Source organism: Geobacter grbiciae, assembly GCF_018531165.1.
Taxonomy (GTDB): Bacteria; Desulfobacterota; Desulfuromonadia; order Geobacterales; family Geobacteraceae; genus Geobacter; species Geobacter metallireducens.
Window position 1 is genome coordinate 284714 of the sequence record NZ_JAHDIW010000002.1, and the last position, 57298, is coordinate 342011.

The following is a 57298-nucleotide window of genomic DNA, read 5'->3' on the forward strand; positions in this document are numbered from 1 at the left end:
TTCAGGGTATGGGTCCCTCTCGTCAGGCGCGTAATCCCCAGATCGTACCAGTTGAGGTACGGTTTCCCATCCCACTGTATCCGCTTTCCGTTGAAATCGGTCATGAGCTTGCCGCCGAGAAGCCGAACGCGAACACCATATACCCCCGTTGCTGCCACATCGAGGGGGAGTTCGAGGGATGCGCCATCCGCCCCTGCCCGCACCCATGTCGGCGCCACATGGGTTCCAAGGTAATCGGCCGAGGTCAGATCGACCGACGACGGAAGAGTTTTGACGTTCTGGAATGCATGGATTTGGGGTTTAGTTCCCGGCGCAACGGCAAACCCTTTCTCAAGATTGAGGGCCGCCGCTACGGCTTCGGCGTAATCACTCCAGGTAAGGGGAGCACCGGCGTGCCAGCCATCAAGGGGCTCAATGGCCGGATGATCACCGGAGGCAACAAGCGTAAAAGCATCAACCCCTCCTTCAGGAGGCAGCAAGACCGATATTACCTGACGTCCCCCCTTGAGAAGCACCGTTCCCGCCTCAACCTCACGGAGACTTCCGCCTGTGCTCACCGTGAATTCTTTTCCCCCTGCCAGCCAACGCTGGCCATCACCCCGAGACACAACCCTCAAGAGGTATTCACCGCCGCGGGGGATGAAAACCGTAAAGTGGACAGTTGTCGGAGCGGCGATACCACTGAGCCAACCGGTTCCCGAGAATGGGCCGTGGAGCGGATAATTCCGGAACGCGACGCTATCGCCCTGCACGTCATAGACGTCTTCAGCCTCAAAGCGAAAAGTGCGTTTCCCGCTCAGGACAGTCAGATAATCGGCAGTTTTCGGTTCAGGTGGCAGTCCCTCCTGCCACCCCAATTCCTTCACGAGGGTTGCAGCAAACTCTCCCTGGGTGATGAAATCCGCGGGCGCCGATTCGGCCAGGAGTTCGCCGCGAACCACCAGAACCATGGCGACAACCAGAAGAACCAGTGAAAAAAACGACTTCAGAGAAATTATCCGCCATGATGCGATCATGGTAATCCTCCGCATGTACTCAAAAAATTGCGTTATCTCATATAGCACAGGTACTTGTATTTGCCAATTGGCATGTGTGATGATATTAATATATAAGTCGCACTCGTAATATATAAGTCGCACTCGGTTCCTGCAACAAACATCTGACTCACGAAAGGTTGCAATCTCGTGATCGTTCACAGGGAATTCCGAAACATAATAATTCCCTACTGTGGAGAGCCCAATTGAATCCCCCTCTACGTGTGCTCATAATCGAAGACTCTGAAGACGATTGTTTTTTCCTCGTCAGGGCACTCAAGAAAGAATACGAAATCACCCACGTACGGGTTGACGCGGAAGATGCTCTTCGCAAGGCGCTCATCGGCGAGAAGTGGGACATTGTTCTGTCCGACTACTTCATGCCCCAGTTCGATGCGTTGGCTGCGCTATTGATTCTCCAGGAGATGAATCTGGATCTCCCGTTTATCATCGTTTCCGGCAGGATAGGCGAAATAGAAGCGGTCAAGGCGATGAAGGCCGGCGCCCACGACTATATCATGAAGGGAGATTTTACCCGTCTCATGCCTGCCATACGCAGGGAACTGCGTGAGGCCGTCATCCGCGAAGAACGTCGCCGGGCTGAGAGAGATCTGCGGGAACAGCTCCACTTCAGACAGGTGCTCATCGACTCCATCCCCGCCCCCATTTTTTTCAAGAACACTAACGGGGTGTTTCTGGGGTGCAACAAGGCCTTCGAGTCGTTCTCAGGCCTTGCCCAGAACGAGGTTATCGGCAAAACCATGGCTGATCTTGCCTCGAACAGCATTTCCGAACGGTTCGTTGAAGCCGACAAAGAGTTGTTTCAGCATGGAGGCACTCAAATCTATGAAAGCTGCATTTCCTTTGCCGACGGAGCTCTCCACGACGTCATCTTCTATAAAGCCACCTTCAACAACATCGACAACACCCTCGGCGGGCTCGTCGGTACGATCCTCGACATTACCGAGCGCAAACAGACAGAGGAAAAGCTCCGCTACATGAGCACCCATGATCCGCTTACCGGCCTCTACAACCGGGCCTATTTCCAGGAAGAACTCGAACGTCTCGAGCAGGGGCGTCAGTTTCCGGTAAGCATCGTGGTCAGCGATATCGACAAGCTCAAGTACGTCAACGACAGCCTCGGCCATGCGGCAGGGGATGATCTGATAACCCGGGCCGCCCTGATACTCAAAGGGGCTTTCCGCGCTGAGGACGTTGTGGCGAGAATCGGTGGCGACGAGTTCGCTGTTCTTCTCCCAACTGCCGACGCGGTGGTCGTGGAAGAGGCTCTCACACGGGTGATGTCGAAAATCGAGGCGAGCAATACCCCCGACGTCTCCTTCGCGCTCAGCATGTCTTTTGGTGCGGCTACCGCCTCGAAGGGGGAGCGGCTGGAGGAAACCCAGAAGCTTGCCGACAAAAGAATGTATCAGCACAAGTTCAAGAAGAACAACACGGCTGCCTGAAACCTTTCTCCCCCCTGTCGGTAACCGTTCAATCCCTCAAATCAAGCTACAACGATGGAGCACCGGCAATTTTTGTCGTGATGTTAAACTTTTCGCATGAGATGCCGAAAAGATACAGGGGAAGCGACGTAATGAAATTTCTCCGGATCAGACGGAGCATGCAATGACGGTGGCCGTGAACCCTTCTTCTCTTCGAGTCCTCATCATCGATGACTCTCCTTTCGATACCGAACTGATAATTCGCGAGCTCAACAGTTGTTTCATCACCCATTTCCGCAGAGTAGACACGGCGGAAGAAATGCTTGATGCCCTTGCAAGCGCGACGTGGGATATCGTGATTTCAGACTACGTGATGCCCAGCTTCAGCGGCCTCAATGCCATCGCCCTCCTCAGGAAGGAGGGATACACGACGCCGCTCATCGTGGTCTCAGGCAAGATTGAAGATGAGGCCGCCGTAGAAACCATGCGGGCCGGTGCCAACGATTACATCCTCAAGGACAATCTTGCGCGACTGGTTCCTGCCATCCGGCGCGAGCTTGAGGAATCAGAGGTCAGGCGGCAGAAAATGAAGGTCGAGGATGAACTGCGCAAGCTATCCCATGCAGTAGAGCAGAGTCCGGTATCCATCATTATCACCGACCAAAACGGCACCATAGAATACGTGAACCCTAAATTCACCCAGGTTACCGGATATGGCGCCAACGAGGCCATCGGACAGACCCCGCGTATTCTCAAATCGGGTAACATGCCTGACAGCGAGTATCGACGGCTCTGGGAAACAATCACATCCGGCCGCGAATGGCATGGCGATATAATCAACAAGAAGAAGAACGGTGATCTGTTCTGGGAACGGGCATCTATTTCGGCCATCAAGGATGCCGAAGGTGTCATAACCCATTTTGTTGGAGTGAAGGAAGATATCAGCGAACAGCGACGGACCGAACTGGCACACAAACAGGCCATGAACCAACTCCGCCAGGCCCAAAAAATGGAAGCCATCGGCCAATTGGCAGGGGGTATCGCCCATGATTTCAACAACCTTCTTACCGTAATCAACGGTTACAGTACCATGCTGCTCCACGAGATGCCCGTTGACGATCCCTTCCGCTCCGAGGTTAACGAGATCCTCAAGGCAGGCGAGCGGGCTGCCGACCTCACCCACCAACTCCTTGCCTTCAGCCGCCGCCAGATGCTTGAGCCCAAGGTGATCAACATCAACCATCTGGTCAGAAACATGGAGAAGATGCTGAAGCGGCTGATCAGGGAAAACATCGTCATGCATACCAGTCTTTACGAGCAACTTGGCGTTGTTAAGGTTGACCCGGGACAGGTGGAGCAGATCATCATGAATCTGCTGGTGAACGCCAGAGATGCCTTGGGTAACGGCGGCACCATAACCATCGAAACTGCCGACGTCTATCTGGACAAGACGTTTGTAAACGAAAACCCGGGAGCGGTCGAAGGTAAGTATGTCATGCTGGCGGTTCACGACAACGGAGAGGGGATGACCGAAGAAACCAGGCGGAAGATCTTCGAACCCTTTTTCACCACCAAGGGGCAGGGAAAAGGGACCGGACTCGGTCTTGCCACAGCGTACGGCATCGTCAAACAGAGCGGCGGATACATTCAGGTAACCAGCGAACTTGGCCAGTGGACATCGTTTCGGGTGTATTTCCCCCGCGTCGATTCCGAAGCATGGCAGGAAGAAGCCGTTTCAAGTCGCGAGGGGCCAAAGGGTAATGAAACGATCTTGGTTATCGAAGATGAAATCGGTGTGCTGAACCTCACCGCCCATACCCTGAAACGGAGTGGCTACGAAGTGCTTCAGGCGAGTTCTCCCACTGAGGCAAGTAGAATTTTTTCCGCCGACCACCACCGGATTGATCTCGTCCTCTCCGATGTTATCATGCCCGAGAAGAACGGCCCAACGCTGGTGCGGGAATTCAGGGAGAAACGCCCTGATCTTAAAATCATATTTATGTCGGGTTACACGGATGATACGATATCGTCTCAAAATATTGTTGATGAGCACACAGCCTTTATCAACAAGCCTTTCACGCCCGATGTGCTGGTCGAACGTGTGCGGGATATCCTTGAGGGCCGGCTGAATATATAAACACGAGAGGAGCTCCTGTGCTACCTACCATCTTGACTGTCGACGACGAGGAAATGATCAGGGACCTTATGGTTACGGCCCTTTCCCGTGAGGGATACCGTTGTTTTCAAGCCGGCAGCGCCGAGGAGGCTCGTTCCGTCCTCCAGAACAACAGCATAGATCTTGCGATCCTCGACATCATGATGCCCGGGCTTTCAGGCGATGACTTTCTCAAGGAACTCAAGGCACTGAGTCCCGAGACCGTGGTGCTCATGGTAACAGCCCTGAGTGACACGGAAACAGCCATGAAATGCATCCACCTCGGGGCCTACGATTATATCCTCAAGCCTTTCGATATCGACCGGGTGCTCCTGACTATTCACAACGCCCTGGAAAAGCAGCGTCTCCTCACCGAGAACCGGGAATACCAGGCAAATCTGGAGAAAAAAGTTGACGAGCAGACCCGCCAGATTCGCATGGCCATGGAAGACCTGAACCTCGCCTACAATCATACCCTGACGGCTCTCGTGAGGGCGCTCGATGCCCGCGAGAAGGAAACTGGCTCCCACTCGGAGCGGGTTATGACTTACACCCTGCTCCTCGGGGAGGCCATGGGCGTCCCTGAGAAGGATCTGAGTGTCATGGCGCGGGGAGCACTTTTGCACGACATCGGCAAGGTCGGCATCTCCGACAACATACTCCTGAAGCCTGCCAAGCTCGATGAACGCGAATGGATGGAGATGATGCGCCATCCCCAACTCGGCTACGAGATCCTCTCGGGAATCAAGTTTCTCAAGGGACCAGCCGAAATGGTATTAGCCCACCACGAGCGGTTCGACGGCAGCGGTTATCCAAAGGGCCTTTCCCGAAGTGGCATTCCCCTTGGCGCCCGCATCTTCTCCCTGGTGGATACCCTCGATGCCATGACGTCGCACAGACCTTACCGCAAAGCGCTCCCCTTTGAGGAGGTCACCAGTGAAGTGAAACGTTGCAGGGGAACTCAGTTCGATCCGGAGATCGTCGACATTTTCCTCTCAATTCCCCGTGAGCGGTGGGAAGTCGTCGGGAAGAGACATTTCATCGTCGGCTAGTCTTTCCATTCTTATCACCGCAGAAACAGTCAGACATCCCCCCTTGTCACTCTCGTTTTTCGGCCGCAAACGGAAAAGGGCCGCCCAGAATGGACGGCCCCACGGTGACAACATGGCGCGAAACGCTAAACGAACCTTATCCTAATCCTCATCCTCTTCGCCGTACTCGTCGACGCCGAACGCCTCGTCATACCCAAGGTCGTCGGCACCTTCAACATCGTCGAGCTCATCGGCAAAATACTGTTCAGGGGAGCGGTCATCATCGGCTATGGCCTCGAACCGGGCCAGGATATCCCCCTTGGTGCAGTAACGTCCGTCTCGGTGACCACAGACATCAACCGGTCCCTTGTCGCACAGATCAAAGAGTTGGATCTCGGTGCAAAGTCGTTGCTGTTTCGCATTTTCTTCCATGGAAACCTCGTAGTTAATCGAAATCAGTGTCAATTGCGACTGACAAATTCCATCGCCTTCACCACGTCAGCCTTGCAACCGATGTAAACAGGGGCGCGTTGGTCGAGGGAGTGGGGTTCCAGGTCAAGAATCGGCTGTTTCCCGTCAGTGGCTGCACCACCGGCGTTTTCAACCAGAAACGCCATGGCATTGAGCTCGAAGAGGAGCCTCAGTTTGCCGTTGGGTGAGCCATTGAGGGCCGGGTACATGAAAATACCCTTTCCCTTCATGATGACCTGGTTAATATCGGGGACGAAACCGCCCGAGTATCGGAGCTTGGCCCCCTTCTCCTCCAGGTAACGAACGAACTGTTCAGTCCCCTGTTGGTATTTGTTGCGCAGGCCTCCAGGAGCATAGATGTTTCCCTCTTCCTGCATGGTGACATTCTCTCGGGAAAGGGTGAACTCCATCAGATGGTTCATGGTGAACTCGTGAACCCCTTTGCCAACCGAGTAGACCATCGAGACCCGCGGTCCGTAGAGAATGTACAGGGCCGCCACCTGGTTGCGCCCTTTCTGGAGCAGGTTGCATCCCTCGTAAATGGAGACGATGGTGCCGACCGCCAGGTTCACGTCCACCAGGGACGAACCGTCGAGGGGGTCGTAGGCAACGGAATAGAGACCATCGGCATCGGCCTGGGCCTGGAAGATCTCATCCATCTCCTCCGAAGCGATATTGCAGACAACACCGGAATGAATGAGCCGTTTTTTGATAATCCTGTCCGAAAGGACGTCCAGGGCAAGCTGTTCTTCGCCGTAAAGGTTGGAGGTACCCGCCACGCCCAGATCGCCGGTACGAACGGCATTGATTACATACTTGCTCGCCTCGGCAATTTCGCAGATGAGGTGGATGAGGTTGTCACAGATACCCTGATTACGCAGATGACGGCGCAAATCTACCTGGAATTTCGTCTTGCCCGGTTCGCTGTACGGCATGCATCCCTCCTGTGCATAAGATAGACAAATCCATTAAAGATTAATGTAAACAGGCAAGTCAAATCAAGCTAAAATTGCCGTCAACCCAGTGTCTGACGGTCAAGTTTGCAAAGTACTCCCCTGAGTTTATACTTAACGCTCAAACACAAATGACTATCAGTGGAGGGGGCATGCAGAACACCAGCAGGCGGAAATTTCTCGGTCTCTGCCTTGGAGGCCTGGGGACTGCCGGGACAATCGCGGGAGTATATTCCGTCTTCGGCTACCTTGCTCCGCACGCAAATGAAGGCGCCAGCGGGAAAGTAACCTTTCCCGAAACGGATATCCCTGCGAATGGGGCTAAATTCCTGGATTTTCGCGGAACAACCGCGGTAGTCATCAGAAAGCAAAGCGGTGAACTCGTGGCGCTGTCAGCCATCTGCACCCACTTGGGATGTATCGTTCAGTGGGAAAAAGACAAGCAGGACTTTCTCTGCCCCTGCCACGGCGGCCGCTACACCCCCGACGGGGTCGTCATCTCAGGCCCACCGCCCAAGCCCCTGGAGAAGCTTGCCATCACCATAACCAACGGAATCGTGACCGTGGGGTAAACCATCTATGTCCCCCTTGAAGAGTATCTACCACTGGTTGGACGTACGTATCGGAGTTGGTGAACTGGTGGAGAAACGCCTCACCGGCTACCTCCTGCCCCGCTCCATCAACGCCTGGTACTCCCTTGGCAGTGTACTTCTGGTTATCTTCGCACTACAGGTCATCACCGGCATTCTCCTTCTTGTCTACTACGTACCCGATGCTGAAAAGGCTTTCAAGAGCGTCAGCGCCATCATGAACGATGTCCCCTTCGGCTGGTTGATCCGCCTGTGCCACGCCGTGGGCTCCAACATGATGGTGGCGGTCCTGCTGCTTCATATGCTGTCGGTCCTTTTCATGGGAAGTTACAAACGCCCCCGGGAACTGAACTGGCTGACCGGTTTCATCCTGTTCAACCTGGTCCTGGCGATTTCACTCACCGGCTATCTCCTCCCCTGGAGCCAGCTCTCCTTTTGGGCCACAACGGTGGCCACCAACAGCGCCGGGGCCATCCCGGTCATCGGCAACTATCTCGTGGAATTTCTCCGGGGCGGCAAGCTGGTGGGGGCGCCCACTCTGGGACGCTTCTTCGCCGTTCACGTGGCACTCCTTCCGCTCCTGATCGGGGCGTTCATCGGCGGACACCTCTTCCTGCTGGAACGGATCGGCGTTTCCACCCCGCCTTTCGGGCAAAAAGAGTCGAAAAATACCTGGATGGGAGACCAGTTTCGCTACGAATCTCACCCCGGCGGCATCCCCTTCTTTCCCAACTATATGCTCCAGGACATGACTTCCATCCTGATTTACCTGGCAATCTTTTTCTGCGTCATATTCTATATCCCCGACATCTTCTTACCACCAACCGCCTTCGTACCGGCCGATCCTTACAAAACTCCCGCCCATATCAAACCCGAATGGTATTTCCTCGCCAACTACCAAACCTTGAAGGTCTTCCCGAACGAACTCCTGGGGCTTCTGGTGCAGGGGGCCGTCATGACCTTCCTGGCACTCCTGCCGTTCATCGACAAGGGAAGGGAGCGGCACCCGTTCAAACGTCCCCTCTTCCTCGCCTGTTTCGTCGGCGGAATTCTTCTCTACGTAGCCATGGCGGTCTGGGGGCATTACTCATGAGACTATCAGCAACGTATAGTTCTTCTGCTCTCATTTGCCTGCCCCTGCTCTTACTCCTTTCATTATTTCCCGCTTACGCCCGCTGCCAGGAACAGACTGTCTGTCTCCAGTGCCACGGAGCCCAGACGGGCAAAGGAGGGGCACCTGTAAAAGCCTGGCGCGGGAGCGTCCACGCCGACAACGGCATTTCGTGCAACGACTGCCATGGCGGAGACCCGAGAGATGCCGCCAACGCCATGAGCCCTGTCCGAGGCTTTCTTGGCGTTCCAGGCGAAACCGGAATTCCTGCGTTCTGCGGCAGATGCCATGTGGGAATCAGGGAGGAATACCTCAAGAGTGCCCATGGCCGCGCCCTCGGCAAGGGGGGCCCCACATGCGTCACCTGTCATGGTTCCCATACGGTCATGAAAGCAACCCTCGATCTCATAAACGACAAAAATTGCAGCCGTTGCCACCCCTATGACCGCGCCTCCGTGATCAAGGAGGCAATGCGACAGACTGATGGGTCAATCACCGATATCGCAAGGAAAATTCAACAGTTCAAGGGAAAAGGAATCAATATCGAAGTACATGAGAAAAGCCTCTTTGACCTGCGTAATCGCTATCATCGACTCTTCCACGTTGTTGATGTCGGCAGGGTAAAACAGGAATCAGAGGTGATTCGGCAGGGACTCGGCACCATAGAGCAGGCTCTGGCGAAACTTGATGAACGGAACAAGCGCCGAAAAATCGTCGGAACAACGGTAGTCGCGGGATTGCTGCTTGCAACCTTGCTCTCTTATCTTCTCAAGAAGACCTTTGACAATTAGCCAAAAAGTTATATTATAAGCCGGTTTGCGTCATCCAAATACAGCATTGGTGCCCATCGGCAACAATTAATCATCGCTAATAGATTTTACTTTACCCAAACTCTTTTTTTGTGTATACATGACAAGGGCGATTTAAACAGACTCAAAAGGTGTTTGGATTCCCTGCACATCTACCGCCCATCAGCAAGCTCCGCAGAAACTTATATAAGCGACTTGAAACAAGCTGATCTATCGCATCCCGAGCTTTCCCGCAAAGGAGGAAGAGACATGGTTGTACTTGTACGCTGTACCGACGACACCGTTACCGTTGCACAGGGATCAAAACTCAGCAAACTCATCAAGGACGGCCTGGTCAAGTCGTTCCTCCGTTCGGGAGTATGGGTGGAAGCGGTGAACTACCGGCAGGAAATCACACGACGCACCTCCCCTTCCAGCGACTCCAGATGCACGGCATTTGTTTCATGCTTCTGATGGGTCGGCGAATCTGAATTCAAAATTATCGAATCCTGCTGAATGAGGGCGACGCTTGGTTGCCCTCTTTATTTTTTGAAAGAGAAAGGGCCGACAGTTTTTGCCGGCCCTGCTTGCATTCCAGATCCTCTGTTATGCCCGCGTCAACTGCCGGTACTTGATCCGGTGCGGCATGTCGGCGGCAGCTCCGAGGCGCTTCCTTCGGTCCTCCTCGTACTCTGAATAGTTGCCGTCGAACCAGACCGCCTGGCTGTCCCCCTCGAAGGCGAGGATATGGGTGGCAATCCGATCCAGGAACCACCGGTCGTGGGAAATGACCACGGCACAACCGGCAAAGTTCTCCAGAGCCTCCTCCAGTGCCCGCATGGTGTTCACGTCCAGGTCGTTGGTCGGCTCGTCCAACAGGATGACGTTTCCTCCCTCTTTGAGCATCTTTGCTATGTGCACCCGGTTCCGCTCGCCGCCGGAGAGCATCCCCACCTTCTTCTGCTGGTCGCTCCCCGAAAAATTGAACCGGGAGACATAGGCACGGGAGTTGACACTTACTTTCCCCAGCTGCAACGTCTCCTGCCCTCCCGAAATCTCTTCCCAGATGCTCTTGTCAGGACTGAGGGCGTCGCGGCTCTGGTCAACATAGGCAATCTTCACCGTATCACCGATGCGGATGGAGCCAGAGTCGGGAGCCTCCTGGCCGGTAATCATCCTGAAGAGCGTTGTCTTGCCGGCGCCGTTGGGACCTATGATGCCGACGATGCCACCGGGGGGAAGCCGGAAGCTCATCCCCTCCACAAGCAGGCGGTCGCCGTAGGCTTTTGAGACGTTATCCGCCTCGATGACGATATCGCCAAGCCGGGGTCCGGGAGGTATGTAGATTTCCAGGTCCTTTGCCCTCTTCTCACTCTCCAGGGAGAGAAGCTGCTCGTAGGAGCTGATCCGCGCCTTGCTCTTGGCGTGGCGCCCCTTGGGGCTCATCCTGATCCACTCAAGCTCCCGCTGAAGGGTTTTTTGCCGCTCACTCTCGGACTTCTCCTCTTGAGCAAGGCGATTCTGCTTTTGCTCGAGCCATGAGGAATAATTACCCTTCCACGGGATACCCTCGCCCCGATCGAGCTCAAGGATCCAGCCGGCCACGTTGTCGAGAAAGTAGCGGTCGTGGGTCACGGCGATGATGGTCCCGGGGTATCCCTGGAGGTGATGTTCGAGCCAAGCGACGGTCTCGGCATCCAGGTGGTTGGTGGGCTCGTCCAGAAGGAGAATGTCGGGCTTCTGGAGAAGAAGCCGGCAGAGGGCCACCCGGCGCCGCTCGCCACCAGAAAGGACTTTTACCGGCGTGTCTCCAGAGGGGCAGCGCAGGGCATCCATGGCCATCTCGAGCCGGGAGTCCAAATCCCAGGCGTCCAGGTGGTCGAGCTTCTCCTGCACTGCGGCCTGACGGTCCAGCAGCTTGTCCATGTCGGCATCGGGATCGGCAAAGGCGGCGGTAATCTCGTTGAACTCATTGAGGAGGTTGACGGTCTCCTGACACCCCTCCTCGACGATTTCCCGCACGGTCTTAGCCTCGTCGAGCCGCGGTTCCTGTTCCAGGTAACCCACGGTGTAGCCGGAAGAGAGTACCGCCTGCCCGTTGAAGTCCTTGTCGACCCCTGCCATGATCCGCAACAGTGTCGACTTGCCCGAACCGTTCAGGCCCAGAACGCCGATCTTGGCGCCGTAAAAGTAGGAAAGAGAGATGTCCTTGATAACTGGTTTTTTATCGTAGTACTTGGACACCCGCATCATGGTATAAATTATCTTGTTCCCTTCGGTGCTCATGGGCGGATGAAAACCTCCTTCGTGAATTTTGGCATATCCTTGTACACTGTCAGCTAAGTATGTGTCAACTACGAGCTTTTTCAAATTCCTTTGAAATTGTTACCGTTTGCATTACAATTTGTCGACTCATACCCACGAAAGGTGGAACCAATGAAGAAACAATGGATTACCACGATCTTTACCCTCGTCTTTGCCGTATCCCTTGTGGCGGCGGCGTACCATGAAGCCGAGGCCCGCGCCGGCGGCGGCCGCTCCTTCGGCAGTCGCGGCTCCCGCACATACAGTGCCCCGTCCCGCACGGTAAACCCCTATCAATCGCGACCACAGGCGTCTCCGACTTCGCCCCAGCAGCCCTTCCCCCAAGCCCAGCCCCAGCGGCAGGGTGGAAGCTTCCTCAGGGGGCTCGCCGGCGGCGTTCTCGGCGGACTCCTAGGGGGGATGCTCTTCCGGAGTCTCGGTTTCGCCGGCCCCGGCGCCGGCGGCATCGGCATCTTCGATATTCTCCTGATCGGCGGCGTCCTATACCTGATCTACCGTTTCGTCGCCTCCCGGCGCCGCGAAACTGCCCAAACCTCCGGATACGGCGCCCAACAGACCTGGCGACAGGCGGAAAGCGTTGAGCCTCCTCCCCGGCAGTACGGCTTCGGCCAGACGGCACAAGCCGCGCCTGTGGATGAAACCAGTTTCGGCCTTGCCCATGTCCGCCAGATGGATGGCTCCTTCGATGAGAACCGCTTCAAGGAAACTGCCCAGGATATTTTCTTTCGTGTCCAAGGGGCGTGGACACGGCGCGACCTGTCGCCGGTAGCCGATCTCCTTACGCCGGAAATGCAGGTAACATTCCGGCAGCAGATCGATGAGCTCAAGGCTGCGGGCACCATAAACCGACTGGAAAACATTTCCGTGCGGGAAGTAAATATCACCGAGGCATGGCAGGAAGAAGGAAGGGACTATCTCACGGTTCGTTTACTGGCAAGCATCCTCGACTACACCACCGACGAATCGGGGAAAGTTGTTTCCGGAAGCGACTCTGCGCCAGTTAAGTTCGAGGAATACTGGACATTCTCCCGCCCGGTTGGCCCGAACCCATGGAAACTGTCAGCGATTCAGCAGGCGTAAATCGGCTGTAAACCACACAAAGCATTCGAGCAGTTTCTGAGCCGCCGGGAAACCATTTCCCGGCGGCTTTTTCGATCCGGCAACCATTTGACATCTCACGATTATCCGATACGTTTTACCACGTAAGAACCCGCATACTTAACCACAAGGAGGCAGGGAATGTTCGAAGAGATCGACGTACAGGACGCCATCAAAAAATCGCTCCTGACCGAAAAAAACGCCATGAATTTTTACCAACTCGGCGCGACCCGCATGAAAAACAAGGACGCCATCAGGGTATTCGAACTCCTTGCAAAGGAGGAACGGGAGCACGCCGGCCATTTCTACAAAATCTACAAAGGGATCGACATTCCCGATTTTGATGAGTTCATGGATGCGCCCCCTGACCAAGAATCGACGTGGATGGCCGCCATGACCAAAACCGTCAACTCCGACTTCACCGAGCAGAAGGCCCTGGAGCTGGCCATGCACAAGGAGAAAAAGCTGGAACACACCCTCCGGGAGACTGCCGGTAAAATCAAGGATGAAAACGTTCGCGCCATTTTCGAGCTGAATGCCCGTGAAACCCACAACCATTATGAAATGATCGAATCGGAGTATGCCCGGATCATGGCCATGGTGCATGAATCGGATATGGACATTTATGTAAGGGAATAAATTCCACCCCAAATTTTATGCTGAGCAGGAAAAGGGCGCATTTTTAGCGCCCTTTTCTGTGACTGCTCACCGGCGCCGCAATGGTTTTGCCTCAGAAAGTGTAAAAGTATTGCAACACAACTGTCGGATTTCATTACAATTACCGACATGGCAATTCGTGTGATTACATCAACCACCTGAAATTATTACCAAACATTATTGGTATCTAATTTGCTTTTATTAGTCGAGCAATATGGTCAAGTACCAACAATCTTCTGATATACGCGTTTATTCCAATTGAAGCAGGCTGGCCTTTAATGTCCGCTCCCGTGGACCTCAGGGATGATTTCCATGTCTAAACGCGGAACCCTACTCTTCAGTCTCGGCACGCATCTACACCTCCCCATCCACGAGCTTGATTCCGCCGGGTGGGAGGTACACGTTGCCACCAATCTTCCAGACGCACGAACCATTATCCGAGAACGGGACCTGCAAACAGGCATGATCCTCCTCGACGATCCCTACAGAACTACCCTTGGGAATATGGAAGACATCATGCTGGCAGGCGATTCGATGGAGTGGATTGCACTCTTGACCGAGAAATGCTTGCAGTCCCCGGTACTGTGCCGCTTTGTCGCCGAGAACTGTTTCGATTACCATACCCTTCCCCTTGATGCCAAGCGTCTTAGCATCGTCCTCGGACATGCTGTGGGGAAGGCAGAACTCAAGAGCCGTGTCTCGACACGGAGAAAAACTTATCGCGATGATGAACTGGTGGGTGAGAGTCCTGCCATTCAGGAAATTTACCAAAAGATGCGCAAGATGGAGGGTGTCGACGCTCCAATTCTCATTAGCGGTGAAAGCGGTACCGGGAAGGAACTGGTGGCCAATATCATCCACAAACATTCGGCCCGCGCGAAGGGGCCGTTTGTGGCCGTGAACTGCGGGGCATTACCGCCCCACCTGATCCAGACCGAACTCTTCGGTCACGAGAAGGGAGCCTTCACCGGCGCGATACAGCGCACGGTCGGGAGGATCGAGTTCGCCGCAGGGGGGACCATCTTCCTCGATGAAATGGGTGACCTCCCTTTCGAACTCCAAACAAACCTGCTGCGCTTTCTCCAGGAAAAGACCATAGAGCGGGTCGGCTCACACCAGAGCATAACGATCGATGCTCGAGTCATTGCGGCGACCAACGTCGACCTGGAAAAGTCGGTAGCAGAGGGACGGTTCCGCGAAGACCTCTACTACCGCCTGAACGTCCTCAGCCTGAAGATGCCCCCCTTGCGGGATCGGTCAGGAGATATCGAGCTCCTGGCCATGGCATTTCTGGAGAAGTTCTCCAACAAGCGAAAGCTCTCTTCCCGCAGATTCAATCAGCAGGCCCTGCGGTGCATGAATCTCCACTCGTGGCCCGGCAACGTCCGTGAACTTATCAACCGTGTGCAACGGGCCGTCATCATGAGTGACGGGCCGTTCATTACTCCCGCTGACCTGGGACTGGAACGACGGTCAGCGACCAGAAACCTCCTCACCCTGGAAAAGGCCCGCGACAAAGCCGAGAAGGAGGCAATCCAGTACAGCCTCCTTTGCCATCGAAACAACATCTCCGAAACCGCGAGACAGCTGAGGGTTTCGCGGGCCACCCTCTATCGGCTCATGAACAAATTTCAGATAACCGTTTGAGCACCGACACATTTGACCATGTCACGGCCGCACAGCCGTAATTTCATGCATGCGGCAAGGAGGAATTGTTATGACCATGAATTATGCGAAACGCCTGGCCTATGTACTCATGCCTCTCACCCTTGCGGCACCGGCTGGTGCCCTTGGAGAAGAGATGCCGACAGAAGCCCGGCAGGAACTGGTGAAACTGAGTCGAATCCTCGAAGAACAGAGCCGGCAGCTTCTGGAACAGAAACACGCCCTGGAAGAGCAGGAAGCCCGCTTTCGCGAGTATCGGACCAGCGTTGACCAGCGCCTCAGCGAGCAGCAGCGCCGCATCGACGAACTCCAGGCTCGGGTCTCATCACTGGCTCCCGCCGCCCCCTCCGCCCGGTCGGAAGCGGCACAGCCCGTTAAGGTAACGACGGTGCAATCGCTCATGGAGCAACGGGCCGCCGGCCCCAACGATGCAGCCTCCCCATCCCCAGCGCCGACCACACCCCAGCAGCCGGTGGGTATTCCGCCAGAACAGCCAAAGGAGCAGCGCCCCCCCGAAATTGCTCCCATCTTCGAGCAACCGGGTGTTCTTACCCCTCGCGGAACGCTAGTATTTGAGCCGTCATTCCAGTACTCCCACTCCTCGACCAACAGGCTGGCCCTTGTGGGATACACGATAGTTCCGGCGGTGCACGTGGGGATCATCGACATCAGGGGCGTCGATCGCGATGCCTACATCGGCGCTCTGGCTGCCCGGTACGGCCTGACGAACCGCCTCGAATTCGAAGTGAAAGTCCCCTATGTCTATCGGACCGATACGTCCACAACGCGCAGCTATATCAGCAGCGGACTTACGGATACCGCGTTCGATTCGGACGGCAATGGCATCGGAGACGTGGAATTTGGACTCCGGTATCAAATCAACAGCCCAACTACCGGCCCCTTCTTCATCAGCAGCCTTCGTGTCAAGACCGACACCGGCACTGGCCCCTTTGATATTCCCTATGAACAGAGGTTGCTCAAAGATAACCCCGACCCAACTCCGGATCAGTATAGTTTCGTCCCCGGTGAGCAGCCAACCGGTTCGGGCTTCTGGGGCGTTCAGTTTGGCCTGTCGGCCATCTATCCCACCGATCCCGCGGTTCTCTTCGGTGGGATCAGCTATCTCTGGAACATCGAACGCGATGTGGACGGCACTGTTGGCGGTAGACAACTCGGGATAGGCTCCTACGACCCCGGCGATGCTATCGGGTTCAACTTCGGCATGGGGCTCGCCCTCAACGAGTCGGTCTCCTTCAGCCTTGGCTACGACCACAGCATTATCGGCAAGAACAAGCAGGACGGCGTATCTGTTGGTGATACCGAAACCCACGTGGGTACGCTCCTCTTCGGCTATTCCCTCAGGCTTGGCTCCAATACGACGGCAAACCTCTCCCTCGGCATCGGAGTGACCGAAGCAGCGCCGGACGTCCAGCTTACCCTGCGGGTGCCGATCAACTTCTGAGATGGATTCGGTATTAGCGAAGGGTTTGGATGAGTTGCCCGGTAAGCATGGATGATATGTTCATGGAGCGGACGACGGAGAGGTTCATGACGGCGGTGTTGATCACCGTAACGGCATCGATGTTCACACCGTTCAGGGCGTTCTGAATGATGGTCTGAGGAAGGGCTATGGTGGAGGAACCGGCCTGGATGGTGCCGGTTCCACTGCCAGTGATAGCCTGAAAACGTTCGAGCGAAGAAGGTGAGACCGCCTGTCCTGTTGCGGAAAGCACCAGTTGAGGTGATACGGCCTGGAGCCTGCTGTCGACAAACACGGCCTGCTGGATACCGAAAAGTATCTCCAGCCCGGCATTCGTGACGTACCCGCCCCGCATGCCGTCCAGTTCCTGATCGGAAACAACTTCCCGGGCGTCCAGCCCGTCAAGCTCCGTCAGAACCTGGCCGGAGACAGGCACGGCAGCGGCCAGTACCGCCACTGCACCGATAATCCTGACTCCCTTGGGGATCTTCATGGCATTCCCTAAAAGTCATTGTTGCCGGGGAGAAGAAAGGTCACCCGGGCGAGGTCACTGTTGCTCAATGCCAGCCCGAGCGGCGCTTTCGCCTGTACACTCCATTCGCCCGAACGGTTGAAATAGTTCTGCGCCACATCTTTCTTGTTTCTGATCAGAAAGAGAATCCCGTTCCACATGGGCTCGAAATCTGCCCGCGCCATCCGTTTCAACCCCGCCGCCGGATCACCCAGCAGCACTTCCCTCTGACTGATTCCCTTTACCACCACAAAGTGACGATACCCGTTGTGGTTTATCAGAACGATTGCCGGCACCCCGATGGAGGCCAGCTTGTCAAGGGAGGTCCGGAAGCCGTCGGCCCGGTAACCTCGTGTTCCCAGGTAGTTCTTGATGTCGAGGAGCGAGAAACCCTCGCGCCTGATTTTTTCCTGGTTCCCCTTTTCGTACATATCCTTGAAGATATCCTGCTCGGTGACCTTGTCCTCATAGTGGTAAGCCAGGAGTGTTGCCAGGGCCGCCGATCCGCAACTGAAGTCAAACTGCTGCTTGATGACGGTTCGGAAGCGAAGCTCCTTGAGGCTCTTCACCTTGACGAACAAATCGCCCCCTGTCGCCGCCGGGACGGTAACGACCCCGGCCAGCGACAGGGAGGGCATAACAAGAAGGAGACAGCAGATGAAGATGCGTAGCATGGTCAGTCCGTAAAAATATTGAGTATCGTTGCGCTGTTGATAATTACCTGGTTGCCGGAATTCTGGATCACGGTGGCGATCCCGCTGACGTTGCTGAGTGCGCCGGTGGCCAGCATGTTATAGCCGGTAACAGGCGAGCCGGCCAGATATGGATTAGACATCTGGCCATTCAGGTTTGCATTGGTGATCTGCTCCAGAATCCTGTCGATCTGGATGTCCTGTCCCCCCGTGAGCCCGTTCAGCTGCTCACCGGAGAGCGGATCACCACACATTGAAGCGTCCACCACCGCGTCGACCTGGTCGGCCGGCGCGGAAGAAACTACCTCCGCCTGCGCCCCGCACGTCAGCAGGATGCCAACCGCGAACGCTGCTCCGACAACCGTTAGGTCGATGAATCGTCGCATGAACTGCTCCTTGTCGGTCTGGCCGTGAAGTCAGGCAAGGACCGTACGACAGATGCCGGCGGCGGTGAGAAACCGCCGCCGGCGCTTAACCGCACCTACTTGGTAACGTTGACGTTGCCCTGAACGTTAACCGACTGCTGGATCGAAGACATGGCGCCGGTGTTTTGCGAGACGTTCGTGATGCCGTTGACGTTGTTGAATGCACTACTGTCGACCCTGTTGGCACCGGAGACATAGGAGCCAGTCGGCGGGCCGGCGTTGAGGGTGCCGCTAACAGTTGCGTTCAAGTCGCTGTTGGAAACGGCCAAACTCACATTCCCGACAGTGGTGCTGTGGTCATCGTTGAAGGAGTTGTTGATGCTGTTGTCCACGTTTGCCGTGGAGCCATTGTTGGCCGATGCACTGGCGTTGTCCGCATCACTCGAGCTACTGTTGTTGAACGAGTCGTTGTTGGTGGTTACAGTTGAGTTAACGGCGGCAACCCCCTTCTCAGCGGCTACGGCGTTCACGCTTCTATCGGAACTGTCGTTGTAGCTGTCGGTTGTGGTGGTGTTGGTGATCGTCGCAGTCCCAACATCATTCATCGCCGCGGAGCCCGTACCCGATGCGGTGAGGTTGTTCTCGCTCAGATCGTTGCCGTTGAGCGAATCGGTGAGGGATACGTTGATGCTCTTGTTGTTGCCAACGTCATTCTGGGACTTGTTGTTGTTAAAGTCGCTCTGGTTATTCGACTTGTTGTTACCGACGTCAGTCTGGGACTTGTCGTTGGCCACGTCGCTCTGGTTATTTGACTTGTTGTTATTAAAGTCGGACTGATTATTCGACTTGTCGTTATTAAAGTCGGATTGATTATTCGACTTGTTGTTGCCGACGTCATTCTGAGACTTGTTGTTTGCCACGTCGGCCTGGCTCGTATTGGTCGACTTATTGTTGCCGACGTCATTCTGTGACTTGTCGTTGGCCACATCGCTCTGGCTCGTGTTGGTAGACTTGTTGTTGTTAAAGTCGGTTTGGGTCGTATTGGTCGACTTATTGTTGTTCTGGTCGGAGTTGTTGGTATTAACTGATTTGTTGTTATTCTGATCTGCATTGTTGGTCGACTTGTTATTATTTTGGTCTGAGTTATTGGTATTCACTGACTTGTTGTTATTCTGATCGGCGTTATTGGTCGACTTGTCGTTGTTCTGATCTGAGTTGGTAGACTTGTTGTTACCCTGGTCTGAATTGTTAGTATTCACAGATTTGTTATTGTTTTGATCTGCATTGGTAGATTTATTGTTGTTTTGGTCGGCGTTGTTGGTCGATTTGTCGTTGTTCTGATCGGAGTTGGTAGACTTGTTGTTAGCCTGATCTGAATTGTCAGTATTCACAGATTTGTTATTGTTTTGATCTGCGTTTGTAGATTTGTTGTTGTTCTGGTCGGCGTTGTTGGTCGATTTGTCATTGTTCTGGTCGGCGTTGTTGGTAGACTTGTTGTTGTTCTGGTCGGAATTAGCAGTAGACTTGTCATTGTAATTATCAGTGGCGGTTTGTGTGGAAGTAGTAGATTTATTGTTCTGATAATCGGTGGTGGTGGTATCGGTATTTGTAGATTTGTCATTTAAGTTATCAGTTGCTGTGTTAGTGGTCGATTTGTTGTTCTGGTAATCAGTGGTCGCCGTTGAAGACTTGTCGTTCTGATAATCAGTGGTCGTGGTTGATGAATTTGTGGATTTGTCGTTGGCAATATCAGAGGTCGCATTACCGTTCAATGTGTCATTCACACCAACCGACGTGGAGCCTTCATTGGCGGAAACCCCTTCGCCGGCGGATGTCGACTGAGCCGTAGCCGTCTGGCTTTGTGCCGACTCGGTTGCAGTGTTGGTCGGATTCGCCATGACCTGTGACGCGAGCCCGAACGTGAGGGCAAAAGCAAACAACACCACCAAGCGATTCTTCGACGTACTCATAACATACCTCCTGTAGATGTTTTTGTGGCAAGGCTGTATGCCATGCCTTTCCACCCTAAATGCAAGAGGTATGCAACATCGATTATATTTTTATAATACTTAAGGATTTCTAGTGGTTACAGTTGGTCGTCTTCGGCGCAACGAATTTGCATGTTAGAATTTTCTCAGTACAATGTACAGCGATTGCGACACGATTAGTTGCCTTGAGCGACTTGACAAACAAAACTAATTGTTTCCATTAAACAAACTCCATTTCAACCTGAAATGCCCCGAATCCTAAAATGTGTCTAAATCATAAGACATGGCTTACCTGCCAAGAGGGTGGCGAGTGTACTGATCTATCCCGTGGATGACGTCGTACTAATGGATTGTGAGGTTATTGTCAAACAAGTAAGACAATCCTCATTTATGCGATATTTCAAAGGAAAATTTTATCGACGCAGATAAGGGGTATCCGAGTCTCTGAATGAAGCCCACGCCAAGCGCCGAAAGACGTAGGATTGAACGGAAAAAAAGAGCCCGCAATCGCAGGCTCTTTCAACCACATAGACGCGTTTTTTTGAAGAAAGGTGGTCAGTAGGCTTGTTTGTCCCCCAGAACATCCGCTTCGGTAACGGGCGCCCTGAAGACCCTGTATACCCATATCTTGTAGGCAATGACGATCGGCACGAAGATAAACGCCACGACGGTCATGATTTTCAGGGTGTAGGGGCTCGATGACGAGTTGTAGATGGTGAGGCTGTAGGCCGGGTCGAGGCTCGAAGGGATCAGGTTAGGGAAAAGCCCGACGACACCGGTCGCCACAACCGCAAGCACCGTCACGCAGGACGAAGCGAAGGCCATGAGCATCGCCCCCTTGGCCGAGAAGAGCCGGATCCCCACAAGGGCGATAACGGCCACGAGCGGTACAACAAAGAGGAAAGGATGTGCCAGGTAATTGTCGAAAAGCTTGGTGGCGAATTTCGTGTAGGCCAGAAACGCCACCGCAACCACCAGCAGCGCCGGCCAGGTCTTGTCGGCAATCCCCTTGGCCCGGGCTCTCAGGTCGCCCACGGTCTTCACCGACAGCCAGAGGGCACCGTGAACCGTGAAGAGGAGCACGAACAGGACGCCGGTCAGAAGCCCATAGGGGTTGAGGAGAGAAATGAAAGATCCCTGGTAGCCGGCGGCGTCCATGGGAAGCCCCTTGAATATATTGCCGAAAGCCACACCGAAAAGGAGCGCCGGCAGGAAGCTGGATACCTGAATCGCCACGTCCCACGCCTTTTTCCACCCCTCCCCTTCGAGCTTGCCGCGGAACTCGAACGATACCCCGCGAACTATCAGCGAGAAGAGCAGGAGCAGCAGCGCCGTGTAGAGGTAACTGAACATGAGCGCATAGGTGGTGGGAAATGCCGCGAAGGTGGCGCCGCCCGCGGTGATGAGCCAGACTTCGTTACCGTCCCACACCGGACCGATGGTATTGATGAGGACCCGCTTCTCGCCGTCGGTGCGGGGCAGCACATTGTGGAGGATTCCGGTGCCGAAGACGAATCCGTCGAGCATGAAGTAGACCGCCCAGAGAACTCCCCAGAGCACGAACCAGATAATCTGCAGTTCCATGTTATGCCTCCCTTACCGTCGCCGGTTTGATGATGCCGGAAAGATCGTCGTCAGGCCCCTTGCGGGCGTACTTTGCCAGGAGATAGATATCGATGGCACCCAGCAGGCCATAGAGGAGTGTGAATCCCACCAGCGAGCCGATCACCTGGGGCGATGTTACCGCCTTGGAAACCGCATCGGACGTCTTCAGCACCCCGTACACGATCCAGGGCTGCCGCCCCATTTCGGCGACGACCCATCCCAGTTGGGCGGCGATGTAAGGAAGCGGCAGGGCCAGCACCATGAGCCGCAAAAAGAGGGTCTTGTTTTCAAGGTTCTTCATCCGCGAGAGGATCACGGCGGCAAGAGAAACCAGGGCCGTGAAGGTGCCCATCCCCACCATGAGGCGGAAACTCCAGAAGGTGGGCTGTACCGGCGGTCTGAGCTCCTTCGGGAAGTCCTTCAACCCCTTGATCTCGGCGGTTGGATCATGGAAAGCGAGCATGCTCAACATGTTCGGGATACACAAGCGCTCTATGGCGTTACACTCATTTTCCGGATCGGGAAGGAGAAACAGGTTCATGCCGGCACCCTTCTGGGTCTCCCATACCGATTCCATGGCCGCGAACTTGGTGGGCTGGGTCTTGGCAATTTCCACCGCATGGAAATCGCCTGAACCGAAAACAAGCAACGCGGAGACCAAGCCGAAAACAGATCCCATCTTGAAGGATCGCACAAAAAAGTCGACCCGGCTCTTGCGGAGCAGGTGCCACGCGGAAATCCCCATCACGAAGAAGGCCGCCACCATGTAGCCGGAACCGACCGTGTGAACGAACTTGATGAGGCCGTAGGGGTTGGTGATGACGGCCATGATGTCCACCATTTCGGCACGGCCATTACGGAGCACATAGCCCACCGGTTTCTGCATCCAGCCGTTGGCCAGGAGAATCCAGAGGGCCGAGAGGTTGGTGGCGATGGCCACCAGCCAGATGCTGACCGCGTGGGCAGTCTTCGATATTTTGTTCCACCCGAAGATCCAGACGCCGATGAAGACTGACTCCAGGAAGAAGGCCACGGTTGCTTCAATGGCAAGCGGCGCGCCGAAAATATCCCCGACGTAGCGGGAATACTCGGCCCAGTTCATGCCGAACTGGAACTCCTGGGTAATGCCGGTGACGACCCCCAGGGCAAAGTTGATCAGGAACAGCTTTCCCCAGAATTTGGTCATCTTGAGGTAGGTTTCATCTCCTGTGCTCACATACCTGGTCTCCATGTACGCCGTAAGGATGGAGAGACCAAGGGTGAGGGGCACGAAGATGAAATGGAACATTGTTGTCGCTGCGAACTGCAGCCTGCTGAGGGTTAGTACGTCCATCCGTCGTTACCTCCTGGTAGAGTGGAGTGCGTGTATGGGCAGTATCGGCCGGTAGGAAGCCTCAATCTGTTTCATAACCATAAACACAATTTTCTGATTATTATACTATACAGGACTAAATTTATCCTGTATGAGGGCAAAAAAATTTTGTGTTATCTACTTGTGCGTGGCAAGATCTTCAATGGTTACTCCGTCGAGAATCTCCACGACCCGTTGCTGCACTTGCCTCCAAACCGGATGGACGCCGCAGGTGCTGTCCCGTTCACAGGTCCCTGAACCGATCAGGCAGCGATTTGGCAAAATAGGCCCTTCCACCGCCTCCACCACTTCGCGCAGAGTGATCCTGGAGGCGGAACGACCCAGCATGAATCCCCCCCCTGCCCCCCGGAACGACTGAACGATGCCGATCTTGGCGAAACTCTGCAGTATCTTGGCCAGAAACGTCTGCGGAACATCGGTTGCCTCGGCGATCTCGCTGATGAGCGCCACTTTCCCCGGCGGCAACTGGGCCAGATGAATTATTCCCCTGATTGCGTATTCGCCTTTTCGTGTAAGCTCCATCATAAATAGCACCTATAAGACCAATTTAGTCCTTTTATACCTAAAGCTTTCAGACCTGTCAATATATTTTCTCGCACATAAATTACTTATCCCTGCTTCTCGCCTCCATACTCACGCTTCATGTATTCCAGCCATTCGCCGAAAACGCCGTCATAGTCGAGCCCCAGATCGGCAAGCCCCCTGCTGATCGCCTCGCCGACCGACAACCCCTCCCCTAGATATGTCAGGATTCCCCTCACTCGATGCCACCCGTATGAGGAAACCATGAAATTCACCACCGCGTAACTCTCCTCATAGGCAAGGCGCACCTCGCTGCTTCCCAGGGAGGTGAACCCATTTTCGAGCTTTCGCAAAGGAAGGTACCCGCCAGTCCTGATCGCTCGCCACAGTTCCGTCAAGGGAGGATTCGACTCCTGTCTCCCCTGGAGTTCCGCAAGCCCCTCATTCAGCCAGACAGGACAGTTGCCCCTGGACAGGTCACGTACGACCGCATGGGTGTATTCATGGCGCAGCGTTGCCCGCAAATCTGGTGTTATCTCGACCAGACCTCCTATGGGTATGCGGATCTTGCCGTCGTAGAGCCCCCCCGACCAGTTGGGGGAGCGGGTCACTTCCCGGTAATCCCGTTTCGTATAGAGAATGACCGGCACCCTGGCCTCGGGAAAGTAGCCGAGATCGGTGCCGACACTGTTGTAGGCGGTTTCAAGCACATCAAGCACATCGAGGGCGATGCCGGTCTTCACTTCCCCCGCGTCATAGGAAACGATGAAACGGGAACTGTGGCCACGCTCCATGCGGGTTTCAACGGCCTGTTCGCGGCGCATCCTTTCCAGCAACTTTGCGAGCGAGGGATCCGATGGCGCCAGGGCTGCCGCTTTCTCCCAGTTCTGGAGGGCCTCGTCCGTTTCCCCCTCCTCATAGTGAATCCGGCCCAGGAAATAAAGACCCTCGGCAGTTTCTCCCCCCAGGTTTCGAGCCTGCTGAAGTTCATGGCGAGCCAGGGGGAAATTCTTTGCCAGGGTAAAGGCGATGCCGCGAAGGAGATGATACCGGGGCTCATCGGGGAAAAGCACCAGGGCCTTCTCGAACTGCCCCGCCGCGTCGGCATAGGACTTCCTGTCCAGGAGCCTCTGCCCCTGAAGGGCATAGGCCGTGGCAAGGTTCCCTTTCAGGATTGGATCCGATGAGTATAGGCTGTACGCCTTTTCCAGCTGTTCGATGGCTTTTTCGAGCTCACCCCGTTCGATGAGATCGACACCGTACTTGTTATAGAGAAAGGGATCGGCTGCGGCAGCCGGGGAGAGAAGAGGTTTTCCCGCGCAAAGAAGGCAGAGAATCACAAGGATGCAGGCCGGCAGGTTTCTCATCGATATCTATTTCGAGCCCCAGAGCGGGGCATCCGCGAACTGCATCCGAAGCCGTTCCTCGGGGTTTTGTTCGTAGAACTCTTCCTCCGCAAAGGAAAAGCGGTAGTTTTCGGCATACTCGCGGAGAATCCCGTAGGCGGCGTTCACAAGGCGTATCTGCTCGGCATCGCCCCCCTCTCCCGCAGAGTCGGGGTGGTGGCGGCGCACAAGCTCCCGGTGCCTGGCCTTGATCTCCCGCAACGTGACGCGGTCGGGAAGGCCGAAGATTTCAAGGGCTCTGACGAGATTGGCATATCGCATCGCGGATACTCCATGATCGCTGAATTCGCTCGGGACTCGCAAGCAAGAAAAAAGCCGGGGAATCCCCGGCTTCGTTTTATCCCTTCATGAACGTTCGAACCCGACCCCTTATCCCCGGGGCGTCGAGGCCGTACTGGGCCCTCAGCTCGTGCTGCTCCCCCTGCTCCACATACCGATCCGGATAACCCAGGCGGAGAACCTTGACCCCATTGATTCCTTCCTCTTCGAGAAGTTCCAGCACCGCCGTGCCGAAACCTCCCTGGACGACATTCTCCTCAACAGTGATGAGCCTGCCGGTGGTCCGGGCCAAATCAAGGATCAGGTCCCGGTCGAGGGGCTTCACGAAACGGGCATTCACGAGGGCCAGGTCGATTCCTTCGGCGGACAGTGCTTCAGCAGCCTCCCGGGCCGGGTAGACGGTGGAACCGATGGCAAGAAGAACACCGTCGCGCCCACTCCTCAGAACCTCTCCCTTTCCGAGGGGGAGTGCACTGCAGGTCTGGTCAAGGGAAACACCGTAACCGTTGCCCCGGGGATAGCGGACCGCCGCCGGCCCGTCATGTTCAATGGCTGTGATGAGCATATGCTGAAGCTCGTTTTCGTCCTTGGGCGCCATGACCACCATATTGGGAAGATGTCGCAGGTACGAAAGATCGAAGAGTCCGTGGTGGGTCGGCCCATCGCTCCCCACCACCCCGGCACGGTCAATGGCGAAGGTAACCGGAAGATTCTGGAGGCAGACGTCGTGGAAGACCTGGTCGTAGGCCCGCTGCAGGAACGACGAATAGACGGCAAAGACCGGCCGGTATCCTTCGGCAGCGAGCCCTGCGGCAAAGGTGACCCCATGCTGTTCGGCTATACCCACGTCGAAGAACCGCGTGGGATAGTCGGCGGCAAAGGGGGTAAGCCCGGTGCCGTCGGGCATGGCCGCAGTCAGGGCGATGACCCGCTCGTCCTCAGCAGCGATTTTTCTGATGGCCTCGCCAAAGACGCCGGTGTAAGAGGCTGCGCCCCCCTTCCCCTTGATGACCTTGCCGGTTTCCAGCTCAAAGGGGCCAACGCCGTGGAAAAGCGCCGGTTTTTCTTCGGCGGGAGGATACCCCCTCCCTTTCTTGGTCAGGACATGGATCAGGACCGCGTCGTCAAAACGCTTCACCTTCTCGAAGGTCTCCATGAGTCGGGCCGTGTCGTGACCGTCGATGGGGCCGATGTACTCGAACCCGAAGGCCTCGAAGAGCATGCCGGGGGTGAAGAGCCCCTTGAGGGACTCCTCTGCCCGCTTGGCCACCTTCAGAACCCCGTGGCCGATGCGGTCGAGTCCGCCGAGGAACCCTTCCAGGTCCTTCTTCATGGTATGGACGAATTCGCTGGTGACGGTCCGGTTCAGGAAATTCGACAGGGCTCCCACGTTCTCGGCAATGGACATCTCGTTGTCGTTCAGGATCACGACCAGGTCCTTGTTCAGGTGCCCGGCGTTATTGAGCCCTTCGTAGGCGAGGCCGCCGGTCATGGAGCCGTCGCCGATGACGGCCACCACCTTGTTCCGCTCCCCCCGCAGGTCTCGGGCAACGGCAAAACCCAGGGCAGCAGAGATGGAGGTAGAGGTGTGCCCTGTGTCGAAGGCATCATGGGAGGACTCGCACCGTTTGGGAAACCCGCTGATTCCGCCAAGGGTGCGGAGCGTGGCGAACCGGTCGCGCCGGCCCGTGAGCAGCTTGTGGGCATAGGCCTGGTGCCCCACGTCCCAGATGATCTTGTCGGCCGGAGAATCGAAGACCCGATGGAGCGCCAGGGTCAACTCGACCACCCCGAGGCTTGGAGCCAGGTGTCCGCCGTTCCTGGCGCAGACGGCAATGATTTTCTCCCGCAACTCCGCGGCAAGCTGTGCAAGCTCCCGCTGGGTGACCCCCTTCAGGTCGCAGGGGGATTCGATGGTGTCGAGAATTGCTGTCATTACGATTTCCGGGATACGATGTAACGGGCGATCTCCCGCAGGGGTTCCGCTTTCTCGCCGAAGGGGGAAAGGGCTTCGAGGGCCAGATCCACCAACTCCTGGGCGCGGCGCTTGGAATCGGCAAGCCCCATGACCGCCGGATAGGTGGCTTTCCCCCGGGCCTCGTCGCTTCCCGCATCCTTGCCGATCTGCTCGGTGGTACCCTCGATATCGAGGATGTCGTCGGCAATCTGGAACGCAAGGCCGATGGCCTCGCCGTAACGGGTCATGGCCGCAAGGGCGTCCCCTTCCGCTCCGCCGAGTATTGCGCCCGACTTGACCGAAGCCTTCATGAGGGCGCCGGTCTTGTGGGTGTGTATATACTGGACCGTGGCCAGATCGATATCCTTTTTCCCCTCGCTCTCCATGTCGACCACCTGGCCGCCGACCATCCCCCGGGAACCGGCACAGATGCCGATCTCGTGGATAACCGGAAGAATACGGGCATGTCCGGCCTTTGCGGCGTATTCGGGAGAGCTCATGAGGATGAACGCTTCCGTAAGGAGCGCATCACCGGCAAGGATGGCGATTGCCTCGCCGAAAACCTTGTGGTTTGTGGGACGTCCGCGGCGGAAATCGTCGTCGTCCATTGCGGGGAGATCGTCGTGGATGAGGGAATAGGTGTGGATCATCTCCATGGCGCACGCAGCGGGGAGCGCCAAGTCCGGAGTTCCTCCCACCGCCTCACAGGCGGCGAGCATCAGAACCGGCCGAATCCGTTTCCCCCCTGCGAAAACCGAATAGCGCATGGCGCGATGAACGGAAACGGGAAGGTCCCCCTCACCGGGCAGGGAGCGTTCAAGAGCTTCATCAACAATGGCACAGCGTTCTTTGAGATAGTTTTTAAGGTCCATGGGAACTCGCTTTGCGTGATATTGTAAATCAATAATCGCTTGTTTCAGTCATCCTCGAGCCGGAACAGCTCCTTGGCAAAACTGCCGTCCTTCTTTTTGAGCAGTATTTCCACCTTCTTTTCCGCTTCATCCAGCTTTTTCGTGCAGAAGGCAGCCATCTTGACCCCCTCCTCGAAAGCCTTGAGGGAGTCGTCCAGGGACAGTTCGCCACTTTCCAGCCGGTTCACCACGTCTTCCAGTTTCTTGAGGGCAGTCTCGAACTTCTCTACGGCCATGGGCATCCTTTCCGACAAAAAAGAAGGTTTATTATACTGATTAGCCAAGCTGCGTCAAGGAGTTACACTAAAGCCGGCAGCAAACCGATGCCAGTCAAAGCGAGTGAAGTCGATGAGGAGGGCGGTCGGGATAAAGGTGTCCAATTCCCGGAACTCCTGTCCCAGGAGCCGTTCCGAGAAGTGCCGAAAGAGGCGGACCTCCTCCCGGAATATCTTCGTGAACTCCCCCCGAAGCCCTGCATCGGCCAAGGGGTCTCCGCCAACGTAGTTGAGAGTGCACCACTCATCGTGGAGCACCTCCCCCGTCAGGTCCACGAGGGGCAGGCCATGGAGCCGGCAGGTCATGGGACGGAACCCGTAGACGAGGCATCTGCCGTCCGCCCCCAGAAGCGGGCAGGGAGTCTCGTCGTCATCGGGCATGAGAAGTTCCCATTCCTCCTCGGGGCGGTAGTTGAGAATATAGGGGTGAGTGAACTCGGGCCAGAGCCGCTGAAGGCCGGCAAGGCGCTCCCGGCACTTGATAAGCACTTTTTCCCGAGTAGCTGCTTCGAGCCGACCAAAGCCATCCTTGAGGAGTAATGCGTCGAGGAGCGTGATGTCGAAGAGTCCCCGACAGCACTCGGAACACCCTTCAGCGCAGCGGATGTGTTCGCCTGAACGGGCAATGCAGAGGCTGAACCAATGATCTACTTCAGAGAGCAGTTTGTGGTATTCGTCGAGAACCTTGTTCATATCTCCTCAAAAAAAGAAGGCGGGGGACGCCCGCCTTCTCTGCGCAATGCACTAATCGTTTTTCAGGCCACAAGCTGAGACTTGGTGAAAATGCTTCTCAGCCAGACCCCTTCCGCCTCGATGTTCTCGCGGCCACCCTCCTCACGGTCCACGAGGGCAACGATGCCGAGCACGACCAGCCCTTCCTCCTCGGCCCGCCGGACTGCTTTCATGGAAGAACCGCCGGTGGTGACCACGTCCTCCACGATAACGACCCGAGCCCCGGGGGGGAGGTTCTTGCGCCCTTCGAGCCACTGGCCGGTGCCGTGCCCCTTGGGCTCCTTGCGGATAATGAAGGCGTGCATGGGGCGTCCGTCCAGAAACGCCGCAATGGAGGTGGCGGTGGCGATGGGATCGGCCCCCAGGGTGATCCCCCCTACCCCCTGGACATTTTCCACGTCCTTGATGGCTTCATAGAAGAGCTTGCCGACCAGGAGCCCCCCCTCGGCATGGAGGGTAGTCTGCTTGCCGTCAAAGTAGAAGTCGCTCTCGCGGCCCGAAGCGAGGGTAACCTTCCGTTTTTCATAGGAGAGTTCAATAATTATCTGTTTCAAGCGCTCCCGGTCAGTCATGGTCGAATCTGCTCCTTTCAGAAGAGGTCCAGCTGGGGCGCAGCCGCCAGCTTAGGGAATGTGATGGGGTAGTTGCCGGAGAAGCAAGCCTTGCAAAAGGGATTCTCACCGGCCCCCACTGCCTTCAGCAGCCCCTCCTCCGACAGGTAGCCGAGGGAATCGGCGGTGATGTACCGGCGGATTTCCTCGATGGTGTGGGACGAGGAGATGAGTTCCTTCCGGGTGGGGGTATCGATGCCGTAGTAGCAGGGGTAGCTGGTAGGGGGGGAGGAAATCCGGACATGAACTTCCTTCGCGCCGGCGTTGCGCACCATCTTGACGATCTTGCGGGAGGTGGTGCCGCGGACGATGGAGTCGTCGATGACCACGACCCGTTTTCCCTCCAGGATCTCGCGCACCGGGTTCAGCTTGATCTTGACCCCGAAGTGGCGGATCGACTGCTGGGGTTCGATGAAGGTCCGGCCGATGTAGTGGTTGCGGATCAGTCCCAGTTCGAAGGGAAGCCCCGCCTCCTGGGCATAGCCCAGGGCCGCCGGCACCCCCGAATCGGGAACCGGGATCACGATATCGGCATCCACCTGGTGCTCCCGGGCCAGTTGCCGGCCGAAATCCTTGCGGACCATATAGACGTTTTTGCCGAAGATGTAGGAATCGGGACGGGCGAAATAGACGAATTCGAAGATGCAGGGGGCTGCCTCGGACTTCTTGAGGGGGAAATGGGAGGTGATGCCGTCCTTGGTGATGACGATGACCTCTCCCGGCTCCACCTCGCGGATGAATTCGGCCTCGATGAGGTCCAGGGCACAGCTCTCCGAGGCGACCACCCAGCCGTCACCGAGCTTGCCGAGACAGAGGGGTCGGAACCCCTGGGGATCGCGGGCAGCCACCATGCGGGTCTCGGTCAGGAAGAGGAGGCAGTAGGCCCCTTTCAGGCGGCCGAGGGCCTCGGCGATGCGGTCTTCAAGGGCGTTCTGCTTGGAGGAGGCCAGGAGGTGCAGGATCACCTCGGTGTCCATAGTGGTCTGGAAGATGGAGCCCCACGCTTCCAACTCGTCCTTGACCATCTGGGCGTTTACCAGGTTGCCGTTGTGGGCCACGGCAATGGAGCCCCGGGAATAATCGACCTTGATGGGCTGGACGTTCTTGGTGACCGAGTCGCCGGTGGTCGAGTAGCGGACGTGCCCGATGGCCGCCTCACCCGGGAGGTTGCGGAAAATCGCCTGGTCGCCGAAGACATCGGCCACCAGTCCCATGCTCCGGTGGACGTGGAGGCTCCGTCCGTCCGAGGAAACAATGCCGCAGGCTTCCTGCCCCCGGTGCTGGAGGGCGTAAAGTCCGAGGTAGGTCAGGTTTGCCGCCTCGGGATGTCCGTAAATTCCAAAAATGCCGCACTCTTCCGTAGGTCTGTAAAGCTTCATTCCGTCTCCATGCACGAAATAAGCGGCTGCACGGTGGCAGCCGCCTGGTTTCAGCGGTTTTACAGCAAGTTTAGTTTGACATACTCGGCAGCGTTCTTGAAGAGGACAAGGCCGTCCCCTTCTTCGGGAAGCTCCTCGCGGGTCCAGCGGGGATGCTGGGTCCGGTGGACGAAGGCCTCGGGGTGGGGCATCATCCCCATGAGGCGGCCGGTCCCGTCGCAAAGGGCCGCAATGGCGTTCACCGACCCGTTGGGGTTCAGGGGGAATTCCATGGTGGGGGCGTCGTAGGTGGCATCGGAATATTTGAAAACAGCCAGATGTTTTTCCTCGATGGCGGCAAGGGTGGCCGGGCCGTCGACGACAAACTTCCCTTCACCGTGACGCATCGGCAGGTACAGCCCCTTTGCTACCCCCTTCGTGTAGACCGAGGGAGATGTTGGATCCACCTTGAGATAGACCCAGCGGTCCTGGAAGCGGCCACAGTCATTGAAGGTCAGAGTGGCGGTTTGTTTGAGATAGGCGCCGTCTAGGGCCGGCAGAAGCCCCATCTTCACCATGAGCTGAAAGCCGTTGCAGACCCCGAGGATCAGCTTCCCCGCCTCGATGAATCGGGTTAACTGATCGATGAGATGTTCGGCCAGATCGTTCACCTTGGCGTACCGGAAACGGTTGGCCTGGGCCTTGGCGCTCCCCAGATCGTCGCCGTCCAGGAAACCGCCGGTGAGGTTGATGAAGTGGAAATCGTCCAACCGGATATCCCCGGACAGTAGGTCGGAGATGTGGGCAATGACCGCCTCGTCGAAGCCGCCGAGCCGGCAGGCGTGGGCCGCCTCCGTCTCGCAGTTGGTACCGTTACCGGTTATGACTAGTGCACGTGCTTTTGCCATGTTACAGCTCCCTCAGCGGGCTCTGCCACGCTTCTTTCAGTTCGTCGATGCTTGCTTCGACCACCGCCTGGCCGGAAAGGCCCGTGATACGCACCGCCCCCTCTTCCGTCACCACACCGATGGCAGAGAAGCAGTTCCCCGCCATGATAGCCTCGAAAGCATCGCGGTTCCCGGGACGCACCGTAACCAGGTGCCGTGACGCCGACTCGGAGAAGAGCAGAGCCGCATCATTGCGCATGGCGTCGTCGCCCGTCCAGAGAACATTGCCCAGATCCGCGGAAATACCGTAACCGCCGGCAAAGGCCTTCTCGGCCAGGGCCACGGCGAGGCCGCCGTCGGAGAGGTCGTGGCAGGAGGCCACAAGCCCGCCGGTGATGGCCGTGTGCAGGGCGTTGTAGCGCTTGAGGGCCTTTTCGGGGTTCACCGTCGGCACGTTGTTGCCGATTACACCCTGCAATGCCAGATATTCGGAGCCTCCCAGTTCGTTGCCGGTTCTCCCCAGGAGGTAAACGACGTCGCCGGGGCGCTTGGCATCCATGGTGACGCTTCTGCGGGCGTCTTCTATCTTGCCGATGACCGAGAAGAGGATGGTCGGCGGGATGGAGATCTTGGTAGCCCCGTCGTAGAAGTCGTTTTTCATGGAATCCTTGCCGGAGATGAGCGGCAGGTTGTAGGCAAGGCAGACGTCGTAGAGGGCCTGATTCGCCCGCACCAGCTGGGCCATCTTGTACTCGCCGTCGGGGGTCTTCTCCGATTTCACCGGGTCGCACCAGCAGAAGTTGTCGAGGCCCGCCACGAGGTCAAGGGAGCCCCCCACGGCCACGTAGTTCCGCAGGGCCTCGTCGATGGCATTGGCGGTCATGTGGTAGGTGTCGATGTCCGAGTAGCGGGGGCAGATGCCATGGGCCACCACAACTCCTTCGAAGGAGTCGAGGATCGGCCGAACTACCGCGGCGTCGGAGGGACCGTCGTTGGCAACGCCGGTGAAGGGCTTCACGACGCTTCCCCCCTGCACCTCATGGTCGTAACGGCGAACCACCGATTCCTTGGAGCAGATGTTGAGGGAACCGAGAAGCGCCTTCAGATCGGCGGTGTAATCGCCTTTCACCTGAAGGGACGGTTCAGCATGGCGAGGCGGCACCCACTTGGCCGGAAGCTGCATAGGGGGAAGCCCCTCGTGCATGAACTCCATGGGAAGCCACGCTACGGTGCGGTCGCCGTAGAGGATATGGAAGTAGCCGCTGTCGGTGAACTCACCCAGTACCGTCGCCTCGACGTTGAAGCGCTTCGCCATGGCCAGGAACTCGTCAATCTTCTCGGGCGGTACCGCAAGGCTCATCCGCTCCTGGGCCTCGGAGATGAGAATCTCCCACGGATCGAGCCCCGGATACTTGAGGGGGGCCTTTTCCAGGTCCATCCGGCAGCCGCCGCACTCGCCCGACATTTCCCCGATGGATGAGGAGAGCCCGCCGGCGCCGTTGTCGGTGATAAATCGGTAGAGCCCCTTGTCCCGGGCACGGATGAGGAAATCGAACATCCGCTTCTGGGTGATGGGGTCGCCGATCTGGACCGCCGTAACCGGAGAATTCTCGTTCAGCTCCTCGGAGGAGAAGGTGGCGCCGTGGATGCCGTCCTTGCCAATGCGGCCGCCGGTCATGACGATCAGGTCACCCGGCTTGATTGCTTTCTCGTGGCCCAACTCGCCGTTCAGGGTGGCCGGCATGATCCCGGCCGTGCCGCAGAAAACCAGGGGCTTGCCGGCAAAGCGCTCGTCAAAAACGAGAGAGCCGTTCACCGTGGGGATGCCGCTCTTGTTGCCACCGTGCTCGACTCCCTCCACGACCCCTTCGTAGATGCGCCGGGGATGCAGGAGCCGCGACGGCAAGGGCTTATCGTAGAAGGGATCGGCGAAGCAGAAAACGTCCGTGTTGAAGATGAGCTTGGCACCTTTGCCGGTGCCGAAGGGATCCCTGTTCACGCCGACGATGCCGGTGAGGGCCCCGCCGTAGGGGTCGAGGGCTGATGGAGAGTTGTGGGTCTCCACCTTGAAGACCAAGGACCAGTCGTCGTTGAACCGAATGACGCCGGCGTTGTCCTTGAAGACCGAGAGGCAAAAGTCGCTGTCGCCCAGCTTTTCCCGCACGTCCTTTGTGGTGCGCTGGATGAACGACTTAAAGAGGGACTTGATCTCCTGCCGGTTCCCCTGCTCATCCTCGTAGTGAACCGTGCCGGCGAAGATCTTGTGTTTGCAGTGTTCGGACCAGGTCTGGGCCAGGCACTCCAGTTCCACGTCGGTCGGTCTAACGCCGAGACCCTGCTTCCGGCGCTCCTCCTGCACCTTCGGGTCCCGGTAGTGGGCCTGGATGATCTTCATCTCCTCCAGGGTCAGGGCCAGGACCCCGTCCTTGCTGATACGCAGCAGCTCATCGTCGGAAACCTCCAGGTCGATATCCCTGACCTGGGCTTTGGTTTCACCCTGAACTTTGGGGACCGAAACCGGCACTCCCCCCTGGGCCGCGAACTCGGCCCTGTCCAGAACCACGAAGCGCTGGATAAGGGCGTTGCCGAGGAGGTCCCGGGCGATCCGCTCCACGTCGGCACGGGAGAGTTTCCCGCTCAGAAGGTACTGGACCGAGGTGTAGACCCCCTCCCCCGCCTCCATGGGCCGGCCGGTGATGTACTCGATTGCTTCCCGGCCGGTGCGCCCCACGTTGTCGGTAACCCCGGGACGGTATCCCACCTCCACGAGGAAATCGAAACCGGCAGCCAGGGGGCGGTCGATGCTCCAGACCTGGATGACCGGGTCGCAGAAGGGCTCCGAGGCGGCCTTGACAAGCTCCTCCTCGGAAAGCTTCGCATCCACGGTGTAGACGTCGATGGTCCGCACCGCTTCCACCGGCAGATGGAGAAAATGCTCGATCTCGCGTTTGATCCGCTCGCCACGGGCGTCACGGACGCCTTCCTTGAGGGCAATCTCGATTCGTCTCGCCATTTAGTTTTCCTTTTCCAGGAACACGGTCCGTGTCGGGTAGGGTATGGTGATGCCATGCTCCCTGAACCGGTTGATGATCTGTTCGTTGATGCGGTCGGTAACAGCGAAGAGCCGCGTATAATCCTCGACCCAGAAGAAGAGCGACATGCCGAGGGCACTATCGCCAAAGGAAACGAAAAACGCCTCCGGAGCAGGATTGGGGAGCACCTCGGGGACGTCGAGGGCCGTTTGAATCATGATCCCCTTAACCTTTTCCACGTCACTTTCGTAGCCGACCCCCACGTTTATCCGCCCCTTGGCCCTCGTGTCGGGATATGCCAGGTTGATAAGCGTCGTATTGCAGAGCTCGGAGTTGGGGATGACAAGAAGCGTGTTGTCGACGGTCTTGATCTTGGTGGTGCGCAGGCCGATATCGTTCACATCTCCCCATTGGCCGGAGGTGAGTTGTATCCGGTCTCCGATCCGGAACGGCCGGTCAACCATGAGGGTAAAGCCGGAAATCATGTTGGCCAGGGTGTCCTTGGCCGCCATGCCGATGGCGAGGGAGCCGACGCCAAGAGCCGTAAGCACCGACACGATGTCATAGTCGAAGTGCCTGAGCGTCACCATCAGGGCAATTCCCACCAGAAAAATCGTCACGATCTTTTCCAGGGGGGGGATGATCTGCCGGTCAACTCCGGCACCGTGCCGCTCGGCGAGCTTCGCACCGTACCATTCGAGGAGCTCCGCAATGACCCGCTCCACGATAACGGTGACAACGATAATGTTGAGGATATATACCGCTCCCGACAAAACCACATGGGCCTTCTCGGGGAGCGGCAGTGACCGTACCGCAAAGTAAAGGCCGGCGAAAACCACCAGGAGGCTTGCCGGCGGCGTTACCCGCTGGATGATCCGGTCGTCGAGGCCGGTGCGCGTAAAGGCGGTCAACCGGGGCACCCAGGAGGTGAGGATGTAGCGAACCACCTGGGAAAGACCCCAAAAAAACGTGAATATGACAACGGCTACGAGGATCTCCTTCAACCAGAAGAGAAGGAGGTGATCTGACTCCTCGAGCCGGAGGAAATTGAGGATGTTATCCACCAAAGACCCTCGTAAAGATGGTGCCCACATGCTTCAGGTGATAGTTGAGATCAAAGGCCTCGCGAATCTCCTCCTCGGGAAGAAAGCCACGCACGTCGGCATCGGCCAGAAGTTCTTCCTGGAAATCCTTCCCCTGCTCCCAGACCTTCATGGCGTTGCGCTGGACAAGCTCATAGGCCTTCTCGCGGGATGCGCCCGCATTGGCCAGCTTCAGAAGCACCCGCTGGGAGAAGATGAGCCCCCGCATGAGGTTGAGGTTACGCATCATGTTCTCGGGGTAGACGACGAGGTTGTCGATGAGGCCGATGCAGCGGTTGAGCATGAAATCCATGACGATGGTGGCATCGGGACCGATGACCCGCTCCACCGACGAGTGGGAGATGTCTCTCTCGTGCCAGAGCGGCACGTTCTCCATGGCCGAAACCGCGTAGCCCCGTATGAGGCGGGCCAGACCGGTGAGGTTCTCGGAAAGGACGGGGTTGCGCTTGTGGGGCATGGCCGAGGAGCCTTTCTGCCCCTTGCTGAAGTATTCCTCCGCCTCCAGGACTTCGGTACGCTGGAGATGGCGGATCTCAACAGCGAATTTTTCGATGGAGCTGGCAATGATGGCTAGGGCCGAGAAGAACTCGGCATGGCGGTCCCGCTGGATCACCTGGGTCGAGCAGGGAGCAGGCTTGAGGCCTCCCTTCTTGCAGACGTATTCCTCTACCCGCGGATCAATATTGGCAAAGGTACCGACCGCACCGGAAATCTTTCCGTAGGCGATGGTTTCGCGGGCAGACTCCATCCGGCGGAGGTTGCGCCGCATCTCGTCGTACCAGAGCGCCATCTTGATGCCGAAGGTAACCGGTTCGGCGTGGATGCCGTGGGAACGTCCCATCATGGGCGTATCCCTGTGCTCGAAGGCCCGGCGCTTGATCACCTCCATGAGGCGCTTGATGTCATCAATGATGAGGTCGGAAGCCTCGGCCAGGAGCATGGCAAAGGAGGTATCGAGAACGTCGGAGGAGGTAAGACCCAGGTGCACGAAGCGGGAATCGTCGCCGATGTAGTCGGCGACGGAGGTGAGGAAAGCAATGACGTCGTGCTTGACGGTTCGCTCGATCTCGTCGATCCGCTCAACGTCGAAGTTGGCCTTGGCCTTGATCCGCTCGACGGCCTCACGGGGGATATTGCCCAGTTCGGCATGGGCCTCGCAAGCGAAGATTTCTATGTCGAGCCATTTCTGATAACGGTTGCGCGCTTCCCAGATGCGGGTCATTTCAGGACGACTGTAGCGTTCGATCACGGTGCATTCTCCTTCGTCTTTGGCAAAATAACAGGGCCGGCGCTCGATAGAGTGCCAGCCCTCGGCAGTGATGTCAGAGGGTCAGCGTTTCACTGGGACGGTATTGGTCCCCGACGATGAGGCGGGGCGAGCAGGTGGTCTGAGCGACCAGAAGATTCTCCGCCACTTCCTTGGCCACGGCAGGGTCGTTGTTGACCTCGGAGAGGTGGGCGAGGAACAGACCTTCTAGACCGGGGTGAAGGACCTCGGCAAGAAGTGCCGCCGAATCGTTGTTGGACAGATGACCATGACGGGACTTGATCCGCTGCTTGAGATGCCATGGATAGGGGCCGCCCATCAGCATCTCTTCATCGTGGTTCGACTCGAGAACGAGAACACGGCATCTCTTGAGCTTATCCGCCACAAGCCGTGTCGCCGTGCCGAGGTCAGTGGCAATCCCCACCTTCCCTTCCTTGCTTTCAATGGTGAATCCCACCGGGTCACAGGCATCGTGGGTTATGGGGAAAGGGTCGATGAGCAAATCCCTGAAGCCGAACGAATAGCCCGACTCGAATTCGACCACGGGGGCGTCACCGAATCCCTCCCGGACCTCGTGATGGGTCGGGTAACTGACATGGACTGGCAACCGGTATTTCCGGGCAAGCACTCCGACCCCTCTCACATGATCCACGTGCTCGTGGCTTATGAAAAGCCCGTCAAGGTCAGCAGGTTCAACTTCGATAACGGCTAGACGACGGACAATTTCCCTGGCTGAAAGGCCGGCATCGATAAGGACTCTGGTCCCGTCCGATTCGACAAACAAAGAATTTCCCTTGCTTCCGCTGGCAAGCAGACAGACCCTCACAAACCCTCCGTCCATCGGTTGCAGGGACACCATTCCCCATCGCTCAATAAACTCAAATTTTATACCGGAAAGGATGCGTATATTCAAGGCTAAACACGGAAGATTTTTCTAATGAGTCAACAAGGAAACTACTTGAGAAGGTTGAGATAATCGATGGTCCCGTCACCGGTTATGGGGTTGAGGGGGAGTACGATGTGAAAGGTGGAGCCGGGAAATTGGTCGGGGTTGTAACCGGGCGATTCGACCCAGATTTCACCGCCATGCATTTCTACTATTCCCTTGGAGATCGAGAGACCGAGGCCGGCCCCACGCGACTTGAAGGCAACTTTTCCCGAGGAGTGTTCCTCGATATTCCCCGCCTCATAGAACTTGTCAAATATTCTGAGCTGGTCGTCGATGTCGATACCAATCCCCGTGTCGGCCACGGTTATCTCCACATAGAGATGCTGGTCCTTGCCGATATTGACCAGCGACTGGACCGGATCCACCGTTGGAATCTGCTTGGAGCGCAAAATATACTTGGCTCGCGTGGAAACCATAATCCGTCCTCCATCGGGAGTGAACTTGATGGCATTGCCGATCACATTCGAAAGGAGTTGCATAAGTCGAACCGTGTCCCCCTTGATGGCCGGAATAGCATCATCAAGCTCGAAAACCAATTGTTGCTTGCGCATGGACACAAAAAAACGGAGTTCATTCAGGGAATCCTCCACCAACCGGTTCACATCAACCTCGCTGAGTTTCAACTGCAACCGTTTCTCGTCGATCATCGAGACGTCGACCATGTCCTTGACGATGTTGTCGAGTCGGTTAGCGGCACCGGCAATGTTGTTCACCATGTCGATAATATTGGGATCGACCTGGCAAGGCGGGTCCGTCAGGATAAGCTCCGCATACCCCATGATAACCGTGAGGGGAGTCTTGAGTTCGTGGGATGCTATGCCGAGGAACGAATCTTTCATCTTATTAAGGCGTGCCAAGTCGGCTGCACTCTTCTCAAGGTTCAGCAGAATTTCTCGCTCACGGGTGACGTCACGGATGATGGCCTGAATCAGCCGTTCTGCACCAATGGTGACGATGTTGGCGTGAATGAGACCAACCACTAATTCTTTGTCCTTCCTGAGGAACTTAATTTCTTCCGCCACATGCTTACCAGTCCCCGCCACCTGAAAAAAATTGTAGACAATCGAGGAATTCTGGGTTCCCACCAGCGCGAGCATACGACTAAGGGATAATCCGACAAGTTCGGCCGCATCATGGCCAAAGAAGTCTTCAGCCATTTTGTTGACCATCTTGACCATGTCGTTTTCGTCAGTGACGACAATGGCATCACTTGCATCTTCTAGAAGCGATTTGTAGAGTTCCTCCGATTTTTCCAGGTCGAGGCTCAGGCTCTCCAGCTTGAGATACGAGGAATGAAGGTCGTTGTGGATATTTTCCAGTTCCTGATAATTGCTCCGTATCTCCTCTTCGCGATTCTTGAGGGTATCAGACATGAGATTCACGCTGCTGGCCAATTCATTGAATTCATAAACAGGCAATTGATTAATCCGGTGATTGAACTCTCCTTCCGATACCTTCCTGACACCAGCCAGAAGAGCAGCAATGGGCTGGCCGATGTTTCGCTTGACAAAAATCACCACCAACGAAAATGAGACCAGGAAGACAACCGCAAGAAGGAGTAGCGAACGAATGATTATCACCTGCACCTTCGCGGACACGACATGTACCGAAAAACCAATGTGTATGAGGGCGACTTGCTTTCCGTCAGGGGAGCGAACCGGCGTAACGGTATCGTAGTAGGAACCGTCGTCACCGATGAGGTGGATGTTCTGATCGAGGCGGGTTGTAAATGCCCTTCGAATAATATCGAAACGGATGTTCCGGTAGACAGGATCGTTCAGGTGAAGGATATTCCCCTCACTGTCAGTAATAATACAGTAGGCAACTTCAGGGCTCGATGCGACAACTTCGCGGCATTTATCATTCAATCCCTCGATGTCTTTGACATCGATACCGAGCCCCACCACCTTTTCCAAATTCGCCCGCAGAGATGAACCGAGGCTTTGAGACCTCATGATAAGGGCCTGAATGTAGTCTCTTCTGAACCCCACGATATCCATACCTGAATTTGCGGCAATCGTGAGAAAAAGAATAATGAAGGCGAAGATGATTATTCTTTTTTCTAGAGTTTTTTTCATAAATTAATTTGATTATTCGGCTAGTTAGGCTTATCAAGCGAATTCATAGTACCACATTTCCTCAAAGCAATAACCTTTAAAATTCAACCAATGCATCTCCCAAGAGCAGATGCCCTAGCAAGTAAGGACAAAAAGGTTGACTCGTAACAAATTACTTTATTATGATGGCAAAGTTTACAATTAAAGCCGTCCAAGGCTAACATATCAAACCAACAGGAGGGTTCAATGGCTCTAAGGGTTGCAATCAACGGTTTCGGTAGAATCGGGCGTTCCGTACTCCGTGCGGCAATCAAGGAGAAAGGTATCGAGTTTGTCGCCATCAACGACCTCACCGATGCCAAGACCCTGGCACACCTGCTCAAGTATGACTCTGTTCACGGACCGTTTCCCGGCAAAGTCGAAGCCGGCAATGGCGAAATCATAGTCAACGGCAAACCGATCAAGATCCTTGCCGTAAGGAATCCTGAGGAACTCCCCTGGAAGAAGGAAAAGATCGACGTGGTCCTCGAGTCAACCGGTCTGTTCACCTCCCGTGAAAAAGCCGAACTTCACCTGAAAGCAGGCGCAAAGAAAGTTATCATCTCCGCTCCTGCCACCAACGAGGACATCACCATCGTCATGGGTGTCAACAGCAACCTCTATGACCCCAAGAAGCACAACATCATCTCAAATGCTTCCTGCACCACCAACTGCCTGGCGCCGGTTGCCAAGGTGTTGCACGAAACCTTCGGCATCGAAAAAGGCTTGGTGACGACGGTTCACTCCTACACCAACGACCAGCAGATCCTTGACCTTCCCCATAAAGACCTGCGCCGGGCCCGCGCGGCCGCCATGTCCATGATTCCGACCTCCACTGGCGCTGCCAAGGCAGTCGCCCTTGTGCTGCCCGAGTTGAAGGGGAAACTGGATGGCATGGCAATTCGCGTCCCGACCCCCAACGTCTCGGTCGTTGACCTCGTTGTTACCCTTTCCAAAAAGGCAGATGCCGACAAAGTAAACGCGGCCCTGAAAAAGGCCTCCAAGGGTTCCCTCAAGGGTGTTCTGGGCTTTTCGGAGGAACCTCTCGTCTCCATCGACTTCAATGGCAATCCCCTCTCCTCCATCGTTGATGCCGGCTGCACCAAGGTGATCGAGGGGAACATGGTCAAGGTTCTTTCCTGGTATGACAACGAAACAGGCTTCTCCCACCGTGTCGTTGATCTCATGAAACTCATCGCATAACAATTACTCAAACCCACAGGGGGGATTATTCCCCCCTTTTTTTGTCTTCAGCCCGGCATCCGTTGCCTCTGGCACATGGTTTTCATTATCACAACGGTTTCAGGAGGGTACCATGGCAATCCGCTATATCGACGAAATCGAAAGTCTCAAGGGGAAAAAGGTATTTATCAGGGTCGACTTCAACGTTCCTCTGGATGAACATCAGAATATAACCGAAGACACCCGGATCCGGGCCGTCCTTCCCACTATCAACTTTGCCCTTGATGCGGGCGCCAAGGTAATTCTTGCATCCCACTTGGGTCGCCCAAAGGGTGAGCGAAAACCGAAGTATTCCATGGCTCCGGCGGCCAAGCGCCTCTCGCGCCTGCTCAACAAGGAAGTGCAACTGGCTCCCGACTGTATCGGCGATGAAGTCAAGAAGATGATCGACGCCATGAAACCGGGCGATGTCCTTCTACTCGAAAACGTCCGTTTCTACGAGGGCGAAGAGAAAAATGACGCCGATTTCGCCAAGGCCCTGGCCAACAACTGTGAAATATATATCAACGACGCCTTTGCCGTCTCCCACAGGGCACACGCATCCGTCGAAGCCATCACGAAGTTTTTCCCGGTCGTCGCTGCCGGTTTCCTCATGAAAAATGAGCTGAATTATTTCGAAAAGGCGATGCAAAAGCCCATCAGACCCTTGGTCGCCATCCTCGGCGGTGCCAAGGTTTCCGGAAAACTTGAGGTATTGGAAAGCCTGGTCAACAAGGTAGACAAGATTATCATAGGCGGCGGCATGGCCTTCACGTTCCTCAAAGCCCTCGGCTATAACGTCGGCAAATCGCTGGTAGAGGAAGAACTGCTGGAAATCGCCCTCAAAACCTACACCAAGGCCCGTGAAAGGGGCGTGAAATTCTATCTGCCGGTCGACTGCGTTGCGGCCGATCGCTTCAACCCCGAGGCCGAAACCAAGGTGACCACCATTCAGGAAATCCCCGAGGAGTGGATGGCACTCGACATCGGACCGGCAACCGTGACACTCTTCACGGAAGCGCTCCAGAACGCCAAAACCATTATCTGGAACGGTCCCATGGGCGTATTCGAGATGGATGCTTTCTCCCGCGGAACCTTCGCCATGGTTTCGGCCGTGGCCAACTCCTATGCTCTCACCATCGTCGGAGGAGGAGACACCGATTCAGCCGTCCATCGCGCGGGGGAATACGCGAAGATCAGCTACATTTCCACAGGCGGCGGCGCGTTCCTAGAACTCCTCGAAGGGAAGCATCTTCCCGGCATCAAAGTACTGGAAGAAAACGGCAAGTAGATAACAAACGGGGTGACGACATGAGAACACCGATTATTGCTGGCAATTGGAAACTCTTCAAAAAGAGCAGCGAAGCACAAGATTTCGTTGCCGAGCTGGTCCCTCTCGTCCAGAAAACCACTGACGTGGAAATCGTTATTGCGCCTGTATTTACCGTTCTTTCTGCCGTTAAACGAGCCATTGCCGATTGCAACATAATGCTTTCTGCTCAAGATTGCTTCTGGGAAGAGGAAGGGGCCTTCACCGGCGAAATTTCTCCCGGCATGCTTGTGGACGCCGGATGCAGCCATGTTATAATTGGCCATTCCGAGCGGAGGCAGTATTTTCGCGAAACTAACGAAACCGTCAACCGGAAGATCAAGGCGGCCATTGCAGCAGGTCTCACAGTCCTCTTCTGCATCGGTGAAACACTTGCCGAACGTGAAGCAGACAAGACCTTTGAGGTTCTCCAAACCCAGGTCGAAAATGGTTTGGCCGGACTCGCAAGGGACGATCTTGCCAGAATCGTAATTGCGTACGAACCGGTGTGGGCCATAGGTACCGGTAAAACCGCCACTGATGAGCAGGCACAGATGGCACATGCATTCATCCGCAAGGTCGTGGGCGAACTGTTTACCGTCCAGACAGCCGAAGCTATTCGTATACTCTATGGCGGAAGCGTAAAACCGGAAAATGTCAGAGGGCTCATGAATCAACCTGACATCGACGGCGCTTTGGTGGGTGGGGCGAGCCTCAAGGCGGACTCATTTGGAGCAATCGTCAACTATAAAGCGTAAAATGCCACGGTTGATTCTCTATTGGCATTTCTTGAATGATGTGCTATTAGTTTCAGGTTGCTACGTTCACTGGAGTTACGTCTTATGACTATATTACTCACGATTCTTCACATTCTGGTATGCATCGCACTTATCGCAATCGTCCTGCTGCAATCGGGCAAAGGCGCAGAGATGGGGGCGTCTTTTGGTGCAGGGGGAAGCCAATCTGTATTCGGCGCGGGTGGAGGCACCACGTTCCTGAGCAAGCTTACGACCGGTGCAGCCATCATCTTTATGCTCACTTCTCTTACACTTGCCTACCTGTCCGGACAGTCGGAAACCTCTTCAATTATGCCAAAAGGAACGGTTGCCCCCGCGCCCCGGAAGACATCAGCACCGTCTACCACGCAACCGGCTGGCACCCCGCAGGCGCCAGTTCAATCGACACCGGCACAGCAACCATCTCAGCGTTCCCCTGAGTCGGCCCCTCAGACAAAATAAATAAAAGGCCACAAAAAAGTATTGACCTTTAAGATCAGACAATGATATAAAGTCTTTCCTTGCCGAAGTGGTGGAATTGGTAGACACACCATCTTGAGGGGGTGGCGGGCAATAGCTCGTGCGAGTTCGAGTCTCGCCTTCGGCACCAAGTAACTGCGAAACCCGTTGATTTATCAACGGGTTTTTTCGTGTTCAAAAAGGCTCTTTTGCGGCTGGTACAGTAATTGGTACAGTCGAGGGAGCCTTTTATGTTATTGAAACGGGGAGCTACCTACTATTGCCGGGTATGGGTTCCGAAGGACATGCGCGAGCTGATCGGGCGCAAAGAACTAAAGAAGAGTCTGAAGACTTCCGACCGCAAAGAGGCAAAAACGGCGGCAACCGCCCTACTCCACCGGGCACAAACTACTTTTTTGAGGGTACGAACAGGCATGTTGACTGACAGGGAACTTGAAATGCTGGCCTCTGAACTGATCGGTGAGTTTACCGGCAAGATTGCGGAGCACAAGGACAACCGAAACAACGTGATCGACTGGATATGCTCAGAAAGTGGCCTCTTCCCTCCAGTCGATACCGACATGATCGAAACGAGCCTGAAAACCCCTAGAACTACCGCTGACGTTGCAGAGGTCGTCACATGGTACACGCGCCGAATTGAAGAGCTTGAGCAGGAAATAGCGACGGAGTTTTTCAGTAAGTCAACGCGGTATTGGGCAAAGCAAATTGTTGAAACGAAGAGGCTGGACGTAGAACTTCCCCCGTTTGAGTGGTTCAACGATCCTGAGTTCGTCTGCCCTCCCCAGTATGACGCAGAGTTTGACGTGTATTACCATGACGAAGAGATAGGGCCACCAACACCGGAGGAAATAGAAGCGTGGAACTCCCCCGCTCCTCCTTCTTTTAACTCAGTATGCCTAACTCTTCTGCAAGCTCAGATTGACGCCTTCCGTCACGAGTTGGAGAAGGCGCAAGGGAAACGGAACACTCCGTTACAGGCTCAGATAGTGGAGAGAATCGAGGCGGCAAAGCCAAGGCCAAAACTTTCTGATCTATGGGATCTGGGACTACCAGCGATCTGACTTTGCCGGCAAATTCCTCGACGACTGGTTGACCAGGACAATGCAAACTGACCTGGAACCGATGAAGAAGGTCGCCAGGATGTTACGCAACCACAAACCGATGATTCTCAACTGGTTCAGGGCAAAAGGCCGACTTTCCAGCGGCGCGGTAGAGGGTCTGAACCTCAAAGCAAAACTGACTATCAGAAAAGCGTACGGTTTCCGAACACAGCATACAACTCTTCACACGAAACAGTAGGTATTACCACCGGCAGTGGATACCCCCAGACCTCCGCTCCCTGCATGGTGAGAGGGTCAAGCCAGTAAAGCCCCCCCTAAAGACCGCTGACAGGAAGCAAGCCCAAGGGTTAGCCTCAGGTCGGTACCAAAAGTATACTGTCATCTCCTCCCTTCTCCGGTCTGGCCTCCTTGCTCCTGACCAAACCCCAGACCCCCTCCCAAGAAACGGAAGGATCAAGCTGAAGCTGTGAATCACGACGTCAGCCCTCCCCCGCCCTCATACTAAACCCCTTGCTCAACTCTTCATTGAGGAACACTCCCCGTTCCCCCAGGACTCAACAGGAATATACTGCTGCCGGTCAAGGAAAAGAGTCGGAGATACAAACTGAAGTTTAATGATAATTGTTGTGCAACGAGACAGAAAGTGCAGAACGCTCTTCAAAAGGTTCCGTAAAAAGAGGTTGATGACAAAGAAAAAGGGGTTAACCATATTGGCTAACCCCTTGATTTTCATGGAGGCGGCGACCGGATTTGAACCGGTGAATAAAGGTTTTGCAGACCTTTGCCTTACCACTTGGCGACGCCGCCCTGTTGTGAAAGAGAATTTGCTTTATACCTTCTTTCACTATCGGTGTCAACGTTAAATTGATATCGGAGGTGACCGCCGACAGCTTGACATACTGTATATTTTACGGCGACAATAGCCTCAGAATTTATCCGTACCAAATCCATCGTTACCGGGAGGCGATCCATGGCTGAACAGATGACATGCAGTTGCGGCGAAAAGCACCAAGGACATCTCTGTGTTCTCAAGAGCAAGGGAATGATGAAAGAAGTTAGCCATCTCACTTCAAACCCGACCGTCGTCTGCTTTATCTGCGGGTCCAAAGCAAATTCAGGCGACAATGTCTGTGAGCCTATGGCACTGGAAGAGAAATAAGACCTAGGAAATGGTCAGCGGGCTATTACCCTCATGAACTTGGCAAGGTAGTCGGCTCCGGACCAGACAGTCATAATTGTGGCGATCCAGAGATAGAACATCCCTGCATTGTGCATGTTGACGATGAGATAGGGGTTGTCGACCCCGAAAAGCCAGTGGTAGTCATAGTGGAGAAGCAGCCCGATGATAGCCACCATCTGGAAGATGGTCTTGAACTTTCCCAGATCACTGGCGGATATGACAATCCCCTCGCTGGAGGCGATCCCCCGCAGCCCCGTAATGATGATCTCTCGGCCGAGGATTACAAGAACCATCCAGGCAGGAACCCGATTGTAGGGGAGGATCATGATCAGTGCCGCCATCACCATGAGCTTGTCTGCAATGGGGTCAAGGAACTTGCCGAAGACAGTAACGATACCCATCCTGCGGGCCAGATAGCCGTCAAGCCAGTCGGTGGTTGAGGCGACGGCGAACACGGCAGCGGCCCAGAATCCCGCTTCCCGGGACGGTGACAGAAGAAGCACCGCCAAAACGGGGATCAGAGCGATTCGCAGGAGAGTGAGAATATTCGGGATATTCCAGATGGTCTTGGCGTTAGTGTCAGGCATGTACGCTGATTCTCAATTGGTGGTCTGGTAGGATTTTCTGTAAGTAAGCACCCTGTCGACATAGGTGCGCGTTTCCTGATAAGGGGGAATGCCGTTATACTGGGCTACCCGTGAAAGTCCGGCGTTATAGGCTGCCAGGGCCAAGCTCTCATCACCCCGGAACGTATCGAGCAGGAAGCGAAGGTAGCGGACACCACCGCGAATGTTCTCCCGCGGGTCGAGGCTGTTAGCAACTTTCAGATCCCGGGCCGTCTTGGGCATGAGCTGCATGAGCCCACTTGCCCCCTTGGGGGAGACGGCATTGGGGTTGTATCCCGATTCGGCATGGATTACAGCCTTCACCAGCGATCTGTCAACGCCGAATTCCTGGGCGCACTGGGTGATGATCGGCTCGAATTCGGCAGGGTCACGGGTAAAGCGTGCAAGCTTAAACGTGGTGCGAAGCTTCCGGTCCCGCTTGATATCCCTCATGAAAATCTTGAACCGTTTATCGGTGGGGGCGTCGGTAAAATGAACGACCCCCTCTTCATCTTCGTACCGGTAAATGTCTGCGTTGGCGTCAAAGTACCCCACTCCCCCCAGGAGCAAGAGGGCAAGAGCCAGAATACTGGCAACTTTCGGCATGTTTCCTCCCAAACAGCGCTGATCGGCGTCCCTGCCGAAAGCCATTCAAAATATAGACCAACTCAGAAGGCAATGCAACCCCAACGGTCATCTCAAAGGTCGTAACCATCCTTAAATACCTTGACAAAGGGGGGAGGCAGGAGAATAATCGGCATTCTTCATAAATACTTACACATCCTTTACCCAATAATGAAGGAGAAGCCCCATGAAATTAGCGACTGATTTTCTTGTTATCGGCAGCGGTATCGCCGGGCTCACCTTTGCTCTCCAGGCAGCACGACACGGCACTGTGGCCATCGTCACCAAACGCGAAGTGACGGAATCCGCCACCAACTATGCGCAGGGGGGCATCGCCACGGTCTTTTCCCAGGAAGACACCTTTGATGCCCATGTAGAGGATACTCTTGTGGCTGGCGCCGGCATCTGCCATGAAGATGTGGTGCGGATGGTGGTCGAAGAAGGCCCCAAGGTCATCCGCAACCTCATCGAATGGGGGGTCCAGTTTACCCGCAGTGGCGAGGTATTTGACCTGACCCGCGAGGGTGGGCACAGCCAGCGCCGCATCCTCCACGCTGACGATGTCACGGGCCGCGAAATTGAGCGGGCACTGGTGGCGGCGGTCCGCGATAACCCCAACATACAGCTCTACGAGCACCACATTGCCATTGATCTGATCACCATGTCAAAGGTGGCCCATAAGCGAGTCAAACCGGACCGTTGCCTCGGCGCCCATGTTCTGGACATCGCTTCCAACAGCGTGAAGACCTTCAGGGCAAAAATCACCCTTCTCGCCACCGGAGGCGCCGGCAAGGTCTACCTCTACACCTGCAACCCCGACGTGGCCACCGGCGACGGTGTAGCCATGGCGTACCGGGCCGGCGCGACCGTCGCCAACATGGAATTCATGCAATTCCATCCCACCACCCTCTACCATCCCAATGCAAAATCTTTTCTCATTTCCGAAGCGGTACGGGGCGAGGGAGCAATCCTGCGCCGCCGTGACGGAACTGCATTCATGGAGAAATACCACAAGCTGAAGGATCTGGCCCCCCGTGACATCGTGGCGAGGGCCATAGACAATGAGATGAAAACCCATGGCGACGACTGTGTCTACCTGGACATCACCCACAAAGACCCGGAATACGTCCGTACCCGCTTCCCCAATATCTACCAGACATGTCTGGAATTCGGATTGGACATGACTAAAGAACCGCTGCCTGTGGTTCCTGCGGCCCACTACCTTTGCGGCGGTGTGGCGGTGGACATGAACGGTGAAACTGACCTAAGCCGTCTCTATGCTATCGGTGAGGTAGCTTTCACCGGCCTCCACGGCGCAAATCGCCTGGCAAGCAACTCCCTCCTTGAAGCGGCAGTCTTAGCAGGACGTGCCTACAAACGGGCGATTGAGGAACTGCAACAGAACCATTTCGAGTTTCCGGAAATCCCCGAGTGGGATGCGGGAACTGCCACCGACAGTGACGAAATGGTCGTCGTCTCCCAAAACTGGGACGAAATTCGGCGGTTTATGTGGAATTACGTGGGAATTGTCCGTTCGGACAAGCGTCTCGAGCGAGCACAGCACCGCATCCGCTTGATCCAGGAAGAAATTGATGACTACTACTGGGATTTCACCATCACCTCTGACCTTATTGAGCTGCGAAACATCGCCACGGTGGCGGAACTGATCGTCAAATGCGCCTTGCAACGGAAGGAATCCCGCGGCCTCCACTACACCATCGATTATCTGGAACGTGACGACGTGCACTGGAAGAAAGATACTTTTTTGAAAAAACAGTTCTGAGGAACCTCTTGCATGACGATAGACGAACTGAGGCAGGAAATTGACCGGATGGACAGCGAGCTTCTCCGGATCTTCAACCGGCGGGCTTCCCTGGCGCTGGAAATCGGCTTGATCAAGAAGGAGCGCGGGCTTCCAGTCTACGACCCCAAGCGTGAAAAGCTTATCTTCGAGAGAATGAAGGCGGACAACCCGGGGCCCCTCGATGACGGGGCAATCGTGCGTCTCTTCGAGCGTGTGATCGACGAATCGCGCCGACTGGAGCGGATCATGACCCACCCGGAAGAAACCACCGGCAAGGAGGAGTCGTAATGCTCATCATCATGAAGAAAAGTGCCACTGAAGAGGCACTTGTGGAGATAAAGGAATACCTGATTTCCCGGAATTTTGACATTCACCAGTCGACGGGAGCCAACCGGACCATCATCGGCGTCATCGGCGACACCGACTCCCTCGACTCAGCCGAACTGGAGCGGATGCCCGGCGTACTCCAGGTCGTTAGAATAGAGAAGGAAGAGTGATAAAAATGCCGGGGACAGGAAAGAGCTTTGTTTTCAAGCCCACCCCCTAATACACCGCCATTGCAGCATAAGCAACCACCTGCCGGTTGTCCCCCGTTACATCTCCGCTTGTTGCGTAACTGATCAATTCTGCCTTGCTAGCCCCCAAAGCCTTGGCTGTCACCAGCATGACCGTTGCGGGAATAACCCCGCACATGGTGATGTTTTTGCGACGACAGATCTGCACCAGTCCCTCCGGATTCAGCGCCAGTACCTCGGCAATAGCTTGCTCGTCCTTTGCCCGGGCGGCGTCAGCTGACTCATAGTGGGTCATGTCAGAACTCGCCACGATGAGGACATCTTCGCCGAACTCCCTGATCGCCCTCGCAATCCCCTCCCCCAGAAGCCTGCACCGCTCATAATCACCGAATCCGAGACAGATAGGCACAATAGAAACGTCAGCGCGACAATACTGGAGAAAAGGCACCTGAACTTCGAGGGAGTGTTCAAACCGGTGGGCCGACGTCTCTGGCTCCACGAGCGGGACATGCTTCTGCACAAGTTGAGAGAGGCGAACGTCAATAGGAACGGAGCCAAGGGGCGTGAGCCATTCTCCTTCGGGATACAGGGCTGCGGCGGCCCCGAAACCGTGGTGATTGGGGCCGAGGATGACAACGGTCGACGGTATCTCGATGGCGCCGTACACGGCACCTGCAACGTGACCGGAATAAACGTAGCCTGCGTGGGGGGCCACGATACCCTTAACTCGCTGCTTCATGGTCTCGGCAGGGATCATCCGCTGGAGATCCCCCCGCAACCGTTTCGGCTCATCGGTGTAGAACTGTCCGGCAACTGCGGGCTGGCGTGTCATCCGCACCCCCTCGTTCGACAAACGATCAGCACTAACTATAGCAGAGATTCGCTCAGACGACAGTGCCTTACAAAAGCTCCCTGTCATCCTCGGGCTGCTCCAGCGGGAGTTCCTCCTGTTGTTCGTAAGAAGCAGTTTCCGACAGGTCGCGAATTTCCTTGAGGGTTGGCAGGCTCCGGAGGTCCTTGAGACTGAAGAGTTCAAGGAACTCCCGCGTGGTACCGTAAATGAGCGGTTTTCCCGGAATGTCTTTCTTCCCGAGAATCTTGATGAGTTTCTTTTCCAGGATGGTCTTCAGGACGCCGCCGCAATCGACTCCGCGCAGATACTCGATTTCGGCACGGGTCACCGGTTGGCGGTAGGCGATGATGGCAAGGGTTTCAAGGGCGGACTGGCTGAATTTGACTGGCCTGGTTTTTGTGAGGCGTCGAAGGTAGTCGGCATTTTCTACGGGGGTGCGGAACTGGTAACCGGAAGCCACCTCAACCAGCACAACTCCCCTCCCTTCCTGTCCGTACTCCTCCTGAAGCGCACCCAGTGCCTCCCGAATATCTCCCCGATCAAACTCATCGAGGAAGGAGCAGAGACGGTCGAAGGTCATCGGGGCATCGGCAACGAACAGGAGGCTTTCGACAATGGACTTAAGATTCGGCATCGACGAGACTCCCCTCCCCTTCCATGACCGCAGGCTGTATCCAGATGGAGCCATAGCGGTTTGCCTGGACCACCTTCACCATCTTGAGCTTGCAGAGTTCAAGCACGGCCAGGAACGTGGCAATGAGGAAATCCCTGTTGAAGTGTTCGGGAAAGAGTTCGTCGAAGAGAAGCGATTCCTTCCCCTCCAGGAGTGAGAGGATCTCGTTGATCCGCTCGGCGATGGTGATCGACTCGGCCCCCACCTCGTGGAAGCTCTCCTCGGAAACCCGGTCGAGAACCTTCCGGAATGCCTCTATCAGCTCGAACAGTTCCACCTCGACCGGTTCCTCCTCAGGCAGCATTTCCACCAACTCGGGGGAGATAAAACTTCGGGCATAGGTATCCCGGCCGAGCATATCCCTCCCGGTTAGAGAGACCGCAGCTTCCTTGTACTTCTGGTATTCGAGAAGACGCCGTACCAGTTCGGCCCGCGGGTCTTCCTCCTCTTCTTCCGGGGCATCTTCATCGACTGGCATCGGGAGAAGCGTCTTCGACTTGATCTGGATGAGAGTCGATGCCATGACGAGGAACTCGCCGGCAATCTCCAGGTTGAGCTCCTTCATCATCTTGATGTACTCAAGGTACTCTTTCGTGATTATTGAGAGGGGAATATCATAGATGTCCACCTCATTCTTCCTGATGAGGTGGAGCAGGAGGTCGAGGGGCCCCTCGAAGACCTCGAGCTTCACCGTATAGGAGGGGCTCTCCTCATCCTGGTAGAGGTCGAGATTCCCGCTGCTGCTCATAGATTGAGGGCGTCCCGCACCTCGGCCATGGTTCGCGCGGCTTCGGTTGCGGCACGGGCCTCCCCTTCGGCGAGGATTTCGGCCACGAGCCCCGGCTTTTCGGTGAGTTCGTCGCGGCGTGCCCGGTAGGGGGCAAGGGTCTGGACCAGGTACTCGGCCTGGAGCTTCTTGCACTCAACGCAACCAATGGCGGCACTGCGGCACCCTGCGTAGATGTCTGCCTTCTTTTCTTCGGGCAGGTAGAGGCTGTTGAGGGAAAAGGCAACACAACGGTCGGGCTCCCCCGGATCGCTCCGCCGGACCCGCTGAGTATCGGTAACCATCGACATCACCTTCTTGCGGGTTTCTTCGGCACTCTCCGAGAGAAAAATGGCATTGCCGTAGGACTTGCTCATCTTGCGGCCGTCGAGCCCCAGCACCTTGGGCGTCTCGGTGAGGAGCGCCGCGGGCTCAGGGAAGACCTCTCTGTTGTAGAGGTAGTTGAAGCGCCGTGCGATCTCGCGGGTAATCTCCAGGTGGGGGAGCTGATCGTGCCCCACCGGAACCTTGGATGCCTTGTAGACGATGATGTCCGACGCCATGAGGACCGGATAGCCGAGAAAACCGAAGGTGGAGAGATCCTTGGTGGAAAGGTTCTCCTGCATCTCCTTGTAGGTAGGGTTCCGCTCAAGCCACGAAACCGGCGTGATCATGGAAAGGATCAGGTTCAGTTCCGCGTGCTGGGGTACGCGGCTCTGCCGGAAGATAACGCACTTGGCGGGATCGACCCCGAAGGCAAGCCAGTCGAGGATCATCTCGTCGGTGTTTTGACGTATACCTGCGGTGTTGTCGTATTCGGTGGTAAGGGAGTGCCAGTCGGCGGCGAAGAAGAAGCATTCGTACTCTTCCTGAAGCTCCCGCCAGTTGGCGAGCACGCCGTGGAAGTGGCCCAGGTGGAGTTTTCCGGTTGGCCTCATGCCGCTGACTATCCGCTTGTTGCTCATCGTCTGCTCCTTTTTAGACGGCTGCGCCGTTTATCTCATGAGAAAATGGGTAACGCTGTACACCAGACCGCTTTGAGGACCGGCAAGAATACGGATCCCCATGTCGAGGATCGGTGAGATGACCGTGCTGAAGATGTTGGTAAAAAAGACCAGCAGGATAATGATGATCATGCCGTAGGGTTCCACCCGCGCCAGCATCTCCGCCTGGCGATGGGGCAGCAAACCCACTGCCACCCGTCCGCCGTCGAGAGGAGGGACCGGGATCAGGTTGAAGATGCAGAGAAGCAGGTTGATGTAGACCGAAAAGGCCGTCATCAGAATCAGCGGGTCAAGAAACGTCAGAGCCTGGGAACCGTCGGGAACCCCTGCGCCCAGGGCAGCGAGCCCCCGCATGACCATGGCCGAGAACAGGGCAAGAACAAAGTTTGTCACCGGACCGGCGCCGGCGACCCAGATCATATCCCGCTTGGGGTTTCTCAGGTTGTGAAAATTGACCGGCACCGGCTTGGCCCATCCGATGCCGACAAGAAAGATCATGAGGGTGCCCAGGATGTCCAGGTGCTTGAGGGGATTGAGGGTGAGCCGTCCCACCAAGCGTGCCGTCCGGTCGCCCAAGCGGTCGGCCACGAAGCCGTGGGATACCTCGTGACAGGTGATCGCCATGAGGGCGGGGACAAGCATGATCGAAAACTTGAGGAAAAACTGTTCCATTGGGCGGGATTCTCCGGATACATAAAAGCCGTTCATCTCTAACAGATTGGCTAGTGAAAGTCAATTGCGGGAGGGTAAAGCAACTTATGTCCCTGCAAAAGAAAAGTGGCCGCGAAAATCATATAAAGACCTTTGCAAGTTCAACCGATAAGCTCATCAGAGGCAGCTCTGCAGCCATAAGCATAAAATTCTATTAAGTTGTCATTTTTAAATTAATCATATATAACTGCAAAGTTTGTTCTACATCTTCGTTCCACAATTACGAGCACAGCTCCTTTACTCACATCATGAGGTTAATGCGGTGGAGTTTTATCGTCGTTTATTGCTGCTGATCATACTATTGCTACCAGGCGTTGTCTGGGGAGAGACACCTCCTTTAAGCGTGGCCTTGTATTATGGCAAACAGCCGCCAGTCAACGATCTGCACACCTTTGATATTGTGGTTATTGATCCGGACAGCGGTCTTACTCCGTCCGAGTATGGCAGCGGACGGAGCGAACTCTTTGCCTACGTCAGCGTCGGAGAGGCGGACACGGCCCGCTCCTACACGAAGCAAATGCCGGATAGATGGATAATCGGCAAGAATCCGGTATGGAAATCGAAAATCGTGGATGTTTCCAACGAAGAGTGGAAACAATTCTTCCTGGATGACGTAGTGGAACCGCTCTGGCAGGCCGGCTATCGCGGTTTTTTCCTGGACACCCTGGATTCCTACCTGATAGCGGCCCCCACTGAGGCTCATCCGCGCATGGAGGCGGGGCTAGTGTCTGTCGTGCGCGCCATTCGGCAACGGCACCCTGAAGCGCGCCTGATTCTGAATCGCGGCTTCGAGATATTCGACCGCGTCAAAGATCTGGTCTATGCCGTGGCAGCCGAATCCCTGTTCCAGAATTTCAATACCGTTAGTGGCAAGTACGGAGCAGTTGACGACAAAGATCGCTCATGGCTGACAAGCCGCCTGAATGTTATCAGGGAAACCGGTGTCCCCGTGATCGCCATCGACTATGTTGACCCTGGCAACCGTCCCCTGATGAGAGAGACTGCTGATAAAATCAGATCCCTCGGTTTTACCCCCTGGGTGACCGACAAGGACCTGGCAGGTCTGGGGATAGGGAGCGTGGAGGTTATGCCGCGCACGGTACTCGGTCTGTACGATGGCGGCGAGGGTGCCGGTGGCGATCTCTATTTCACCAACTTGCAGCGCTATGTGGTGATGCCGCTTAACTACCTCGGCTACACCGTCGAGATGCATGACATGAGAGAGCCGTTGCCGGGGGGCGTACTAAGGGGACGCTACGCAGGCGCTGTCATATGGCCCTACTCCACCAGTTCAGGCGAAAAGCAGGGGCTCAAGCAATGGGTCTTGAACTGTGTTGAACAAGGTTTGCCACTGGTTTTTCTGGAACGGTTCGGCATGAGCCTCGACAATGATCTTACCAGTTCACTCGGACTTGGAATAGAATCATACACCCGACTTGAACCGCCGGCCAAGGTTACGGCAAAGGATGACATGGTTGGCTTCGAGCAGCAACCGCTGCCGCGCATTGATGCCTATCTGCCGATCAGGGCGAACAAGGGCCGGGTTCTGCTGCAGCTTTCAACGGCCAATGGCGTCACCAGCGATGCCGTTGTCATCACCCCTTGGGGTGGTTATGTCTCGGGCCCATACGTGGTTACCCAGCTCATGGAAAGTCAGGCGGCATGGGTTATCGACCCCTTCCGTTTTTTCAGCGAGGCCTTGAAGCTTCCGCTCATGCCGGTACCGGACACAACCACTGAAAACGGAGTGCGCCTCCTCTTGGCCCATGTGGACGGGGACGGCTTTGCAAGCCAGGCCGAATGGCCCGGAGGAAAACTGGCCGCCGAGGAACTGCGCAGCAACATCCTTGAGCGCTACCGCATCCCGACATCAATTTCACTCATTACCAGCATCCTGGCTCCTGACGGCCTCTACCCCCAGAAGTCGGCCCAATATGAAGAGATCGCCCGTGGCATTCTGGCACTCCCATGGGTAGAGGGTGCCAGCCACTCCTTTTCGCACCCCTTTCGCTGGCAACCGGACCAAGAGGACACTGGAATCGAAGCGGAAACATGGCATATCTTGAATGTCCCCGACTATAAATTCAACCTTGAGTCGGAGATCAGTGGTTCCACAAATTACATCAATGAAAGGCTGATGCCGGCCGGCAAGAAAGTCCGTATTTTCCAGTGGACAGGCAACTGTCTCCCTTCCAGGGATGCCGTGCGCCTGACCTATGAAAGGGGGCTTCTTAATATAAATGGCGGCAGCACCATTATCACCAACTCAAACCGCACCCTCACGGCAGTTGCCCCGCTGGGAGTAAGCCGCGGCAAATGGTTCCAGGTTTTTGCCCCCAACCAGAACGAAAATGTCTACACCAATCTCTGGAGCAGAAATTTTTACGGCTATAGGCGGATCATGGAGACATTCAGCCTGACCGAATCGCCGCGCCGGCTCAAGCCGGTCAACATCTACTACCACTTCTATTCGGCCAGCAAAGAGGCCTCCCTGACAGCCCTGCGCCAAGTTTACGACTGGGCCATGGGCCAGCGCCTGTTCGGGATTTTCACCTCCGAATACATCGAAAAGGTGCTCGATTTCAACCGCACCGCAATTGCTCGCCGTGGCGACGAGTGGCTGGTGCGTAACGGAGGCAGCCTTCGCCAGCTGCGCATCCCGAACCGTGCCGGTTTTCCCCTGCTGGAGGACGGTTCCAACATAGCGGGGTACAGCGACCATGGTGACAACCGCTACCTGCACATGGGACCTGGGGGGGAGGCACGGGTAAGGCTCACCGCTACGCCGTCGGCCGGGGTTTCCGTGGAATCCGCCGCAGCCAGGCTGACCGATTTCAGCCGCAACGGTAAAAATATGCGGTTCTCCCTCTCCGGGTATACTCCCTTCACCGTCAAGCTCACCGGAACCAACGGTTGCACCATACATGCAGATAACGTCACACCTTACTCGGTCAAGGGCGACACAACGGTAACTCTCACGGAAGGAAGCCATGCC

The 57298-nt window shown here is 55.9% G+C and carries 54 protein-coding genes, 2 tRNA genes and 2 pseudogenes (2 of these 58 cut by a window edge); 25 read left to right on the forward strand and 33 right to left on the reverse strand.

Annotated features, from left to right (window positions below; genetic code table 11):
* Positions 1–1016, reverse strand: partial view of a carbohydrate-binding protein gene (locus KJB29_RS04730; protein WP_215733591.1) — the 5' portion only. It extends 181 nt beyond the left edge of the window; the window shows 1016 of its 1197 coding nt (coding positions 1–1016); its start codon is at positions 1014–1016; its stop codon lies beyond the left edge, outside the window.
* Between the two features lie 224 nt (positions 1017–1240).
* Between KJB29_RS04730 and KJB29_RS04735 the strand changes: the two genes are divergently transcribed.
* From KJB29_RS04735 to KJB29_RS04745, 3 genes are all read left to right on the forward strand, one after another.
* Positions 1241–2500, forward strand: a complete 1260-nt coding sequence (locus KJB29_RS04735; RefSeq protein WP_215733592.1) for a diguanylate cyclase — start codon at positions 1241–1243, stop codon at positions 2498–2500.
* 163 nt (positions 2501–2663) lie between these two features.
* Positions 2664–4616 carry a hybrid sensor histidine kinase/response regulator gene (locus KJB29_RS04740; protein ID WP_215733593.1) on the forward strand — a complete coding sequence of 651 codons (1953 nt, stop codon included), beginning with the start codon at positions 2664–2666 and terminating at the stop codon, positions 4614–4616.
* 17 nt (positions 4617–4633) lie between these two features.
* The gene (locus tag KJB29_RS04745; RefSeq protein WP_215733594.1) at positions 4634–5686 is read left to right on the forward strand and encodes an HD domain-containing phosphohydrolase; all 1053 of its coding nucleotides are present in this window, start codon (positions 4634–4636) and stop codon (positions 5684–5686) included.
* A 141-nt stretch (positions 5687–5827) separates the two neighbouring features.
* Here the strand turns inward: KJB29_RS04745 and KJB29_RS04750 are convergent, their stop codons facing one another.
* On the reverse strand, positions 5828–6097 hold the full coding sequence (locus KJB29_RS04750) for a hypothetical protein (protein WP_004511923.1): 270 nt from the start codon (positions 6095–6097) through the stop codon (positions 5828–5830).
* A gap of 29 nt (positions 6098–6126) precedes the next feature.
* Positions 6127–7071 carry a class 1 fructose-bisphosphatase gene (locus KJB29_RS04755; RefSeq protein ID WP_215733595.1) on the reverse strand — a complete coding sequence of 315 codons (945 nt, stop codon included), beginning with the start codon at positions 7069–7071 and terminating at the stop codon, positions 6127–6129.
* A 170-nt stretch (positions 7072–7241) separates the two neighbouring features.
* Between KJB29_RS04755 and KJB29_RS04760 the strand changes: the two genes are divergently transcribed.
* From KJB29_RS04760 to KJB29_RS04775, 5 genes and pseudogenes are all read left to right on the forward strand, one after another.
* Positions 7242–7661: a QcrA and Rieske domain-containing protein gene (locus tag KJB29_RS04760; protein ID WP_215733596.1), complete on the forward strand. Its 420-nt coding sequence runs from the start codon at positions 7242–7244 to the stop codon at positions 7659–7661.
* A gap of 7 nt (positions 7662–7668) precedes the next feature.
* A complete protein-coding gene (locus tag KJB29_RS04765; RefSeq protein ID WP_215733597.1) occupies positions 7669–8772 on the forward strand; it encodes a cytochrome b in 1104 nt (367 codons plus the stop codon).
* Positions 8769–9167 (forward strand): annotated as a pseudogene (locus tag KJB29_RS19260) (multiheme c-type cytochrome); the annotation flags it as partial. The gene KJB29_RS04765 and the pseudogene KJB29_RS19260, both read left to right, overlap by 4 nt.
* A 9-nt stretch (positions 9168–9176) precedes the next feature.
* Positions 9177–9581: a hypothetical protein gene (locus KJB29_RS19265; protein ID WP_246560570.1), complete on the forward strand. Its 405-nt coding sequence runs from the start codon at positions 9177–9179 to the stop codon at positions 9579–9581.
* A gap of 267 nt (positions 9582–9848) precedes the next feature.
* A complete protein-coding gene (locus KJB29_RS04775; RefSeq protein WP_215733599.1) occupies positions 9849–10052 on the forward strand; it encodes a GSU3473 family protein in 204 nt (67 codons plus the stop codon).
* Between the two features lie 132 nt (positions 10053–10184).
* On the opposite strand, the gene ettA is transcribed toward KJB29_RS04775, so the two are convergent.
* Positions 10185–11864 carry an energy-dependent translational throttle protein EttA gene (gene ettA / locus KJB29_RS04780; protein WP_215733600.1) on the reverse strand — a complete coding sequence of 560 codons (1680 nt, stop codon included), beginning with the start codon at positions 11862–11864 and terminating at the stop codon, positions 10185–10187.
* 150 nt (positions 11865–12014) lie between these two features.
* Between ettA and KJB29_RS04785 the strand changes: the two genes are divergently transcribed.
* The 4 genes from KJB29_RS04785 (at position 12015) to KJB29_RS04800 (ending at position 16785) form a co-directional block, all read left to right on the forward strand.
* Complete coding sequence (locus KJB29_RS04785) at positions 12015–12983, forward strand: Tim44 domain-containing protein (protein WP_215733601.1); 969 nt, start codon at positions 12015–12017, stop codon at positions 12981–12983.
* A gap of 159 nt (positions 12984–13142) precedes the next feature.
* Positions 13143–13640: a ferritin-like domain-containing protein gene (locus KJB29_RS04790; protein WP_215733602.1), complete on the forward strand. Its 498-nt coding sequence runs from the start codon at positions 13143–13145 to the stop codon at positions 13638–13640.
* Positions 13641–13970: 330 nt separating this feature from the next.
* Complete coding sequence (locus KJB29_RS04795) at positions 13971–15305, forward strand: sigma-54 dependent transcriptional regulator (RefSeq protein WP_215733603.1); 1335 nt, start codon at positions 13971–13973, stop codon at positions 15303–15305.
* Positions 15306–15375: 70 nt separating this feature from the next.
* Positions 15376–16785 (forward strand): transporter, encoded by a 1410-nt coding sequence (locus KJB29_RS04800; RefSeq protein ID WP_215733604.1) that lies wholly within the window; start codon positions 15376–15378, stop codon positions 16783–16785.
* A gap of 13 nt (positions 16786–16798) precedes the next feature.
* Here the strand turns inward: KJB29_RS04800 and KJB29_RS04805 are convergent, their stop codons facing one another.
* The 21 genes from KJB29_RS04805 to KJB29_RS04905 form a co-directional block, all read right to left on the reverse strand.
* Positions 16799–17296 (reverse strand): hypothetical protein, encoded by a 498-nt coding sequence (locus tag KJB29_RS04805; protein WP_215733605.1) that lies wholly within the window; start codon positions 17294–17296, stop codon positions 16799–16801.
* A gap of 8 nt (positions 17297–17304) precedes the next feature.
* The gene (locus KJB29_RS04810; protein ID WP_215733606.1) at positions 17305–17988 is read right to left on the reverse strand and encodes a C39 family peptidase; all 684 of its coding nucleotides are present in this window, start codon (positions 17986–17988) and stop codon (positions 17305–17307) included.
* Positions 17989–17990: 2 nt separating this feature from the next.
* Entirely contained in the window at positions 17991–18392 is a 402-nt protein-coding gene (locus KJB29_RS04815) for a hypothetical protein (RefSeq protein WP_215733607.1), read from the reverse strand.
* A 95-nt stretch (positions 18393–18487) separates the two neighbouring features.
* Positions 18488–20341 carry a hypothetical protein gene (locus tag KJB29_RS04820; RefSeq protein WP_215733608.1) on the reverse strand — a complete coding sequence of 618 codons (1854 nt, stop codon included), beginning with the start codon at positions 20339–20341 and terminating at the stop codon, positions 18488–18490.
* A 573-nt stretch (positions 20342–20914) separates the two neighbouring features.
* Positions 20915–21943: a cytochrome d ubiquinol oxidase subunit II gene (cydB, locus tag KJB29_RS04825; protein WP_215733609.1), complete on the reverse strand. Its 1029-nt coding sequence runs from the start codon at positions 21941–21943 to the stop codon at positions 20915–20917.
* A gap of 1 nt (position 21944) precedes the next feature.
* Positions 21945–23297 carry a cytochrome ubiquinol oxidase subunit I gene (locus tag KJB29_RS04830; RefSeq protein ID WP_215733610.1) on the reverse strand — a complete coding sequence of 451 codons (1353 nt, stop codon included), beginning with the start codon at positions 23295–23297 and terminating at the stop codon, positions 21945–21947.
* Between the two features lie 156 nt (positions 23298–23453).
* On the reverse strand, positions 23454–23861 hold the full coding sequence (locus KJB29_RS04835; RefSeq protein ID WP_215733611.1) for an RrF2 family transcriptional regulator: 408 nt from the start codon (positions 23859–23861) through the stop codon (positions 23454–23456).
* Between the two features lie 83 nt (positions 23862–23944).
* The gene (locus tag KJB29_RS04840) at positions 23945–25225 is read right to left on the reverse strand and encodes a tetratricopeptide repeat protein (protein WP_215733612.1); all 1281 of its coding nucleotides are present in this window, start codon (positions 25223–25225) and stop codon (positions 23945–23947) included.
* Positions 25226–25231: 6 nt separating this feature from the next.
* Positions 25232–25525 carry a J domain-containing protein gene (locus KJB29_RS04845; protein WP_215733613.1) on the reverse strand — a complete coding sequence of 98 codons (294 nt, stop codon included), beginning with the start codon at positions 25523–25525 and terminating at the stop codon, positions 25232–25234.
* Between the two features lie 76 nt (positions 25526–25601).
* Positions 25602–27479: a 1-deoxy-D-xylulose-5-phosphate synthase gene (dxs, locus tag KJB29_RS04850; RefSeq protein WP_215733614.1), complete on the reverse strand. Its 1878-nt coding sequence runs from the start codon at positions 27477–27479 to the stop codon at positions 25602–25604.
* Entirely contained in the window at positions 27479–28372 is an 894-nt protein-coding gene (locus tag KJB29_RS04855) for a polyprenyl synthetase family protein (RefSeq protein WP_215733615.1), read from the reverse strand. Before KJB29_RS04855 ends, dxs begins: the two co-directional genes overlap by 1 nt.
* A 44-nt stretch (positions 28373–28416) precedes the next feature.
* Positions 28417–28647, reverse strand: a complete 231-nt coding sequence (locus KJB29_RS04860) for an exodeoxyribonuclease VII small subunit (protein WP_215733616.1) — start codon at positions 28645–28647, stop codon at positions 28417–28419.
* A gap of 54 nt (positions 28648–28701) precedes the next feature.
* Complete coding sequence (locus KJB29_RS04865; RefSeq protein WP_215733617.1) at positions 28702–29379, reverse strand: YkgJ family cysteine cluster protein; 678 nt, start codon at positions 29377–29379, stop codon at positions 28702–28704.
* Positions 29380–29441: 62 nt separating this feature from the next.
* Positions 29442–29990 carry an orotate phosphoribosyltransferase gene (gene pyrE, locus KJB29_RS04870; protein WP_004511905.1) on the reverse strand — a complete coding sequence of 183 codons (549 nt, stop codon included), beginning with the start codon at positions 29988–29990 and terminating at the stop codon, positions 29442–29444.
* A 17-nt stretch (positions 29991–30007) separates the two neighbouring features.
* The gene (gene purF, locus KJB29_RS04875) at positions 30008–31408 is read right to left on the reverse strand and encodes an amidophosphoribosyltransferase (RefSeq protein ID WP_004511904.1); all 1401 of its coding nucleotides are present in this window, start codon (positions 31406–31408) and stop codon (positions 30008–30010) included.
* Positions 31409–31467: 59 nt separating this feature from the next.
* The gene (locus tag KJB29_RS04880; protein WP_215733618.1) at positions 31468–32295 is read right to left on the reverse strand and encodes a phosphoribosylformylglycinamidine synthase subunit PurQ; all 828 of its coding nucleotides are present in this window, start codon (positions 32293–32295) and stop codon (positions 31468–31470) included.
* A 1-nt stretch (position 32296) separates the two neighbouring features.
* Positions 32297–35287 (reverse strand): phosphoribosylformylglycinamidine synthase subunit PurL, encoded by a 2991-nt coding sequence (gene purL / locus KJB29_RS04885; protein WP_215733619.1) that lies wholly within the window; start codon positions 35285–35287, stop codon positions 32297–32299.
* Complete coding sequence (locus tag KJB29_RS04890) at positions 35288–36370, reverse strand: mechanosensitive ion channel family protein (RefSeq protein ID WP_215733620.1); 1083 nt, start codon at positions 36368–36370, stop codon at positions 35288–35290.
* A complete protein-coding gene (gene purB / locus KJB29_RS04895; RefSeq protein ID WP_215733621.1) occupies positions 36363–37658 on the reverse strand; it encodes an adenylosuccinate lyase in 1296 nt (431 codons plus the stop codon). Before purB ends, KJB29_RS04890 begins: the two co-directional genes overlap by 8 nt.
* Before the next feature lie 73 nt (positions 37659–37731).
* On the reverse strand, positions 37732–38502 hold the full coding sequence (locus KJB29_RS04900) for an MBL fold metallo-hydrolase (protein WP_011365889.1): 771 nt from the start codon (positions 38500–38502) through the stop codon (positions 37732–37734).
* Positions 38503–38630: 128 nt separating this feature from the next.
* On the reverse strand, positions 38631–40703 hold the full coding sequence (locus KJB29_RS04905) for an ATP-binding protein (protein ID WP_215733622.1): 2073 nt from the start codon (positions 40701–40703) through the stop codon (positions 38631–38633).
* A 225-nt stretch (positions 40704–40928) separates the two neighbouring features.
* On the opposite strand from KJB29_RS04905, the gene gap reads away from it, so the two are divergent.
* The 8 genes and pseudogenes from gap (at position 40929) to KJB29_RS19815 (ending at position 46038) form a co-directional block, all read left to right on the forward strand.
* On the forward strand, positions 40929–41924 hold the full coding sequence (gap, locus tag KJB29_RS04910; RefSeq protein ID WP_215733623.1) for a type I glyceraldehyde-3-phosphate dehydrogenase: 996 nt from the start codon (positions 40929–40931) through the stop codon (positions 41922–41924).
* Positions 41925–42036: 112 nt separating this feature from the next.
* Positions 42037–43233, forward strand: a complete 1197-nt coding sequence (pgk, locus tag KJB29_RS04915; protein WP_215733624.1) for a phosphoglycerate kinase — start codon at positions 42037–42039, stop codon at positions 43231–43233.
* A 20-nt stretch (positions 43234–43253) separates the two neighbouring features.
* The gene (gene tpiA / locus KJB29_RS04920) at positions 43254–44009 is read left to right on the forward strand and encodes a triose-phosphate isomerase (protein WP_215733625.1); all 756 of its coding nucleotides are present in this window, start codon (positions 43254–43256) and stop codon (positions 44007–44009) included.
* Positions 44010–44093: 84 nt separating this feature from the next.
* Positions 44094–44489 carry a preprotein translocase subunit SecG gene (gene secG / locus KJB29_RS04925; protein WP_215733626.1) on the forward strand — a complete coding sequence of 132 codons (396 nt, stop codon included), beginning with the start codon at positions 44094–44096 and terminating at the stop codon, positions 44487–44489.
* Between the two features lie 61 nt (positions 44490–44550).
* Positions 44551–44637, forward strand: a tRNA-Leu gene (locus KJB29_RS04930).
* Positions 44638–44737: 100 nt separating this feature from the next.
* Positions 44738–45568, forward strand: a complete 831-nt coding sequence (locus tag KJB29_RS04935) for a DUF6538 domain-containing protein (protein WP_343213538.1) — start codon at positions 44738–44740, stop codon at positions 45566–45568.
* Positions 45549–45776: pseudogene (locus KJB29_RS04940) on the forward strand (transposase); the annotation flags it as partial. The gene KJB29_RS04935 and the pseudogene KJB29_RS04940, both read left to right, overlap by 20 nt.
* 4 nt (positions 45777–45780) lie before the next feature.
* Positions 45781–46038, forward strand: a complete 258-nt coding sequence (locus tag KJB29_RS19815; protein WP_425514109.1) for a DUF6538 domain-containing protein — start codon at positions 45781–45783, stop codon at positions 46036–46038.
* Between the two features lie 262 nt (positions 46039–46300).
* On the opposite strand, the gene KJB29_RS04945 is transcribed toward KJB29_RS19815, so the two are convergent.
* Positions 46301–46375 (reverse strand) — tRNA-Cys (locus KJB29_RS04945).
* A gap of 163 nt (positions 46376–46538) precedes the next feature.
* Here KJB29_RS04945 and KJB29_RS04950 point away from each other — a divergent pair.
* A complete protein-coding gene (locus KJB29_RS04950) occupies positions 46539–46727 on the forward strand; it encodes a hypothetical protein (RefSeq protein ID WP_004511893.1) in 189 nt (62 codons plus the stop codon).
* Between the two features lie 14 nt (positions 46728–46741).
* On the opposite strand, the gene pgsA is transcribed toward KJB29_RS04950, so the two are convergent.
* The gene (gene pgsA, locus KJB29_RS04955; protein ID WP_215733628.1) at positions 46742–47335 is read right to left on the reverse strand and encodes a CDP-diacylglycerol--glycerol-3-phosphate 3-phosphatidyltransferase; all 594 of its coding nucleotides are present in this window, start codon (positions 47333–47335) and stop codon (positions 46742–46744) included.
* A 12-nt stretch (positions 47336–47347) separates the two neighbouring features.
* On the reverse strand, positions 47348–47959 hold the full coding sequence (locus tag KJB29_RS04960) for a lytic transglycosylase domain-containing protein (protein ID WP_004511891.1): 612 nt from the start codon (positions 47957–47959) through the stop codon (positions 47348–47350).
* A gap of 205 nt (positions 47960–48164) precedes the next feature.
* On the opposite strand from KJB29_RS04960, the gene nadB reads away from it, so the two are divergent.
* From nadB to KJB29_RS04975, 3 genes are read left to right on the forward strand one after another with little or no spacing between them, the layout of a single operon-like run.
* On the forward strand, positions 48165–49760 hold the full coding sequence (gene nadB / locus KJB29_RS04965) for an L-aspartate oxidase (protein WP_215733629.1): 1596 nt from the start codon (positions 48165–48167) through the stop codon (positions 49758–49760).
* A gap of 12 nt (positions 49761–49772) precedes the next feature.
* Positions 49773–50069 (forward strand): chorismate mutase, encoded by a 297-nt coding sequence (locus KJB29_RS04970; RefSeq protein WP_004511889.1) that lies wholly within the window; start codon positions 49773–49775, stop codon positions 50067–50069.
* A complete protein-coding gene (locus KJB29_RS04975) occupies positions 50069–50278 on the forward strand; it encodes a hypothetical protein (protein WP_004511888.1) in 210 nt (69 codons plus the stop codon). The genes KJB29_RS04970 and KJB29_RS04975 overlap by 1 nt, the downstream gene beginning before the upstream one ends.
* 46 nt (positions 50279–50324) lie before the next feature.
* Here the strand turns inward: KJB29_RS04975 and amrB are convergent, their stop codons facing one another.
* From amrB to KJB29_RS05000, 5 genes are all read right to left on the reverse strand, one after another.
* Positions 50325–51128: an AmmeMemoRadiSam system protein B gene (amrB, locus tag KJB29_RS04980; RefSeq protein WP_215733630.1), complete on the reverse strand. Its 804-nt coding sequence runs from the start codon at positions 51126–51128 to the stop codon at positions 50325–50327.
* Between the two features lie 67 nt (positions 51129–51195).
* Complete coding sequence (scpB, locus tag KJB29_RS04985; protein WP_004511886.1) at positions 51196–51783, reverse strand: SMC-Scp complex subunit ScpB; 588 nt, start codon at positions 51781–51783, stop codon at positions 51196–51198.
* Positions 51770–52570 carry a segregation and condensation protein A gene (locus KJB29_RS04990; protein WP_215733631.1) on the reverse strand — a complete coding sequence of 267 codons (801 nt, stop codon included), beginning with the start codon at positions 52568–52570 and terminating at the stop codon, positions 51770–51772. Before KJB29_RS04990 ends, scpB begins: the two co-directional genes overlap by 14 nt.
* The gene (trpS, locus tag KJB29_RS04995) at positions 52567–53553 is read right to left on the reverse strand and encodes a tryptophan--tRNA ligase (protein WP_004511884.1); all 987 of its coding nucleotides are present in this window, start codon (positions 53551–53553) and stop codon (positions 52567–52569) included. The genes KJB29_RS04990 and trpS overlap by 4 nt, the downstream gene beginning before the upstream one ends.
* Before the next feature lie 30 nt (positions 53554–53583).
* Positions 53584–54264: a site-2 protease family protein gene (locus KJB29_RS05000; RefSeq protein ID WP_215733632.1), complete on the reverse strand. Its 681-nt coding sequence runs from the start codon at positions 54262–54264 to the stop codon at positions 53584–53586.
* A gap of 382 nt (positions 54265–54646) precedes the next feature.
* On the opposite strand from KJB29_RS05000, the gene KJB29_RS05005 reads away from it, so the two are divergent.
* Positions 54647–57298 carry the 5' portion of a bifunctional glycoside hydrolase/polysaccharide deacetylase family protein gene (locus KJB29_RS05005; protein WP_343213539.1) on the forward strand. Its footprint extends 21 nt past the window's final position, so 2652 of the gene's 2673 nt are visible here — the first part of the coding sequence; its start codon is at positions 54647–54649; its stop codon lies beyond the right edge, outside the window.

Coding starts and splice junctions, on each gene's coding strand:
- KJB29_RS04740 (WP_215733593.1), top strand. CDS start 2,664: ATGACGGTGGCCGTGAACCCTTCTTCTCTTCGAGTCCTCATCATCGAT.
- KJB29_RS04750 (WP_004511923.1), bottom strand. CDS start 6,097: ATGGAAGAAAATGCGAAACAGCAACGACTTTGCACCGAGATCCAACTC.
- KJB29_RS04755 (WP_215733595.1), bottom strand. CDS start 7,071: ATGCCGTACAGCGAACCGGGCAAGACGAAATTCCAGGTAGATTTGCGC.
- KJB29_RS04760 (WP_215733596.1), top strand. CDS start 7,242: ATGCAGAACACCAGCAGGCGGAAATTTCTCGGTCTCTGCCTTGGAGGC.
- KJB29_RS04765 (WP_215733597.1), top strand. CDS start 7,669: ATGTCCCCCTTGAAGAGTATCTACCACTGGTTGGACGTACGTATCGGA.
- KJB29_RS19265 (WP_246560570.1), top strand. CDS start 9,177: ATGAAAGCAACCCTCGATCTCATAAACGACAAAAATTGCAGCCGTTGC.
- KJB29_RS04775 (WP_215733599.1), top strand. CDS start 9,849: ATGGTTGTACTTGTACGCTGTACCGACGACACCGTTACCGTTGCACAG.
- ettA (WP_215733600.1), bottom strand. CDS start 11,864: ATGAGCACCGAAGGGAACAAGATAATTTATACCATGATGCGGGTGTCC.
- KJB29_RS04785 (WP_215733601.1), top strand. CDS start 12,015: ATGAAGAAACAATGGATTACCACGATCTTTACCCTCGTCTTTGCCGTA.
- KJB29_RS04790 (WP_215733602.1), top strand. CDS start 13,143: ATGTTCGAAGAGATCGACGTACAGGACGCCATCAAAAAATCGCTCCTG.
- KJB29_RS04795 (WP_215733603.1), top strand. CDS start 13,971: ATGTCTAAACGCGGAACCCTACTCTTCAGTCTCGGCACGCATCTACAC.
- KJB29_RS04800 (WP_215733604.1), top strand. CDS start 15,376: ATGACCATGAATTATGCGAAACGCCTGGCCTATGTACTCATGCCTCTC.
- KJB29_RS04805 (WP_215733605.1), bottom strand. CDS start 17,296: ATGAAGATCCCCAAGGGAGTCAGGATTATCGGTGCAGTGGCGGTACTG.
- KJB29_RS04810 (WP_215733606.1), bottom strand. CDS start 17,988: ATGCTACGCATCTTCATCTGCTGTCTCCTTCTTGTTATGCCCTCCCTG.
- KJB29_RS04815 (WP_215733607.1), bottom strand. CDS start 18,392: ATGCGACGATTCATCGACCTAACGGTTGTCGGAGCAGCGTTCGCGGTT.
- KJB29_RS04820 (WP_215733608.1), bottom strand. CDS start 20,341: ATGAGTACGTCGAAGAATCGCTTGGTGGTGTTGTTTGCTTTTGCCCTC.
- cydB (WP_215733609.1), bottom strand. CDS start 21,943: ATGGAACTGCAGATTATCTGGTTCGTGCTCTGGGGAGTTCTCTGGGCG.
- KJB29_RS04830 (WP_215733610.1), bottom strand. CDS start 23,297: ATGGACGTACTAACCCTCAGCAGGCTGCAGTTCGCAGCGACAACAATG.
- KJB29_RS04835 (WP_215733611.1), bottom strand. CDS start 23,861: ATGATGGAGCTTACACGAAAAGGCGAATACGCAATCAGGGGAATAATT.
- KJB29_RS04840 (WP_215733612.1), bottom strand. CDS start 25,225: ATGAGAAACCTGCCGGCCTGCATCCTTGTGATTCTCTGCCTTCTTTGC.
- KJB29_RS04845 (WP_215733613.1), bottom strand. CDS start 25,525: ATGCGATATGCCAATCTCGTCAGAGCCCTTGAAATCTTCGGCCTTCCC.
- dxs (WP_215733614.1), bottom strand. CDS start 27,479: ATGACAGCAATTCTCGACACCATCGAATCCCCCTGCGACCTGAAGGGG.
- KJB29_RS04855 (WP_215733615.1), bottom strand. CDS start 28,372: ATGGACCTTAAAAACTATCTCAAAGAACGCTGTGCCATTGTTGATGAA.
- KJB29_RS04860 (WP_215733616.1), bottom strand. CDS start 28,647: ATGGCCGTAGAGAAGTTCGAGACTGCCCTCAAGAAACTGGAAGACGTG.
- KJB29_RS04865 (WP_215733617.1), bottom strand. CDS start 29,379: ATGAACAAGGTTCTCGACGAATACCACAAACTGCTCTCTGAAGTAGAT.
- pyrE (WP_004511905.1), bottom strand. CDS start 29,990: ATGACTGACCGGGAGCGCTTGAAACAGATAATTATTGAACTCTCCTAT.
- purF (WP_004511904.1), bottom strand. CDS start 31,408: ATGAAGCTTTACAGACCTACGGAAGAGTGCGGCATTTTTGGAATTTAC.
- KJB29_RS04880 (WP_215733618.1), bottom strand. CDS start 32,295: ATGGCAAAAGCACGTGCACTAGTCATAACCGGTAACGGTACCAACTGC.
- purL (WP_215733619.1), bottom strand. CDS start 35,287: ATGGCGAGACGAATCGAGATTGCCCTCAAGGAAGGCGTCCGTGACGCC.
- KJB29_RS04905 (WP_215733622.1), bottom strand. CDS start 40,703: ATGAAAAAAACTCTAGAAAAAAGAATAATCATCTTCGCCTTCATTATT.
- gap (WP_215733623.1), top strand. CDS start 40,929: ATGGCTCTAAGGGTTGCAATCAACGGTTTCGGTAGAATCGGGCGTTCC.
- pgk (WP_215733624.1), top strand. CDS start 42,037: ATGGCAATCCGCTATATCGACGAAATCGAAAGTCTCAAGGGGAAAAAG.
- tpiA (WP_215733625.1), top strand. CDS start 43,254: ATGAGAACACCGATTATTGCTGGCAATTGGAAACTCTTCAAAAAGAGC.
- secG (WP_215733626.1), top strand. CDS start 44,094: ATGACTATATTACTCACGATTCTTCACATTCTGGTATGCATCGCACTT.
- KJB29_RS04935 (WP_343213538.1), top strand. CDS start 44,738: ATGTTATTGAAACGGGGAGCTACCTACTATTGCCGGGTATGGGTTCCG.
- KJB29_RS04950 (WP_004511893.1), top strand. CDS start 46,539: ATGGCTGAACAGATGACATGCAGTTGCGGCGAAAAGCACCAAGGACAT.
- pgsA (WP_215733628.1), bottom strand. CDS start 47,335: ATGCCTGACACTAACGCCAAGACCATCTGGAATATCCCGAATATTCTC.
- KJB29_RS04960 (WP_004511891.1), bottom strand. CDS start 47,959: ATGCCGAAAGTTGCCAGTATTCTGGCTCTTGCCCTCTTGCTCCTGGGG.
- nadB (WP_215733629.1), top strand. CDS start 48,165: ATGAAATTAGCGACTGATTTTCTTGTTATCGGCAGCGGTATCGCCGGG.
- KJB29_RS04970 (WP_004511889.1), top strand. CDS start 49,773: ATGACGATAGACGAACTGAGGCAGGAAATTGACCGGATGGACAGCGAG.
- KJB29_RS04975 (WP_004511888.1), top strand. CDS start 50,069: ATGCTCATCATCATGAAGAAAAGTGCCACTGAAGAGGCACTTGTGGAG.
- amrB (WP_215733630.1), bottom strand. CDS start 51,128: ATGACACGCCAGCCCGCAGTTGCCGGACAGTTCTACACCGATGAGCCG.
- scpB (WP_004511886.1), bottom strand. CDS start 51,783: ATGCCGAATCTTAAGTCCATTGTCGAAAGCCTCCTGTTCGTTGCCGAT.
- KJB29_RS04990 (WP_215733631.1), bottom strand. CDS start 52,570: ATGAGCAGCAGCGGGAATCTCGACCTCTACCAGGATGAGGAGAGCCCC.
- trpS (WP_004511884.1), bottom strand. CDS start 53,553: ATGAGCAACAAGCGGATAGTCAGCGGCATGAGGCCAACCGGAAAACTC.
- KJB29_RS05000 (WP_215733632.1), bottom strand. CDS start 54,264: ATGGAACAGTTTTTCCTCAAGTTTTCGATCATGCTTGTCCCCGCCCTC.